Origin of the sequence: Streptomyces sp. NPDC004539, assembly GCF_040610055.1 — a bacterium.
GTDB lineage: Bacteria > Actinomycetota > Actinomycetes > Streptomycetales > Streptomycetaceae > Streptomyces.
In genome coordinates, this window is record NZ_JBEXLS010000025.1 from 87,365 (window position 1) to 145,035 (window position 57,671).

A 57,671-nucleotide genomic window follows, 5' to 3' on the forward strand; every position below is an offset into this window, starting at 1 on the left:
TGAAGCTCTTCGGAAGCGTGGGGAACCGGTCCGCCAGCTTCCTGGCGGTGCCGGCGGCCCAGTCGGTGTGACGGACCTCCTTGCCTCTGACGAACCCCTGCTCGCCGTCGGGCAGGGCGTAGGCGGCGGTGATTCCGGGGCCTTCGTCGCAGTCGTCCTCGGTGGCCGCCGACGCGCCGGGCGCGTAGACCGTTCCGGTGCTCAACGCGATCGTGGCCGCGCCGCCGACCGCGGCGGCCCTGCCGAGCATCTGCCTGCGGCTCAGCGCGAACCGGTCGTCCGACTTCTTCATGTCTGTCTCCTCGTAGGGCGGTTTCTGTTGCCGCGGAATCGCGGACACCGGTGACGGCGGGCTGTCGCCCCGCTCCAGATGCTCACGGCGTCGCGGTGATGAGGACCTCAAGGTTGCCGTCGGGGCTCAGGGCCATGGCGACGGACTCCGCACCGGACGGGGCTCCGTCGTAGCCCGCCTCCCACCCGTGCCAACCGCCGTCCCTGTCCTGCCAGTCGTGGAACAGGGTGCCGCCGCTCCCGACGGCGAAGACCTCAAGATGGCCGCCCGCACCCAGCTGCGCGGTGACGGACTCGACTCCGGGCGGGGCCTGATCGAAGCCGGCCTCCCACCCGTGCCAACCACCGTTCTGGTCCTGCCAGTTGTGGAACAGGGTGCCGCCGTTCCCGACGGCGAAGACCTCCAGGTTGCCGCCGGCGCCCAACTGCGCGGTGACCGACTGCACTATGGGCGGGGCTCCGTCGTAGCCCGCCTCCCACCCGTGCCAACCACCCTTCTGGTCCTGCCAGTTGTGGTACAGGATGCCGCCCTCCCCCACGGCGAAGACCTCCAGGTTGCCGCCGGCGCCCAACTGCGCGGTCACCGACTGCACTCCGGGCGGGGCGTCGAAGACCCCCCACCCGTGCCAGCCGCCGCCCTTGTCCTGCCAGTCGTGGTACAGCTCGCCGTCGTCCCCGACGGCGAAGACCTCCAGGTTGCCGCCGGCGCCCAGCTGCGCGGTGACCGACAGCAGTCCGGACGGGGCTCCGTCGAAGTTCGCCCTCCACAAGTGCCAGGAGCCCCGCCGGTCCTCGTAGGTGTGGTGGAGGATGCCTTTGTCGTCGAGCACGAAGACCTGGAGATTGCCGTCGGCGCCCGTCTGCGCGGTGACCGACTGCACTCGGGGCGGGGCTCCGCCGAGCATCTCCCACCCCTGCCAGCCGACGTGGGGAAACCGATAGTTGCGGTACACGGTGCCACCGTCCGCGATCGCGAAGACCTCCAGGTCCGCGACAGGACCCAGGTGAGCGGTGACCGACCGCACCGCGGACGGGGCTCCGTCGAATTTCGTGTCCCACCCGTGCCAGCCGCCGCCCTTGTCCTGCCAGTTGTGACACAGGGTGCCGTCCAGCTCCGCGTTGTTCACCAGCAGCTTGGAGGCATAGCCGTGGACACCCGCGTACAGGTTCCAGCCGTCGGCGACAACGGCGGTGTCGTAGTCGCCGCCCGTACTGACGGGAAGAGTCAGGAGCAGACTGTTCAGGACCTGCCCCGAGCCCGGATCGAGTTCGTAGGTGTGGCCGTTGGAACCCGCGAACACCCTTCCCGCGCCGACGGTCACGCTCACCGGGTCGAAGGCTCCGATGCCGCCGACTCCCACGTTCCACAGCGGTTGCTTCCAGGCGCCGTCGAGGCCGATCCCGTAGACGTAGCCGTGAACGCCCGCGTAGAGGTTGGTGCCGTCCGTGGCCAGTCTGGTGGTGTAGTCACCCAGGCCGATCTGGTCGGCCACCAGCAAGTCGTGGACGATCTTCCCCGAGGGCGGGTCGATCTGGTACACGTAGCCGTTCGAGCCGGCGAACACCTTGCCGCCGGCGGCGAGGACATCGACCCGGGGCGTGCCCAGTCCACCGACGCCCGCAGCCCACAGCGGCTGCTTCCAGGAGCCGTCGATCCTGACTCCGTAGACATGACCGTGAACGCCGACGTAGAGGTTGGTGCCGTCCGTGGCCAGCCTGGTGGTGTAGTCACCCAGACCGAACTGGTCGGCCACCAGCAGGCTGTGCACGATCTCCCCCGAGAACGGGTCGATCTGGTACACGTAGCCGTTCGACCCGGCGAACACCTTCCCGCCGGCGGCGAGGACATCGACCGGGGGCGTACCCAGTCCACCGACGCCGGCAGCCCACGCCGGTTTCCCCCAGGCGCCGTTGAGGCTAATGCCGTAGACGTGGCCGTGGACGCCCGCGTAGACGTAGTTCGCGTCGGTGGCCAGTCTGGTGGTGTAGTCGCCCACCCCGATCTGGTCGGTCACCAGCAGGCTGTGCACGATCTTCCCCGAGATCCGGTCGACCTGGTGGACGTAGCCGTTCGAGCCGGCGAAGACCTTCCCTCCGGCGACGGTGATCTGGACCGGGGGAAGCGACGTACTGGAGCTGGGGAGGCGCCGGTTCCAGACGCCGGCGAAGTCCTGGTCGCGCGAGACGACCCCGAGCCGCGGGCTGGCGAGTCCTACCAGCAGCTCCTTGAGCCTGGGCACGAACTTGTCGAACAGCCCCATGCAGGACGACTCCTGGCCCGTGTTCCAGGACTTCAGATCGCTCATGTTCTTCGGATCGGCGCCCGCCCGGGTCGGGAACCGGTCACGGATGAGCTTGACCGCGATGCCGGTCTCCCCCTCGGCGAGGATCTCGCGCAGGGCCTGCTGCGAGAGCTGGGTCGCCTTGCTGGTGGCCTCGACGCCGGCCGAGCCGTTCGCGCCGGTCAGGAGGGTGTCGTCGCCCCAGACCGCGTAGGGCTGCGGCTCGATGACCGAACTCACGTAGACGGACGTGGAGTTGTAGTGGTCGTGCAGCATGCCCGAACCGAGCTGGGCAGCCGCCCCGGTGAGGAAGGTCAGATAGTTCTGGTACGTCCGGCCGAGGCCGAGGTCCTTGTCCGCGACGAGGCCGCTGCCCAGGACACGGCGGACGAGGGTGGCCGCCTCCTGGGCCGTCTGCGGGTCGTTCGACGGCCCGTACCCCGAGTCGTAGAGGCTGAGATCCGCCAGACCGGGCTGCCGCTTCGCCGTCATGTTCTTGATCCGGTCCCAGTCCGCGATCGGCAGCAGGTTCTTCGTGGCCGCCCACTCGATGAACCACTGCATGACGAGGGTCTTGTTGATCAGGTGGCCCGCGGCGAACGAGTCCTGGAGGAAGTGGTCGGCGTAGCCGTTGTACATCCGCGCCTGCCGCGCCAGTTCGGGATCTTTCTTGTTCAGGTACGAGCGCTGGGCCAGGTCCCTCGCGACCATGTGGAACGTCTGCCAGCGGAACCAGGAGTAGGGCGCGAAGTGGCAGGCGTTGCGGGCCAGCAGCCCCTGGTAGTGGTCCTCCCCGAGGAAGCCCAGACCGGAGGTCCACGCGTTGAGGGACGCCGTCTCGACGATGTCGTTCACCAGGCCGAGCTTCCACGGCGACGCGGCGGCGTGCGCGAACTCGTCGTTGGGTGTCTTGCCCGTCCGGATGCCGGTGAGGTGGTTGAACCCTTCCTGGCGGATGCACTGGAGGACTCCGAGGAGGGTCTCCTTGGGCACCGTGGCGAACGCGCCGGCGTCGGCGAGGTAGTCGGGCAGCGCGTTGAGCTCGCCGTAGGTGACGAGCAGCCCGTCGCCGGGTCCGATACGGAGGGTCTCGATGCCCAGTTTCAGGTCGTCGATCTCCTTCGCCGTCACCGACTCCGGGTCCTTGCGCCACAGTTCCTGGAGCCTGATCTGGGCGTCGAGGATGCTGTTGCGGTCGGGGGCGTTGGTGGAGATCGCGACGAGGTTCTTGGTCGGGGCGTCGCCGAGGATGCGGTGTTCGAAGGAGACGTGCCGCTGGACCGTCGCGGAGCGGCCGGGCGGCACGACCACCGGGTCTCCCTCGCGGGTCCGCCCCCGGACAACGGCGTCGGCCCAGCGGTCGGCCTCCCGCTCCCAGGGGTCGCCGGGCGCGCTGACGGTCCATCTTCCGTGTCTGGTGCCGCCGACCTCGCCGCGGGCCTGCTGGACGAGGTGAGCGGCTTCGTGGGCCAGCAGCCGGAACCCGGACGGGGAGTGCGGTCGGTAGGCCCCTCGCCGGAAGAACACGTGTGATCCGCTCGCGAACGCCTCGGCACCCAGGCCGCGGGCGAGGCGGTCGGCGGCCGGCCCGGTGTGGATGCGCATGGCGGACAGATCGGCGCGCAGGCCGTGCTCCAGGCGGCGCAGGAGCTCCGGGGGCGGGCTCTGTCCGCCGTCCGTCGTGGCATGAAGCGTGTCCGTGGTCCGTTTGGTCACTGAACCTCCCGTGGATGAACGTTCTCGAACGTGCTGCCGGAGCAGGACGATCGGCTGAGGCCGGACCAGGTGCACGAAGACACTGAAGGAGTGCGTGCGCGGCGCCGGCTGAGGTCCTTCGCGGACGGCGCCTCCTCTGCACTCGGCCGAGGAGGCGTGGCCGCTTGACCGTGTACAGCAGAACATCGGGGCGGACAGGGCCACCAGGAAGAAGTACGGGACGGACTACCGGAAGATCTGCGCGGGCCGGGGCGGCGTCGACACCGAGAGCGGCGGGGCCGGGCCGGTGTCCCTGCGTCACACCCCGGCGGAACGGGCCTCCGCCAAATCGACCCACGCGACGGTCTCGGGCAGTGAGGACAAAGCTGGCCCAGACGGTGGAGAGATGCCCGCGCCGCCGAGCGCGCCGAGGCAGTTGGCGAGGTCGAGGGCGGCCAGGTCGAGGGTGCCCATGAGGGTCGGGGCGTCCGGCGCGAACGCGGTCAGCCGGACCTGGATGGTGGGGACGGCGAACATCATGGTCGCGCCGACACCGAACAGGCAGGGCAGCAGGACCATCAGGTGGTCGCCGAGGTGGTTGCCGGCCGCCATGCCGACACCGAGGAGGGCGAGCGCGACCGGGATGAGCGAGGCGTCCCGCAGGGCACCCCAGTTCGCCCGTGAGGGAGCCGCCGCGCAGGTCGTCGGTGCGCGGCAGCCAGGCGACGAGGGCGGCTCCGGTGAGCAGGCCGACGACGACGCCCGTACAGGGCGCGCCAGTCGGCGTGCTGGCCGACGAAGGTGGAGAAGGGCAGCACTGGTCCGACAAGGAACGGCTCCTCGCCTACGCCCACCAGCGGAACACAGAACACCGCCCCGCCTTCAACCGCTGGGCTCGCGCCGGCAAGGGCCATGTCGGCATCTGGCACGAGACGTTCATCGTCCCGGCCGGCTCCTACGAATCGGTGTACGTCGACATGCCCGCCTACGGCCTCGCCGCCGCGACCGGCGTCATCCCGGTCGGTCGACGGGATGACACGGCGGCCCAGCGTCTGAGCTCCGCGGAGAAGTAGGGGTCTGTTGGACTTCTACGGGGGGCGCTCGCACGGGATCGCCGTGTAGGAGAGGAGTGCTCGACGGCGGGACGCACACCGCTCGCCCCCTGGGTAGATCGGGGCAGTGCAGGCCCGTCGCCCTACCCCCCGAGCCTCACGAACGCACGGTGCGCCCGGTCCCGTCGGTTCGCCCCGACGGGTCGGCCGGGTGGGCTGCGCCGCCGCCAGGCTCCTCGCGATCGGAGCGCGCTCAGCGACCCGCCTGGACTGCCCCGTGACCCGGCTTGCCGAGGTTCAATGACCGTCTGCTCGGATCGGCTTCTCCGTGAAGCGCAGCCACGCGCTGAGCGCCGCCTGTAGTTCGATCACCGCTCGCCGGTCGAGGGTCGCCCCCGTCCTGCCGACATGGAGCCGCACCTCCTCCCCCGTGACGGTCCAGCCGACCGGCAGTCCGTGTGGCGCGCTGATGGAGGAGCCGTGTTCGAGAGCGCGGAGCATGGCTTCGACGCGGGGCGGCAACGGTTGGGGACGGGGAGCCGACGAGACGTTCGCGGGCCGGGTGGGCAGGCCGAGCGCGGTGCGGAACGCGCCGATGGCGGTGTCGAGCGGTTGCGGTGTGTTCGGGGCGGCTCCGGTGAACGCCTCGAACAACTCGTGATGGGGCACCTTCGAAAGGGGCGGCCTCTCCTCCACGTCGAGGCGTACGACGGCCGGCGGGATGAGGGTCCGGGAGTAGCCCTTCTTCAGATAACCGGCGTGATACTTACGGAGATCGACGATGGGGCGGGTCAGCGGGTGCTCCCGTGCTGCAAGGAGGACTCGGCTGTCCAGTGCGCGTGACGGCTGCGGCTTGGACAGCCTCGGCGGCTTCCCGTACATGCCGTAGCCGCGGTGCAGAACCCCGGACTCGGTCACCAAGACCGTGACCTGCCAGCTGGTCGTGTCATTGCCCAGCCGAAATCCCACGACCAGCGTCGTCACCCGCCCGGCCTCCCTCCCCTACGCCGCCACGCTAGCGAGCGCGGCCTCCCCGTGGAGCCGATTACCGCCGATTCCCCCGAAACCGGCGTCCCGACGGCCCACGTGACCGGCCCCGGTCGGGCGGCTCAGCGCTTGCCGGCCTTGACCGAGGTCGTGGCCTGCATCGGTTCGGTGCGTGCGTCGCCGCCGAAGACCGCGGTGAACGTCGTGTTCTTGGTGACCTTGTAGGTGATGACGAGCTTGCCGTCGCGGTTGACCACGGCAGTCCGCACCAGCTTCTTCGCGCCGCCCGCCGGTTGCGCGTACACCGAGACCTTGCGCTCCTTCCAGGTCTTGCCGAGCTTGGCGGTCACGGTGGCGTTCTTCCCCGTTTTGACGGTCTTGGCGTTCCCGGCCAGGGTCAGCGTCGTCCTGTTGCGCGGGACCACGACCGCGGCGGTGGCGGTCACGGGGGCGTGGGTGGCGTCGCCGGGGTAGCGGAGGGTGTAGGTGACCTTGCCGCCCGCTTGCGGGGTGTCCTCGATCGTGAACACGCGGTCGCGCGACAGCCACACCGTACGGGTGCCGAGCGGCTTGCCCTTGGGCGAGGCGAGGTCGGCCCGGGTCACCTCGATCGGCACGGAGCCGGGAAGGTCGGGCCGGACGAAGCCGAACGTGCCGGTCAGGGTCAGTTTCCTGTCCAGCGGGGCCTTCGCGGGGGCGCTGACGCTCAGTTTGGTGACCGCCTTGGCGGCGTCGTCGATCGTCCGCAGAACGAGGTTCTTCCCGCTCGCGCCGTCGCTGGTGAGGATGAACAGCCTGCTGCTGTCGGGCGCCCAGGCGAGGCCGTGCGGCTGTACGGAGTTGTAGAGGCCGGTGCTGACGAACCGGGTCGCCCAGCTGTCTCCCGGCCGGTAGACGTAGGTGTCCACGCCCTTGCCGTACCGGACCCCCACGGCCAGCGCGCCGTTCGCCGCGTACTCGACGGCGTTGGGCTCGCCCTGGATCGGCAGGGTCCTGACGCTCTTGCCACCGGAGAGGTCGGCGGCGAAGTTCATCACGAAGTCCTCGACGCCGTCCGCGGTGACGATCTCCCTCCCGTCCGGGGAGACGGCCAGGTCCTCCTGGCCGGCAAGCGTCTCGGGCATGATCTCCTTGCGGTAGGCGCGCTGCTGCGCCGTGCCGGAGGAGACGTCGTAGACGGCGATCTCCTCCGGGGAACGGTCCTTGTTCCCCGCGACGAGGACTCCCCCGCCGCCGCCCGGGGCGGTGGTCAGCTGGGGCGCCGACTCCCAGGGCACCCCGCCCGACTGGTCCAGCGTGACGGCCGGCCCGGTGCCGGAGAGGTCCAGGGAGCCGATGTTGCCGCCGCCCCGCGCGTACGCGCCGTAGCCGAACCAGAGTTTGCCGCCGGCGAGGGCCAGGTCCAGCGGGGCGGTGTCCGCGCCGGTGGCGTAGCGGGCGGTCTCCTTGAGCGTGACCGTGTCGACGGCGGAGATCGCGTCGGCGTCGGGCAGGGCGACGTACAGCGTGGAGGAGTCCTCGCTCAGCACCATTCCGGCACTGCCCGCCTCGCCGGTGATCCGGCCCGCGGTCTTGCCCGTGTAGTCGGCGACGACCACGGAGTCGGTCTTCGGGTCGCTGATGAAGACGCGGCGATGAACACCGTCCACCACCATCTCGCCCCTCGGCCAGTCCGCCGAGATCGGCAGAGTCGCCTGGCTGTCCGCGGCGGCGGCCTGAGCACCGGCCCCGGTGAGGCAGGCGCACCCCAGCAGGACGGCTACCGTCGATGTCGCCGTGGCGGCGGTCCGAGAAGTGGCATGACGAACACGCAAAGTGTTGCCCCCCGTTCACAAATACGCCCGGCCGGTTCCGCACCGGCCGGGCTCAGTCGATGACAAGGTTATGTCACGCCTTCCGTGTCCACGTCACCTCAGATAACGAGCCCGCCGGCACCGGGCAGGTTCACCTACCGGTGTGGAGCGGCCGACGCCGGTGCCGAGCGGGACGGTGTGGTGCTGGTCGGTGTCTTGCCGCTGGTGCGCGGGCTGACGGACCGGCGGTGACCGCGCACGCGCGTGCCGTCGGAGCGGCAATAGGGGTCGGCGTAGGTCGTCGGGCCCATGGGGGCCGGGCGGGACTGCGGGGTGGGGCGTCGGGACGCCGAAGAGCCTCGCCCCGGAGGAGCTGCCCGCGAACCAGCGAGTGAGACGTCACCTCCATCTGAGATTGAGTCTCACTTCGAGTCTGTGTACGATCGGGGCATGGCCAAGTCATCGGGCACGTCATCCACCGCCACCACGAAGCCCGCCCCTCCCGGGCGTTCCTCGTTGCGGGAGCGGACGCGTGCCGCAATGCGGGCCGAGGTCAGTGAGGTCGCCTTCCGGCTCTTCGCGGAGCAGGGCTTCGAGAACACGACCGTGGAGCAGATCGCCGCGGAGGCGGGCCTGTCGCGGGCCACGTTCTTCCGGTACTTCGGGACGAAGGAAGAGGTCGTCCTCGGACGGATCGTCGAGTTCGGCCGGGAGATCGCCGCCGCCCTCGCCGCCCGCCCGGGGAACGAGGGGCCGTGGGAGGCGCTGCGTCGGGCCTTCGACGTGGTCACCCGTCCGGAGACCGGCGATCCGGGTCCGTCGGTGGAGACGATGCGACTGCTCAGCGACGCGTGCGCGCTGATGACCCGGCAGTGGGAGAAGACGCAGGGCTGGCAGAGCATGCTGGCACCAGAGATCTCCCGTCGGCTCGGCGGCCCGAACCCCACCACGGACCTGCGCGCCCACGCGCTCGTGGCGGCGGCGATCTCCTGTCTGGACGCGGCCACCGACGCCTGGACCGCGAGCGGCGGCACGGCCGACCTGTCCGCGCTCGCGGATCAGGCGATGGGCGTACTGCGCGAGCCGGGCGACATCACCGGATAGCCGAGCGACCGCACCACCACCCCTGCAACCGGTGAGGCCGGGCGCCCCCTGGCCTCACCGTCACATCGTGCTGCCCTCAGGGCCAGCACACCCCCAGAGAGGACAAATCATGAAAATCACCGTTATAGGTGCGGGTGCGATCGGTGGAAACCTCGCTCTCAAGCTCAGCGGCGCCGGCCACGACGTCCAGGTCGCGGACGCCCGGGGCCCCGAGTCCGTCCCGGCCCACGTGCTGGAGTCCGGGGCCCGTGCCGTGGCCCTCGACGCGGCCGTCCAGGACAGGGACGTCATCATCCTGTCCATCCCCTTCGACCGGGTCCCGGAGCTGGCCGGGCTGTTCACGTCCGTCCCCGAGGAGACCGTGGTCATCGATACCTCGAACTACTACCCCCACCTCAACGGGCGGATCGAGGAGGTCGAGAACGGCCAGGTCGAGAGCGTCCGCAACGCCGAACGGCTCGGGCGCCCCGTGGTCAAGGCGTGGAACGCCGCCCTGGCCGAGACACAGCGCTCCAAGGGCCTACCGGCCGGAACTCCGGGCCGTATCGCGATCCCGGTCGCGGCCGACTCCGACGGGGCCCGCCGGGTGGCGATGCGCCTCGTGGACGACACCGGCTTCGACCCGTACGACGCCGGCGTGCTCGCCGACTCCTGGCGTCAGCAGCCCATGGGCCCCGCCTACTGCACCGAACTCACCCTCGACGAACTCGGCCCCGCCCTGGCCGCGGCCGGCCGGCACAAGGACGCCCTCGTCCGCGACAGCATGCCCGAACGCTTCGCCGCCCTCGGTGACACCTTCACCCACGAGGACGTCGTCGAGATGAACCGCGCCGCCCACCGCTGACACGGAAGCCGCCACCACTCCGACGTGAGCGCGCTCGACGATCGCCGCGTACGGGTCATGAACCGGACAGCGCCCCGGTGCGCGTTTCTGCACCGGGGCTCCAGGCACGCTCGCGGGAACGGATCAGAGGTCGAGGACCAGTCGGTCGCCCTTGGCCCGGGAGACGCAGATCATCATCGTGTCGCCCGCGGCGCGTTCCTCGTCGTCGAGGACCGAGTCGCGGTGGTCGATCTCCCCGGACAGCACTCTCGTCTCGCAGGTTCCGCAGATGCCCTCCTCACACGAGGTCATCACCGAGACGCCGGCTTCGGCGACGGCCTCCAGGATGGACATGTCCTCGGTGACTTTCAATGTCCCGCCGCTACGGGCGAGTTCGACCTCGAAGGCGGTGAACGGCCCGGCGGCGGCGTCCGTCTTCGGGGCGAAGCGCTCCAGGTGCAGGGAGCCGGTGGGCCAGTTCGCGCAGCCGGTCTCGACCGCGGCGAGCAGCGGTTCCGGACCGCAGGTGTAGACGGCTGTCTCCCGGTGCGGTGTGCCGAGCAGGGCTGCCAGGTCCAGGAGCCCGTACTCGTCCTGAGGCCGCAGGCTCACCCGGTCTCCGTACGTCCGCCGCAGCGTCTCGGCGAACGCCATCGAGGAGCGGGTACGGCCGCCGTAGACAAGGCGCCAGTCGGCGCGGGCCGCGTCGACGGCCGCGATCATGGGCAGGATCGGGGTGATGCCGATGCCGCCCGCGATGAACAGGTAGCTCTCGGCTCTCACGAGCGGGAAGTGGTTGCGTGGTCCGCGGACGCGCACCCTCTCGCCTTCGCCGAGGACGTCGTGCACGTGACTCGATCCGCCCCGGCTCTCCGGTTCGCGCAGCACGGCGACCTGGAGGCGGGACCGGTCCGCCGGGTCCCCGCACAGCGAGTACTGCCGGACGAGGTCGGCCCGCAGGACGAGGTCGAGGTGCGCGCCGGGCGCCCATTCCGGCAGGGGCCGGCCTTCCGGGTCGCGGAGGGTCAGCAGGACGACGCCGTCGGCGATCGCCTCTTTGCGTTCGAGTACGAGGTCGAGGTCGACCTCGGTGCCGGGAGTGCTCATGACCGAACCTTCTTCATGTGGGGGTGTTCCGCTTCTCTTCGCGGTCGATTTCGTGGTCGATTTCGTGGTCGATCAGGACGGGAAGCAGCGGCCGAAGTCCCGCAACAGCCGGGGAGAGCCATGCAATTTGATCTGGCGCCGCGCCAACGCCCACGCGAGCACGGTCGGTTTGGTGAGGAAGCGGAGCCAAGTGGCCGTGTCGGCGGTGACCTTGAGATCCGGGTCTCCGTGATGGCCGTCGGTGACACCGAGTTCGCGGTCGCGGATGGTCACGGTGATCTGGCGGGACTCGTCGCCGGTGAAGGTGAAGTGGTAGGTGGCGGACATGTCCTTGGCCTGTTCACGCTGGAAGATCAGCGGCATGCCCTCCACGAGGCCGTCGATGCTGTTCGCGCGCAGGCTCATCGCCACGTGCTTCGTCCGCTTGTTCGGGAACTGTTTCGCCACGTGCTGCTCGGCGTCGGAACCCGGAACGACGTAGACGGTCTCTTCCTTGTCCATCAGGGGGCGCACCACCTGGGTCAGGTGTGACCTGCGGTTCTCCAGCCAGGGTCCGATGACGTCCTCGCCGGCCGGGCACACCGACATGCAGTAGGCCGCTTTGTAGTTCGCGCCGAAGGACAGGCTCTGCCACATGGACGCGCTCTCGCTGTCGCTCACGCGCGAGCGGTAGTCCTGGGCGTCGCGGCTCTCGGCGACCTGTTCGGCCCAGTCGCCGAATCCCCCCATGAACTCACGGTAGTTGTGCGTATAGCAGGCGGAGAAGTTGAAGTGGCCGTCGGAGGCGATCGCGCCGGTCGGGCAGGCCGTCACGCACAACTTGCATTCCAGGCAGGGGTTGTAGTCGAGGGGCCGACCGTACTCGCTGGCCTCGGCGTCGACGAGGATGGTGCCCAGCAGGACGAAGTTGCCGAACTTCGGGTGGATGACGTTGCGGTGGATTCCCATCTTGCCGAGCCCGGCCGCCACGGCGACCGGCTTGTGCCCGACGACCCAGGTCTTCCGGGGGAACTTGTCCATCTCCATCGGGAAACCCATCGCGGGGTTGATGGCGCGCACGCCCGCCGCCTCCAACTCCCCCACCACGAGCCGCCCGACCTCGTTCGTGTGGTCGCCGGTGTGGTGGAACTCCAGGTTGGCCACCGAGCGGGCCGGAGTGCGGACGTTCTCCCGGTTCATCCGGGTCACGAAGCTGATCAGCGTACGGACACCCGGCAACGCGGCTTCCAGGTCGGCCCGTTGGTCGGCGATGTCCGGCCTGCCGATCTCGACGAGACCGACGTCGTCCGCACCCGCGTCGAGCACCAACTGCCGCAGCCAGGCAGCGTCCAGCGGCTCGGCGGGCCGGGTGACACCGCGATCGTGCCGCTGGCGGACCTTCACGACGGTGGGATGGTCACCGAGCCTGTTCTTTCCGGCCATCAGACATCGTCTCCTGTTCTCTGACGTGGTGTGAGATAGGTGGTGAGCACTTGTGTGACCGCGTCCCGCACCCCGGATCGGGGTCGATGCCGTGGCTGGTTCGCGGTGGTCGGGGGCCGCGGCCCGGCGGACCGTGTCGGACCGCGCCGCCTCGTAAGGGGCTTCTCCGTGTACCGGTGGTGGCGCCGGACGGCTCAGCGGCTCAGTGGGGTCGCCAGGTCCTGGATGCGCGGGTGGTTCTCCAGTTGATCGGTGGTGCCGCGGTGTCCGCCGCCGATCAGCCGGGTCAGCAGGGGGTTCTCGACGGACATGGCTCCGGCATCCGTCCGGTGATCCCGTGGGCCCGCCGCTGCGGCGACCACTCCATGACGAGCCCGCCGAGCCACGCACGCCGTGCCTCCGGCAGCGCGGTCATCCTCTCCAGCGTCATGAACGACTGTTCGCACTCGGAGATCCCGACGAACGCCTCGATGTCACCCTGCGCGCACCGCCGCGAAGGGGTCAGGCGTCGGCGTTGATATCAACCGGCGTTCTTGGAAGGGGTCGAGGCGTACGGCGGATGTACACCGACCGCCGACGGTGCTCCTGCCGTACGCGGGCGCCCGAAGCCGACGCCCGTCCCGCGTTCCGGCGGCCGAACGGTCACGCCTCCCTGTTCAGCAGGTCGGCCACCACATCGGGCCTCTCCAGGGCGATGAAGTGGCCCGCGTCCGGCACCTGTACGAAGTCGGCGGCGGGCAGCAGCCTCTTGTTGGCTTCCCGGTCCGAGGGCCGGGACCAGTCCTTCTCCCCGTAGACGAGGTGGACGGGGGCCTTGACCTCGGGGTAGCGGGAGCGGGCCGCGATGAGGCTGGGGAGGCTCTGGTACACCGCTCGGGCAACGGTTGGGTAGCCGGGACGTCCGCCCACTCGCAGAAGTTCGTCCACGTAGTCCTCCCGCAGGGCACTCTTGTCGCTCAGCCCGCCCCGCAGAATCCTGCGCAGGGCCGGCTTGGGCTCCACGGTGGCGACCGTCGGACCCACGCCCGGAGCGAGAACGGCGCCGACCACCACCCGGGCGAGAAGGCTGGACCGGGCGATTCCGCCGGGGAAGTCGTACGCGTTCACCGCGACGACGCGCCGCACCCGCTCCGGCATGTCGGCCGCGGCGGTCAGAGCGAGCACCGCGCCCATGGACTCCCCGACCAACGTCACGTCGTGCAGGTCCAGTTCGGTCAGGAGCCGTTCGACGCCCGCGCGCATGGAGGGCTCGTCGTACGACGCGCCGGGCACGATCTCGGAGTAGCCCATCCCGGGCAGGTCGAGGGCGTACACGGTGTACCGGTCGGAGATCAGCGGGATGAGCGAACGGAAGTGCTCGGCCTGTGTGCGCACGGTGTGCAGCAGGACCACGGGAGCGCCGGTGCCGGCTCTGAGGTAGCGCAGCGTCCCTTCGCGGTGATGGCGTCCCGCGCGCGGGGCGATCGTGTGGCTGGTGGTCCCGGGAATGCGGATCGTGGGACGGGTCTCGTGCTGGGGCATCTCGCTGACTCCTTGTGTGCGCCGGTGACCTTCAGCCACCGTAAACCGATCGGTTTCCTCGCGCAAGGCCGAGGGTGGGGTCGCCATCCGTTCACTTGCGCTAAGGAAACCGATCTGTTTCTCTATGTGGAAACAGATCGGTTTCCGACCGGCGGTCGGCCCGTGTCCAGCACAGTTACTAAGGGGAAAAGTGAGTACCACCTTCGACCGCGGGGCGCCCGCCTCCGGGAAGACAGACTCGGGCCGCCGCGGCTCTCATGCCATGCGCTGGTGGGTGCTCGTCGTGCTGGGCACGGCGCAGCTGATGGTGACGCTCGACGCGACCGTCGTGAACATCGCACTGCCCGAGGCGCAGCACGCCCTCGGCTTCAGCGACGGCAGCCGGCAGTGGGTCATCACGGGCTACGCCCTGGCGTTCGGCAGCCTGCTGCTGCTCGGGGGCCGCCTCGGTGACCTGTTCGGCCGGCGTACGACCTTCGTGACCGGCCTGGTCGGTTTCGCGGCGGCGTCCGTCGTCGGCGGCGCGGCCACCAGCTTCGAGATACTCGTCGCGGCCCGCGTGGCCCAGGGCCTGTTCGCCGCACTCCTCGCGCCCGCGGCGCTCTCGCTGCTCAGCGTGACGTTCACCGACCCGGCCGAGCGGCCGAAGGCGTTCGGCATCTTCAGCGCGCTGTCCGGTGCGGGCGCCGCGGTCGGACTGCTGCTCGGCGGCATGCTGACCGAGTGGGCGTCGTGGCGCTGGGTGATGTACGTGAACGTCGTCTTCGCGGGCGTCGCGCTGGTCGGCGCCCTGCTGTTGCTGGCCAAGCCCGTGGTCACCGAACGGCCCAGGATCGACGTTCCCGGCACGGTCGTGGTGAGCGCCGCACTGTTCGGCATCGTCTACGGGTTCGCGCACGTCGAGTCCACCAGCTGGACCGACCCGGTCGCCCTCGGCTCCATGATCGTCGGCGTGGTGCTGCTCGCGGTGTTCGTCCGGCTGGAGCTCAGGGTCGCGCATCCGCTGCTGCCGCTGCGCGTCGTGCTGGACCGGACCCGGGGCGGTTCGTTCCTGGCCGTGTTCGTCCTGGGGATGGGGATGTTCTCGATCTTCCTGTTCCTGACCTACTACCTGGAGGCCAGCATCGGCTACTCGCCGATCGAGGCCGGGCTGTCCTTCCTGCCGATGGTCGCGGGCATCGTCGCCTCGTCGACCACGGTGCCTTCGCTGCTGCTGCCCAGGGTCGGCCCGAAGGTCGTGGTCAGCGCCGGTTTCCTGGTCTCCGCGTCCGGCATGGCCCTGCTGACCCGGCTCACGCTGGACAGCACCTACGCCGCCCACATCATGCCGGGCATGATCCTGCTGGGCCTCGGTATCGGCGCGGTGATGACCACCTCGTTCCAGGGTGCGACCGCGGGCGTGCACCACGAGGACGCGGGCGTCGCCTCGGCGCTGATCAACACCAGCCAGCAGGTGGGTGGTTCGATCAGTACGGCGCTGCTGACGACCGTCGCCTCGTCGGCCGCGACCGACTACCTGTCCTCGCACAAGCCCGGCGCGCTGACCATGGCCCAGGCCGGGGTCGAGAGCTACACGGCCACTCTGGCGTGGGGGGCCGGGATCTTCGTGGTCGGTGCGGTGCTCGCGGCGTTCCTGATGCCGAATACGGCTCTGGCGCCGTCGGAGGGCGAGCCGGTCATCGCTCACTGAGCGCGAGTCGGCCGGACGCGCGGTTGATCGCACCGCAGCGGACCGCGAGAGACGCCCTGCCGCCCGCGACGGCCGATGCCCTCAAGGCACGGGCCGACGGGGAGGCGGGGCGTTTCTGTGACAATGGCCGCGTCCGGCACACGGGGACACCGTAAACCGATCGGTTTTCAATTGGCAGGAATCGAGTTAACCTCGCGATATGACCATCGAGACGAAGCCGAGCTCCAGGGAGCGACTGCTGGAGGCGGCAGCCACACTCACCTACCAGAACGGTGTCGGTATCGGCGTCGACGCGCTGTGCAAGGCGGCGGGGGTGTCGAAACGCTCCATGTACCAGTTGTTCGAGAGCAAGGACGAACTCCTGGCGGCGAGCCTGGAGGAGCGCGCCTCCGCCTACGTGACGACGCTCCTGCCCGAGGCGGACGACGGCCGTTCACCCCGTGAGCGAATCCTGCACGTCTTCGACCGGCTGGCGTCGGAGGCGGACGCGCCCGATTTCCAGGGCTGCCGGTTCCTGGTCGTGCAGATCGAACTCAAGAACCCGGGCCACCCGGCGAGCCAGGTGGCCTACCGGGTCAAGGCGAACCTGGCGTCCTTCTTCCGCGCCGAGGCCGAACAGGGCGGGGCGGGCGATCCGGATCTGCTCTCCCGGCAGCTGATCCTGGTCTTCGACGGCGCCAGCGCCCGTGCGGGAATCGGAGCCGACACGCTGACCGGGCTCATCACCCCCACGGTGACCACCCTGCTCGACGTGGCGGGCGTCCGCTGACGCGTCGCACCGACAAGCGGCCGAAGCGACGGCCGACCCTTGCGCAAGAAAACCGATCGGTTTACATTTATGGGAACTGATCGGTTTCTCGCCGTGAGGGCGAGCCTCGTACCTGCTGGGGGTACCGGATGACTGCCGTGCGCGGTTCCGAGGCGGAATCGGTGGAACCCAGGCTGCCGGCGAAGCTGGCCGCCCATCCGTCGGTACGGGCGCTGCTGGCCCGGCGCACGGCGGGTGACGACACCGGCCCGCCCGCGGTGATCGACGCGGCCTGGCTGCGGGAGCTGTGCCTCACGGCCGGCGCGGACGACGCGGCGGCCGTCAGCCTGGACCACCCCGACCTGGCCGGCGAGCGGGAACACGCGCTCGCCGCGCTGCCCGGTACGCGCACCCTGATCGCGATGGCGTTCCGGATGAACCGCGACAACTGCCGCTCCCCCGCCCGGAGCGTGGCCAACCAGGAGTTCCACCAGACCGACGAGCAGGCCAACCACACCGCGCGCGCCGTCACCCGGGCGCTCCAGGACGCGGGACACCGCGCGCTGAATCCGTCGGCCGCCTTCCCCCAGGAGATGGACCGCTTCCCCGGCCGGATCTGGGTCGTGGCGCACAAGACGGTCGCGGTGGCGGCCGGTCTCGGGGTGATGGGGCTGCACCGCAATGTCATCCACCCGAAGTTCGGCAGCTTCGTGCTCCTGGCGACCGTCCTGGTGGACGCGGAGGTCAGCGCGTACGGGCAGGCGCTGGACTACAACCCCTGCATCGACTGCAAGCTGTGCGTCGCCGCCTGCCCGGTCGGCGCGATCGACAAGGACGGCGCGTTCGACGGACTGGCCTGCGCCACCCACAACTACCGTGAGTTCATGAGCGGGTTCACCGACTGGGTCCAGACCGTGGCCGACAGCGAGGACGCCGCCGACTACCGCTCCCGGGTCACCGACTCCGAGAGCGCCTCCATGTGGCAGAGCCTCTCCTCACCGCCCGGCTACAAATCCGGCTACTGCCTCGCCGTCTGCCCCGCCGGCGAGGACGTCCTCGGCCCCTACCTGGACGACCGCAAGAACTTCATGGACACCGTCCTGCGCCCCCTCCAGAACAAGACCGAGACCCTGTACGTCCTGCCCGGCTCCCACGCCCAGGAATACGCCCGCCGCCGCTTCCCACACAAGCCGGTGAAGGAGGTCACCGGCGGCTGGCAGCCTCCGGCACGACGCCCCTCGCCCTGACACCGGGCGCCGTCACCCGACGCCGTCAAGGGGTGTAGGTGACAGGGGTGCTCAGCGGGCCGGTTCCGTGTGGCAGCCGTCGATCGCGAGCGAGAAGCCGTCGCAGGCGCCCGCTTCGAACCATTCCTGCATGTGGCCGGCCACATCGACGGCCGTGCCGGCCACGACCGGGTGGTAGTCGATGACCCCGTGCGCGATGACGTCCCGCAGGGTCTAGCCTCCGCGGGCCACCGCGAGCGCACGCGCGGAGCGCCGGTCGTGCGGGCTGGGTACGGCGTCGGCGAGTTCCCGCGCGGTGAGCGGCTCGTCGAGCCGCGCGGGATCGAGCGGCAGGCCGATCATGTCGCCGAGGTACCGCACGCGCTGCCTCAGGTCGACGGACTCGTCCAGCAGGCGCCGCCGGTCCAGGGCGGCCCGGCGGGAGGAGGCGACGGTGGGCATGAAACCGGCGAACATCTTCACCTCGTCCGGGTCACGCCCGGCACGCCCGGCGGCCTCACGCAGCGCGTTGCGCCGGCTCTGGCCGTCTTCGAGGGTGTGGGGGTTCGCGTACACGCCGTCGGCGTAGCGGGCCGCGAGTTCGAGCCCGTACGCGCCGCCACCCGCCTGGAAGACGACCGGCTGTCCCTGCTCGGACGGCGGGATCGGCAACGGTCCCCGGGAGGCGACGTGACGGGCCCTGGAGGTTGACGGGCTGGATCTTGCCCATGTCGGCGAACCGCCCGCCGGGGACGTCCAGGAGCCGAGCCGTACGCCGGCGTGCGACTGGATCGTCCGCAGCGCCTCCCCCTCAAGGTGCGACGCGTACCACGGCGGTGGTGAACGCCGGCGGTTCGGCGGCGCCCTGCTTCAGGGACATCTCGGTGGCTTGCCGACCGTCCGGGACGACCTGTTCCGACAGGCGGGGCCGCCATTTCGCCGTGTGCACCGGCAGCGGGACGCCGTACCGCATGTCCGCCGCCATCAGACGGACCGGGTTCGATCCCGTGTCCACCACACTCGCTTTCATGGCCCGTCGGGTACCCGATGTGACGCCGATGACACGAAGCGGATCTGCGCTGTGGTATCCGGCGCTCAGGGACGGGTACCCGGCGCGGATGGACAAGACATTTGGACCGTCGGTAGCCGCTCAGATGACGGGCGGGCCCGCCATCGTCGTCGTCTGCGGTCTGCTGGTCACGGCCGTTCTTGTGTGGTCGGTGTGGTTCGGGATCAGGGTGCGGCGGGCGGAGTCCGCGCCGCCCCGGCCCGAGGAGCAGCCCTCGCTGCCCGCGTCGGGGCCGGTCCGGGAGGAGCGGCAGCAGCGCGAGCCGAACGAGGTGCCGCGCGCCGTTCACCCGCGTGACCGGCTCACCCCCTACCAGATCGGCAACTCCCCGGACCGTCCGCGCCGCGACGACACGGATGACGGGCCGGACTCCCCGCCGCATGCATGACATCCACCCTTCAGGACACCCGTAGTCACAGGAGGTTCACATCATGGTTCCCATTCTTCTGGCCCTGCTCCTGGCGCTCGTCCTGTTCGGCGCCGGATTCGCCGTCAAGGTCCTCTGGTGGATCGCTCTCGTGGTCCTCGCGGTCTGGCTGCTGGGCTTCCTCTTCCGCGGCACCTCGGCGGCCGGAGGACGAAGCCGCTGGTATCGCTGGTGACAGGACACGAACCCCCGGGAGGTTCCCGCCTGCCCAGGGAAGAGCGGCCCGGAGACCTGATCCAGGTCTCCGGGCCGCAGTCCGTTCCGCGCCGTTTGTCTCCCTGCGAAGGGGTACCCGGCCAGGACACCATCCGACTGCTCGAGGAGGAACCCGGTCATGGGCCACGGCGGAGACGTCATCGCGGAACTGACCACCGACCACCGCGAGGTGGAGGAACTGTTCGGCAGGATCGAGGGCCTGCCGCCGGGAGAGGAGATGCGCCGGAAGTACGCCGACCAGGCCGTCATCGAGCTGATACGGCACTCGGTCGCCGAGGAGATGTACCTCTACCCGGCCGTCCGCCACCTCCTGCCCGACGGCGACGGCATCGCGGACCAGGAGATCGCGGACCACGCGCGAGCCGAGCGCACGATGAAGCAACTGGAAGGAGTCGCAGCCGGCGAACCGGACTTCGATCGCCTGATCGCCGAGCTGATGGCCGAGATCCGCGCCCACATCCAGGACGAGGAGAACCGGCTCTTCCCCAGCCTGCGAACCTCCGCGTCGGAGGACGAGCTGAGGAAGCTCGGCGACCAGGTGCGGCATGCCAAGTCGACGGCTCCGACCCGACCCCACCCGGCAGCCCCCGACTCTCCGCCCTCGAACAAGCTGCTGGCTCCCGGCATCGGTCTGGTGGACCGTGTCAGGGACGCGCTGACCGGTCGCGGGCGCGACGGCTCGGCGGGATGAGAGCGTGACGCGGGACCGGCGGTGACCCCGTCCTGTCCGTCCTGCGGCGAAGACACGCCCCTGTGCCGACGGCTTCGCGCCGTCGGCACAGGGGCGTTCCGTCCGGTCCCGACGCAGGCGCCGAGCTCAGCGGCCCAACGCGCGCGCCAACTGGGCCTTGTTCATCCTGGATCGGCCCTTGACGCCGCGTTTCCTGGCCTCCTCGTAGAGCTGGTCACGGGTCGGTCCCCGAGCTCCGCTGTGGGAGCGCCGTCCACCGCGCTCGGACGACGACAGCGGGTCCCGCAGGGACTGCCGGGACGGGTTCTCGGCCTCTCCGGACCTCGCCCGCTCCTTGTTCACCGTCCGCGCGGCGATCTCCTTGGCGCGCTTCGGTGACTCCCCGCGCTTCTCGGCGGACTCCCGGATGTGCTCGTACTGGCGTTCCCTCTTCGGACTCGATCCTCTGGGCACCGCCGTCCTCCTCTCGACAGACACGGACACGCCGTCCGTGCCGGGAATGCTCACGGGTATCCACAGCGCGGTCCGCCACACCCGCACGTGTACCGGCCTCGCGAACGGGTACCCGCCGCACCTCTTTCCCATCCCCCGAGACAGGCCGATCACCATGGACCACTCGCAGGCCCCCGTCCTCGACGCCCTGGCGGCGCGTCACTCTCAGGGCGTGCTGTCGTTCACTCCTCCCGGACACCGGCAGGGCCGGGGAGCCGACCCTCGGGTGCGTGCCGTGCTGGGCGATGACGTCTTCCGCTCCGACGTCCTCGCGACCGGCGGGCTGGACGACCGTGCCGGCTCAGGGCGGGTCTTGGAGCGTGCGCAGGAGCTGATGGCGGACGCGGTCGGCGCGCAGCACACCTTCTTCTCCACCTGCGGCAGCTCCTTGTCGGTGAAGGCCGCGATGCTCGCTGTGGCGGGGCCGCACGAGGAACTGCTGATCGGCCGGGACGCGCACAAGTCGGTGGTGTCGGGTCTGGTCCTCGCGGGAATCCGGCCGGTCTGGGTGGACCCGCGCTGGGACGGAACCCGGCATCTCGCCCACCCGCCGGACACCGCCGCCTTCGAGGCCGCGTTCGCCGCACATCCCGACGCACGCGGCGCGCTGGTGACCTCGCCGACCCCGTACGGCGCCTGCGCCGATCTCGCCAAGATCGCCGAGATCTGCCACCGGCGCGGTGTGCCGCTGATCGTCGACGAGGCATGGGGCGCGCACCTCCCCTTCCACCCCAGCCTGCCCACCTGGGCGATGGACGCCGGAGCGGACGTCTGCGTCACCTCCGTCCACAAGGCGGGGTCCGGTCTCGAACAGGGTTCCGTCTTCCACCTGCAAGGCACCCTCCTCGACCCGCGCACCCTCGCCAACCGCGCCGACCTGCTCGGCACGACCAGCCCCTCGGTCCTCGTACACGCCGCGCTCGACGGCTGGCGCCGCCAGATGGTCCAGCACGGCAAGGAGCTGTACGACGGCGCGCTGGCCGTGGCCGGGCGTCTGCGCGAGCGGATCGGCCGGACGCCGGGCCTGCGGGTGGAGGGACGGGACGACTTCTGCGGTCGTGGAGGCGCGGCAGACCTCGATCCGCTCCAGGTCGTCACCGACCTCACCGGACTCGGGGTCAGCGGCTACCGGACGGCCGACTGGCTGCGCGCCCGCCACCACATCGACGTCCACCTCGCCGACCACCGCCGGATCAGCGCCCAGCTCACACATGCCGACACCGCCGCCACCACGGACGCTCTCGCCTCGGCGCTCGCCGAGCTGGCGCACGACGTGCATCGCCGCCTCGACCCGACACCTCCGATCAGGCTCCCCACCCCGGCCGGACTGCGGCTGGAGCAGGCGCTCCTGCCGCGCGACGCGTTCTTCGGGCCGACCGAGGACGTCCCCGTCGCCGAAGCCAAGGGACGGATCGCGGCCGAGATGCTCACCCCCTACCCTCCCGGCATTCCGGCGGCGCTTCCCGGTGAACGTCTCGGTACCGCCGTCCTGGACTACCTCCGCACCGGCGTCGCGGCCGGCATGGTCGTCCCCGACGCCGCCGATCCGCACCTGCGGACCGTGCGGGTGGCCGCTCTCCCATGAGGACCGAGCCCGGAGCGGGCGACCACGGTCCCCGCCAGGGCCGGCGCGAATCGCAGGAGGAACGCGCCGACCGGCGCTGGAGCGACCTCCTCCAGGAAGTACGGGTGGCGCTGACCGGCGTCCAAGTGCTTTTCGGGTTCCTGCTGACCGTGGCGTTCCAGCAGCGGTTCCCGCAGTTGCCGGTCATGGACAGGAACCTCTACCTGGTGACGATCGGGCTCGCGGGTGCCTGTATCGCCTGTCTGATCGGCCCCGTCGCCCTCCATCGGATGCTGACGGGACGCAAGGTCAAACCGCAGACCGTGGACTGGGCCGCGCGACTCACCGTGGCCGGGCTGGCCCTCCTGCTGTGCACGATGGGGTCGACGTTCCTGCTCGTCATGCATGTCGTCCTCGGCGACACCATCGCCGTCTGGCTGACCGTCCCCGTGGTCGTCTGGTTCCTGTTGTGCTGGCTGCTGCTGCCGCTGTGGGTGCGCAGAGACGGCGACGATCGCGACGCATGATCCGCAACGGCCGTGGAACCGGGTCCGCCATGAGGACGACCGAGCGACACCGGCACCGCCGCCGCCACGGCGACCCGGACGCGGTCCCCGTACGCCTGCTGGGACGCGCCGGCCTCGCCCTGCACAGCCCGGAAGCGGTCCGCTTCTTCTACGACGAACACCACGTCCGGCGCGACGGCGCGCTGCCCGGCCCCGTGCTGGGGACCCTGTCTGGACCGGATCGCCGTCCTGACCCGGCACGCGGCGAACGCCTGGGACTCGACTGTCCAGGAGTGGTCACGGTCCGGACAGGTGGTGCTGTTCGACGAGACGGCGCTGCTGCTGACCCGCGCGGTACACGAGTGGGCGGGTTTCCCGCTCCACGCCGACTTGGAACGGGAGACGGCCGGGGACTTTATCGCGATGGTGGACGGCTTCGCCACAGTGGGTTCGCGCCATCTTCGCGCACGGCGGGCACGCCGGCGGCAGGAGGAGCGGTTGGCCGCGTGGATCGAGGAGATCCGCCGCAGCACACCCCGCGGACGTGCCACCGTCGTCGACGGCGTCGCCGCGTGCCTCGGTGCCGGCGGCGAACCGCTCCCCTCACACACGGCGGCAGTGGAGCTTCTGAACTTCCTGCGGCCGACCGTCGCCGTCACCTGGTGCCTCGTCTTCGCCGCGCACGCGCTGCACCGCTGGCCGCTCCACCGCGAGCAGGTCGCCGCCGCCGACGCGTACACGATGGCGTTCGTGCAGGAGGTACGCCGCTTCTACCCGTTCACGCCGTTCGTCGGCGGACTCTCCGCGCACGACATCTCCTGGCGGGAACACCGGGTCTCCGAAGGCGGCCTGGTCCTACTCGACGTGTACGGGCAGCTCCACGACCCCGCCCTGTGGCCACGGCCCTACGATTTCGCCCCCACCCGGTTCACTGGCTCCGAGGCCGGAACCCGGCTGGAGCAACTGATCCCGCAGGGCGGCGGAGACCCCGCGTACGGTCACCGCTGTCCCGGCGAGGACGTCACCCTCGCCCTCGGTTACGTCATGGAGAACGTGACGGCTCCTCCGGTCCACATCCCGAGCGAGGAGGAACCACCGCATGAGGGCCGAACCCGGCAACCACTACGTCGAGCGCGGAGGCCGCCACCAGATGGACTGGCAGCGCGACGCCGCCTGCGCGGACGCCGCCGATCCCGGCCTGTCCTTCCCTGCCACCCTCACCGGGCCAGGCGCACACGGCCTGCCACCGGGGTATGGGGTGGACTGGCCGGACGCCTGACCGGCGAGAACGACGGAGGTGGCGAGGTGGGTACCCGGGTTTACCCAGGAGCACCACGGGCATCAGAACTACAGCTTCGGATGAGAGGCTTCGCACGGCGCCACCGCCGCCCGGCAGGGCGAGGCGACCCGGCTCGACGCCGGGGAACGGCGCGCCCACACCCCATCCGGATGTCCGGAGTGATCAGTCATGTTCACTGACGAGATCCCGCGTGCCCACCTCACCACCAGGCACCCTCACGACGACAGTCCCCCGACCCAGGACGACTTCCAGCGACTCTCGACCCTCCCGGAAGGACCCGAGCACGACGAACTCTCCGACCGGCTCGTGACCGACTGGCTCTCCATGGCGCACCGGCTCGCGGACAGGTACCGCGACCGCGGTGAGGAACGCGAGGACCTCCGCCAGGTGGCGGCCCTCGGACTGTGCAAAGCGGTCCACCGCTACGACCCCGCGCGCGGCGCCTTCGCGAGCTACGCGGTCCCCACCATCAACGGCGAACTGCGCCGCCACTTCCGCGACCACACGTGGGGCGTCCACGTCCCGCGCCGCGTGCAGGAACTCCGCAACAGGGTCCGCCGCGTACGCCACGACCTCGCCGACGTCCCCGGTCACCACGAACCCTCCGTCGAGGAGGTGGCACGCGCCGCGGGCCTGTCCTGCGAGGAGACCAGGGAAGGGCTCGAAGCCCTCGACAGCTACCAGCCGCTCTCCCTCTCCACGTCGTCGCACACCGACGCGCCTCCTCTGGAGGACCGGATCGGTGTCGAGGAGAACGGATTCGACCTCGCCGTCGACCGCGAGGCCGCCAGACCCGGCTTGCGCGCCCTCCCCGAACGCCAACGGGCCGTCCTCTACCTGCGGTACTTCCGTGGCATGACGCAGAGCCAGATCGGCAGGCGCATGGGAATCTCCCAGGCGCACGTCTCCCGGCTCATCGACCGCGCCTGCACCACGGTGCGTGCGCAGGCGTCGGGCCGGTAGACGGGCCCGTCCCTGCGGCAGTGGTCCGGCCGGCTGTGAAGGCCGGCCGGACCTGCGTCAGAACCGTCCCGGTGGCCGGTACGGACACCGGTGTGCCGCGAGTGCCCGCGTGAACGCCTCGATGAACTCCGGCCGGGGCGGTCCGGCCGCCGTGTCGCTCACCACACCCTGGTCGCTGACCGGTCCGTCCGCCGGGGTCGCGATGCGGACCGTGTCCGGGACGACGGCCGCCAGGACGCCGACCCCCGACCCGAGCGCGGCGAGCGGTTTGCCGTGCCGGTAGGCGTCCCGGGCGAACCGGACGACGTCCGGGTCGGTGACGAGGTCGGGGACGGCGACGGGTCCGCCGGGGAGGAGGACGGCGTCGTACAGGACCGAGGCGACGGTCGGCAGCGCGCGGTCCACCGGTCGGGGAGCGTGGTCCGTGGTGTCCACGCTTCCGGCCTCCGGAGCGACCACCTCGACGAGCGCTCCGCGTGCGGTCAATTCCTCACGCAGGACATCGAGTTGGCGTCCGTCGACGCCGTCGCGGGCGAGGATCGCGACCTTCCGGGTGCGGACGGAGCCGTCGCCGGGGAGTGCCTCGATGCTGAGGGCGGGCGAGACGGCGGTGAACTCCGTTTCCTTGTCGGCGGGTTCGGGGACGCCGACGCCGCGGGCCACGCGCCGGGCGAGGTCCAGGTCGACGTGGGCGAGCTCGGAGACGGTTCGGGTGCGGATCTGGACCGCGTTCACCTTGCCGAGTTCGAAGCGGAACGCCTCGACGATGTGGTCGCGTTCCCAGTCGGCCATGCTGTTCCAGAACAGCGCGGCCTGGCTGTGGTGGTCGGCGAAACTGGCGGCACGTGTACGGGACTTGGGACCGTGGACGAGCTCCGGGTAGTGCATGCGCGGCCCGGCCGTGGCAGGGCAGCCGCCGCCCAGGGAGTTCGGGGTGTAGTTGCTGCCGTGGTGGACCTGGCTCTGGTGGTGTCCGTCGCGCTGGTTGGTACGGACGGGCGTGAGGGGCCGGTTCACGGGGAGCTGGGCGAAGTTGGGGCCACCCAGACGGCTCAACTGGGTGTCCAGATAGGAGAAGTTGCGGGCTTGGAGGAGGGGGTCGTCGGTGAAGTCGACACCGGGAACGAGGTTCGCGGTGTGGAAGGCGACCTGCTCAGTCTCGGCGAAGAAATTCTCGGGGTTGCGGTCTAGGACCATCCGTCCGATCGGACGGACCGGGATCTGTTCCTCGGGGATCAGTTTCGTCGCGTCCAGCAGATCGAAGTCGAACGCGAACTCGTCCTCCTCCGGCACGAGTTGCACGCCCAGCTCCCACTCGGGGAACTCCCCTCCGGCGATCGCCTCCCACAGGTCGCGGCGGTGGAAGTCGGGGTCGCGGCCCTGGCACTCCTGGGCCTCGTCCCACACCAGTGAGTGCACGCCGAGCCTAGGCCGCCAGTGGAACTTCACGAACATGGCGCGCCCTTCGGCGTCCACGAAGCGGAAGGTGTGCACGCCGAAGCCCTGCATCATGCGATAACTGCGCGGGATCGCCCGGTCCGACATCAGCCACATGACCGCGTGCAGCGTCTCCGGCTGGAGCGAGACGAAGTCCCACAGCGTGTCGTGCGCCGAGGCACCCGTCGGGATGTCGGTGCCGGGCTCCGGCTTCAACGCGTGCACGAAATCGGGGAACTTGATGCCGTCCTGGACGAAGAAGACGGGGACGTTGTTCCCCACCAGATCGTAATTCCCCTCCGCCGTATAGAACTTGACCGCGAACCCGCGTACGTCCCGGACGGTGTCGGCGGACCCCTTGGGGCCCTGCACGGTCGAGAACCGCACGAACACCGGGGTCCGCTCGGCCGGGTCCGCGAGGAACGCCGCCTGGGTGAACTCCGCGCAGGACGCGTACGGTTCGAACCAGCCGTACGCTCCCGCGCCTCGGGCGTGCACGACCCTCTCGGGGATGCGCTCGTGGTCGAAGTGGGTGAGCTTCTCGCGGAAGTGAAAGTCCTCCAGCAGCGTCGGCCCGCGCTCGCCGGCCCGCAACGAGTCGTCCGTGTGATCGACTTCGACGCCCTGATCGGTGGTGAGGGGGCCGCCGGCGGGGTCGTCCGCGGTGCACCCGTCGAGTTGCTCCTGCTTGCGGTCGGTCATCGGCGTCCTTCCTGCGGCCAGCTCGTCGGTGTTCCCGGCGCGGGTTCAGGACCTGATCCACCGTGCCCGGCGACGAGCGGGGAACGGTCGACCACCCGGCCGTCCGGACCGATGAGGTCGTCAAGGGTGACGGCACCCACCAGAACCCCGTCGTCCACCACCGGCAGCAGCCGCGACGACAGTTCCCTCAGCACCTTCTCGGCCCGGCCGACGCTCTCCTCCGGCCGCACCGTCACAGGGTCGGACGTGCATACCGACCCCACCTCCACGACCTGCGGGTCGGCTCCCGCGGCCACCAGCCGCTGCACGATGTCCCGCTCGGTCAGTATCCCGGCGAGCCGTCCGTCCACCACGACGAACACTCCTGCGGCGCCGTCCCCCATGCGCTGTGCGGCCTGCGCCACCGGCATGTCCGGCGGCACCACGGCCATGTTCCGTTTCATCACGTCCTGGACCAGGGATGACATCTGCTGTCCCTCCGTCGTCTCGGTCGGGTACCGGGACGGAGTACCCCTGCCGGGGGCCTCGATACATCCGGGTATACCGAGCCCGATGGCGGGCACCCGTCCCCTTCGCCGGGGTACCGGCGTGAGGGAACAGGAGAACGCCGGGGTGGCGGCCTCCACACGGCCGCCGTCCCGGCCCACCCACCGTCGAGGAGCGAGGAGCACGCATGACGACCGCACGCGAGATCATGACACCCGGCGCCGAGTGCGCGCACGAGCAGGAGACTGTCGCCGACGCGGCCGTGAAGATGACCGCGCTGGGCTACGGCGCCCTCCCGATCTGTGGTACCGACAACCGCCTGAAGGGGATGCTCACCGACCGGGACATCGTCACCAAGGTCCTCGGCACCGGCCGCAGGCCCGAGGAGTGTGCCGTCGGCGAACTGGCACAGGGTGAGGCGGTCACCATCGGTGCGGACGACGACGCCGAGGACATCCTGCGCACCATGACCACCCACAAGGTCCGCCGGCTGCCGGTCATCGACGGCCACCAGCTCGTCGGCATCGTCTCCCAGGCCGACGTAGCCCGAGCGCTGCCGAACCCGCGAGTCGGTGAGCTGCTCGAAGCACTCTCCGCGGACTGAGACGGACGGAGTGCACACAGCCAGAAGGCGGTTGTCCCCGAACCGGCGTTTCGCTTCGGGGACAACCGCCTTCGTCGTCACACTCCACGGAAACTTATGGCTTGTCCCGGAAAGGTGCCGCTCTCCTCTCGGCAAGAGCGAGCCCCAGGCCCGGCCCGTGCGCCGCAGGTCACGTTGTTCCCCGACCCAGCGGCGCAACTGCCGTACACAAGACCTCGTCGCGAGCGGTGCCCAGCAGGGCGGTGAGGGTGCCGTCGGCCTCCGGGGTGCCGGTGAGGACAGTGCAGACGGCGCGCTCGGCACGGTCGACGACGGGTTCACCGGTCGCCGTCGCGCTTCCCCGGCAGGAACTCCTGCACCTTCGCCTTGAACCCCTGCCGCACCATCGCCACCCGGTCGCTGTCCCCCTTCAGCACGGCCGCCGCCGCTGCCTCGATCTGATCGAGGGTGGCGTGCGGCGGGATCGGCGGTACGGCCGGATCGGTGACGAAGTCGAGGACGTACGGCTTGTTCGCGGCGAGCGCGGCCTCCCACGCCCCGGTCACCTGGGACGACTTCTCGACGCGCCGGCCGGCGAGCCCCAGCGAGCAGGCGAAGTCGGCGTAGGCGACGTCGGGGATCGACTGCGAGGGGAGGAACTGCGGCGCCCCCTGCATGCCGCGCATCTCCCATGTCACCTGGTTCAGGTCCCGGTTGTTGAAGACGGCGACGACGAGCCGCGGATCGGCCCACTCCCGCCAGTACTTGGCGGCCGTGATCAGCTCCGCCATCCCGTTCATCTGCATGGCCCCGTCCCCCACCAACGCCACCACCGGCCGGTCCCCGTGCGCGAACTTCGCCCCGATCGCGTACGGCACACCGGGACCCATCGTCGCGAGCGTCCCCGACAGGGAGCCGCGCATCGCGCCCCTCAACTCCACGTGCCGCGCGTACCAGTTGGCGGCCGACCCGGAGTCGGCGGTGAGGATCGCATCCTCGGGCAGCAGGCCGCTCAGCGTGTGCGCGACGTACTCGGGGTTGACCGGGTCCGCGCTCACGTCGGCGCGCCGCGCCATCACCCGCCGCCAACGCCGTACGTTCGCCTCGATCTGCTCCCGCCACGAGGGGTCCGTCATCTGTTCCAGCAGGGGCAGCAGCCGCTGGAGCGTGAGCGCCGCGTCCCCGACGAGGTTCACCTCGAACGGGTACCGCAGCCCCACCATGTGCGGGTCGATGTCGATCTGCACGGCCCGGGCCTTGCCGAACTCCGGCAGGAACTGGGTGTAGGGGAACGACGATCCGACGACGAGGAGCGTGTCGCAGTCCCGCATCATCTCGTACGACGGCCTGGTCCCCAGCAGTCCGATCGACCCCGTCGAGTACGGCAGGCCGTCGTCCAGGGCGTCCTTGCCGAGCAGCGCCTTGGCGACGCCGGCGCCTAGCCGTTCGGCTACCGCGGTCACCTCCGTCCGCGCGCCGCGCGCCCCTTGGCCGATCAACATGGCTGTCTTCCCGCCGGAGTTGAGGACGTCGGCGGCGCGTTGCAGGTCGATGTCGTCGGGGACCGGCGCGTAGTGGGAAAGGCCCAGGCTGGAGGGGACCATCTTGAACGCGTGCCCGGGTGGCGTGTGTTCCAGCTCCTGGACGTCGGCGGGGACGATGACGGCGGTCACCGAGCGGCGCGCGTACGCGGTGCGCACGGCCCGGTCCAGGACGTTGGGCAACTGCTCGGGGACGGTGACCATTTCGCAGTAGTCGGAGGCGACGTCCTTGTAGAGGCTGAGCAGATCGACCTCCTGCTGGTAGGAGCCGCCCATCGCGCTGCGGTTCGTCTGCCCGACGATCGCGACGACCGGGACGTGGTCGAGTTTCGCGTCGTACAGGCCGTTGAGGAGATGGATCGCGCCCGGCCCCGAGGTGGCCGCGCACACGCCGATCCGGCCCGAGAACTTGGCGTAGCCGACAGCCTCGAACGCGGACATCTCCTCGTGCCGGGACTGCACGAAACGGGGCCGGTTCTCGGCCCGTCCCCAGGCGGCCAGCAGCCCGTTGATGCCGTCGCCGGGGTAGGCGAAGACGTACTCGACGTCCCATTCACGCAGCCGGTGAAGGAGGTGGTCGGAGACTTTCATGCCAGTGTCCTTTCAGAGCGGGTGAACGTGTCGCCTCGTGTCAGCCGACCGCGCGTTCGGGGTGCTCGGCGGGGAGCGGGCCGTCGAGTGCCAGGGCGAGTGCCTGCGCCAGGTGCAGGGCCTGCCGACCGGTGCCGGCCTGTTCGATCTGGGTGCGGCAGCTGAATCCGTCGGCGAGGATCAGCTCGTCCGGTGAGGCGTCCCGTACGGCGGGCAGCACTCCCAACTCGCCTACTGCCAGTGACACTTCATGGTGTCCGCGCTCGAACCCGAAGTTCCCGGCGAGTCCACAGCAGCCGGCGTCCAGCACCTCCGCGTCCAGCCCGGCCCGCCGCATCAGTGAGCGGTCGGCGTCGAACCCGGTGACCGCGTGCTGGTGGCAGTGCGTCTGCACGATCGCGCGGCGCGGCACAGACGGCGGTTCCCAGTCCCCGAGCTGCTCGGCGAGCGTCCGTGTCCGCGCCGCCAGGAGGCGTACCCCCTCGTCGTCCGGCAGGAGTTCGGCCGCGTCGGACCGGAACACGGCTGTGCAGGACGGTTCCAGGCCGACGACCGGGGTCCCCGCGTCGAGATACGGCCGCAGGATGCGCACGGTGCGCCGTAACACTCGTTCGGCGATGTCGAGTTGGCCGGTGGAGATCCAGGTCAGTCCGCAGCACACGGGGGTTGCCGGGACCGCCACCCGGTATCCGGCGGCCTGGAGGACCCGGACGGCCGACCTGGCGACCGACGGGTGGAAGAAGTTGGAGAAGGTGTCCGGCCACAGCACGACCGTCGCCGGGTCACCCGGAGCCGGCCGCAGCGCGCCGCGCGCCCGTCGGCGTCCGACGAACGGCCGATCGGCGAGCGTCGGTGCCTGGCGTGCCGGGTCCACACCGGCCAGCCACTTCAACGGCCGTGCTTTCAGCGCGAGGTTCGCCAATGACGGTACGTGCCGGGCGAGTTGCGTCCATGCCGGGAGCCAGCCGAGCGAGTAGTGGGACATCGGACGTATGCGGTGGGCGTAGTGGTGGGAGAGGAACTCGGCCTTGTGGGTGGCCATGTCGACGCCGGTCGGGCAGTCGGACTTGCATCCCTTGCAGGCCAGGCACAGGTCGAGTGCGTCACGTACCTCGGTGGAGCGCCAGCCGTCGGTGATCGCCGAGTCGGGGTGGCCGTCGAGCATCTCGAAGAGGAGGCGGGCGCGTCCGCGCGTGGAGTGCTCCTCCTCGCGGGTGACCCGGTACGAGGGGCACATCACGCCGCCCTCGTGGCTTCGGCACTCACCGATGCCGACGCAGCGCAGGACGGCTCGGTTGAAGGAGTGGCTGTCGTCGGGGTATCCGAAGTGCGTCTCGGACATGGTCGGCTGCCACAGAGGTCCAATCCGCAGCCGCTCATCCAGCGGCTCGGGGTGGACGACCTTGCCGGGGTTCATCCGGTTGCGGGGATCGAACAGTCCCTTGAACTCCTCGAAGGCGTGCACGAGTTGCTCCCCGAACATCCGCGTGAGCAGCTCACCGCGAGACTGTCCGTCGCCGTGCTCCCCCGACAGTGAGCCGCCGTATCCCACGACGAGATCCGCCGCGCGCTCCACGAACTCCCGGAAACGCGCGACGCCTTCGGGGGTGCGCAGGCCGAAGGGAACCCGCGTGTGCACGCACCCTTGGCCGAAGTGTCCGTACAGCGTGGGGTGGTCGTAGTCGAACTCGGCGAACAGCCTTCTCAGGTCCCGGAGATACTCGCCCAGCCGCGCGGGCGGTACCGCGGAGTCCTCCCAGCCCTCCCAGGTGTCCCGGCCATCGGGTGGCCGTGCCGTCACGCCGAGTCCGGCCTCACGGGCGCGCAGCATCCGCTGCTCTCGGGCCGGGTCGTCGGAGAAGGTGACCGAGGCGTCCCTCTCGGTACGGCCGACGGCTTTCAGCAGGGCGTGCGCCTGCTCGTCGACGTCCTCCCGGCTCTCGCCGCCGAACTGCACCAGCAGCCACGCGTCCCCTCCGGGAAGCGCGCCGAGCGAGTCGGTGTGGACTCCCTCCTCGCGCATCAGCTGCGCCATCCGCCCGTCCAGCGCCTCCAGTTGAGCCGGGGAGGAGTGCTTCAGGAGACGCGGGACGTCGTCGGCGGCCCGGAAGATGTCGTCGTAGCCGAGGATCAGCAGCGACTCGTGCGGCTGCACCTGGACCAGGTCGAGTTCGGCGCGCAGGACGGTGACGAGGGTGCCCTCGCCGCCGACCAGGGCCTTGGCGACGTCGAAGCCGTTCTCGGGGAGGAGGGAGTCGAGGTTGTAGCCGGAGACGCGGCGCGGGATCTTGGGGTAACCCCGCCTGATCTGCGCGAGGTTGGCCGCGACGAGGCGGTCCAGCCCGTCGTACAGCTCCGCCGTCCGGCCGCCCTCCGCGCGGATGCGGGCGCGTTCGGCGGGGGCGGTCGGGCCCACCCAGGCGCGCAGCCCGCCGTAGGTGAGGACCTCCAGGCGGCGGACGTGGTCGACCGTCTTGCCGTACGCCTGGGCGGACGCGCCGCAGGAGTTGTTGCCGATCATGCCGCCGAGCGTGCAGTGGGTGTGCGTCGAGGGCCTCGGCCCGAACCTCAGCCGGTGCGCGGCGAGTCGGGCGTCGAGGGCGTCCAGGACGATGCCCGGTTCCACGACGCAGGTCCGGGCGTCCGGGTCGACGGCGAGCAGGGCGTCGCAGTGCTTGCTCCAGTCGATCACCACGGCCGCGTTCGCCGTCTGCCCGGCGAGACTCGTGCCGCCCCCGCGCGACAGGACCGGAACATCGAACGCGGCACACACCTCGACCGCGCGCGCCCCCGCCTCCACGCTCCGCGGCACCACCAGTCCCATCGGCACCCGGCGGTAGTTGGAGCCGTCCGTGGCGTACGCGGCCCTGCTGCCCGTGTCGAAGCGGACCTCGGCGTCGGTCTGTGCGCGCAAGGTCGCGGCGAGGTCGCCGTTCGGTTCGTCGCGGCCGTGTCCGCTCATGTCCGGCCTCCTGATCGCTGCGGGGTGACGGGCGGCCGGGTACCCCGTGCCGCTGCTTCATTCCGTCCAGCCGCTGTTCAGCTCCGCACCCGAGGCAGCACCTTCGTGCGGTAGAAGTCGAAGAACCCTTGCTGATCGGGTCCGATCTGGCTGACGTACACGGCGTCGAAACCCGCGTCCACGAACGCCTGGAGCGCCTCGGTGTGGACGTCGGGATCGTCACCGCACGGAATGGAAGCCGCCGTCCGCTCCTCGGTGACCAGCGCCGACGCCTGCTCGAAATGGCGCGGTGTGGGAAGGACCTGGGCGAGTTCACCGGGGAGCTGCTGGTTCGCCCACAAGCGGTGCGCCGTACGGACGGCCTCCTCACGGTCCGTACCCCAGCACACCTTCAGCCCTCCGTACACCGGCTTCGCACCGCCCCCGCCACGACGGAAGCGGTCGACCAAGCCGGAGTCGGGCGCCATCGTGATGAGTCCTTCGCCGATCCGCGCGGCGGTCTCCGCGGCGTGTGGGCCGAACGCCGAGACGTCGACGGGGATCGGCTCGTCGGGAACCGTGTAGAGGCGGGCGTTCTCCACCGTGTAGTACCTGCCGCGGTGACTGGTCTGCTCACCGGTGAACAGCCTCCGGATGATCTGGAGCGCCTCCTCCAGCATGCTCAGACGCACCGGCGCCTCCGGCCAGACCGTACCCAGAACATGCTCGTTGAGGGCCTCCCCGGTGCCGACACCGAACCGGAACCGGCCGTCGAGCTGGACGGCCGCCGTGGCGGCGGCCTGCGCGATCACCGCCGGGTGCGTGCGCACCAGCGGGCAGGTCACCGCCGTCTCCACCGGCAGCGACACCGCCTGTGACAATGCCCCGATCACCGACCACACGAACGGGCTCTGGCCCTGCGCGTCGTTCCACGGGTGGTAGTGATCGGAGATCCACAGCCCTTGGAACCCGGCCTGCTCGGCCATGCGGGCCTGTTCGACGAGCCTGTGGGGGGCGTGCTCCTCGCTGGCGAGGAAATATCCGAACTCCGTCATGACGCCTCCTGCGGGTACTCGGAGCGCTCCGAGTACCCGTGGAAGGTCGCGGTATCCGACCAGCTCGTCGACTGCCGGACAGCCTCCCGCGTCTACGAATCGGCAGGCGCGGTGCCGTGGCTCAGGTGCGGGCCACGTTGCCGACGGAGGCGCGCAGGTCGTTCTCCTCGGTGACCAGCGGCGGCAAGGGGGTCGCGCTGGCCGGGTCGAGGGAGTCGAAGAGGAGGGCGATGAAGCGGGCGCGCAGGGAGGGGGTCGCGCCGGGGAGGGCGAGGCCGGCGACGGCCATGACGAGGAAGTGGGGGATGTCCTCGGCGGTGAGGTCGGGGCGGATCTCGCCGGTTTGCTGGGCGCGCTCCAGGAGGGGGTGGAGCGAGGCGCTGAAGCGCTGGAGGACGTCCACCGCGACGTCGGCGAAGTTTCCGGCGAAGGTGACCAGTCCCCGTTCCTCGGTGATGAGGTCGAGCAGGCGCGTGGCGATGTCCTGGAGGGCCTGGCGGGTGTGCGGGGAGTCGGCGGCTCGCTCGACCAGGGGGAGGAGGTCGGTTTCGAGGATGTCCTCCAGTACGGCCCGGACGATGGCCTCGCGGTTGGGGAAGTGGCGGTAGAGCGTGGCGATGCCCACGCCGGCCTCTGTCGCGATCTGGTCGAGGGAGGCTTCGCCTCTGCCCAGCACCGTCCGCCCGGCGGCGGTGATCCGCTCCACGTTGGTGCGGGCGTCGACCCGGCGCCGGGTCGCGCGGCCGTCCGTCGTTGCCATCTGTGGCTCTCCCCTGCTCTCCGATGAGGCCGCTGTATTCGATAGCACCCTACCGCATTGATAGTGCACTATCAGTTTGATAGTACTCTCTCACTTCGCGTGCCGTCCGGACCTCCGGACCGCCCGAGACAGAGGGAGAAGTCTGTGTCCGTTCTGCTGTACCGGCTGGGCAGGTTCGCCTACGGCAAGCCCTGGTACGTCATCGGAGGATGGCTGGCCGTGCTCGCGGCGGTCGTGCTGCTGCTCGTGGCCAATCCGGTCAAGCTCAGCAACGAGGTCCGCATCGACGGCACCCCGTCCCAGAAGGTCATCGACGACCTGGCCACCTCCCTGCCGGAGGCGTCGGGCGGACAGGGCATGCTGCTCTTCACCGCTCCGGAAGGCACCCGGATCGACGACGAGAAGGCCCGGTCCGCCCTGTTGGCGGCCGTGGACGCCGTATACCGCCACGACCACGTCATCGACGTCAGGAAAGCCCTCGCCCAGGAGGCCGCCAAGGGCGAGAACAGTCCGCTGCTACGGGCTCAGGCGGCGGTCGCCCGGGCCGCCGGGGCGCCGTCCTCCGACAAGGTTCCCGTCCCCTTGCAGCAGGACGGCCGGCCGGTGCCGGGGGTCGTCGTCTCCGCCGACGGCGCGACGGCGCTGATGCAGTTCCAGTTCGACGCGCAGACCTTCGAGCTTCCCGCCGGGACGATCGACAGCGTCATAGACGCCGCCACCCGGCAGGCCGCGGCCGGCGGCCTCGACGTGCTGCCGTCGGCAGCGATGATGGAGATCCCCGACATCGTGGGCGTCGGGGAGGTCGTCGGCGTCGCCGTGGCGGCTCTTGTCCTGCTGATCACTCTGGGGTCGGTCGTCGCCGCGGGTCTGCCGCTCGTGATCGCCCTGACCGGCGTGACCGTGGGCGTCGGCGGCGCCTTCACCCTCTCCACCGTGTTCGAGATCCACTCGCTCGCCGCCGTGCTGGCCCTGATGCTGGGGCTGGCCGTGGGGATCGACTACGCGTTGTTCATCGTCAACCGGGAACGCCGGCTGATCCTCGACCAGGGCATGGGCCCCCACGAAGCGACCGCCCGGGCGCTCGGCACCGCCGGGAGCGCGGTCTTCTTCGCCGGCAGCACGGTCATCATCGCGCTGGCCGGGCTCCTGGTCATCGGCATCACGCTGCTCAGCACCATGGCCCTCGTCGCGGCCGGCACGATCGCGATCGCCGTCCTGCTCGCGCTGACGCTGCTGCCCGCCCTGCTGGGCCTGGTCAAAGACCGCGTCTGCCCCGCCCACACCCGGCGAAGGGAACAGGAGCGCACGCGAGGAGCCGAGCGCACCCGGGCGGTCCGCTGGGGGACGTTCCTGGTCCGCCACAGGTACGCCGCCCTCGCGGCCTCGATCCTGATCCCCGCGATCCTGGCGGTGCCCGCCGCCGGCATGAAACTGGGCCTGCCCTCCGGCGCCAGCTACAACACCGACACCGGTCAGCGCCGTAGCTACGACCTGGTCAGCGACGCGTACGGCCCCGGCTACAACGGCCCTCTCCTGATCGCCGTCGGCTCCACCACGGACGGCCGGGCCCTGTCCCCCGAGACCCTCGCCGCCGTCACCTCGGACCTGCGCGGCGTCGAGGGCGCCACCTCGGTCTCCCTCGCCGGGATGAGCCGGACCGGCACGACCGCCGTCCTCAGCCTGATTCCCGGCAGCGGCCCCAACGACGACGCCACCAAGGATCTCGCCACCGCCCTCCGGGACAAGAGCGCACAGATCCGCACGGCCCACGGCGCCACCATCGGCATCGCCGGCTTCACCACCCTCGCGATCGACGTGTCCGACCGGCTCGCGGACGTCCTGCCCCTCTACGTGGCCACCGTCCTCGGCCTGTCCCTCGTCCTCCTGCTCCTGGTCTTCCGCTCGCTCATGGTCCCGGTGACGGCCACCCTCGGGTTCCTGCTGAGCATCGCCGCCACCTTCGGCATCACCACGGCCGTCTTCCAGTGGGGCTGGTTGCAGGGCCTGATCGGACTCGACGCCACCGCGCCGGTCGTGAGCCTGCTGCCCATCATCATCACCGGCGTCCTCTACGGACTCGCCATGGACTACCAGATGTTCCTGGTGACCTCCATCCGTGAAGCGCACGTCCACGGCGCGACCGCCGTCGACGCCACCGTCACCGGCTTCGCCCGCGCCGCCTCCGTCGTCCTGGCGGCGGCCACCATCATGGTCTCCGTCTTCGCCGGCTTCGTCTTCAACGCCCAGCCCATGATCAAACAGGCCGGTTTCGCGCTGGCCGCGGGCATCCTCATCGACGCCTTCCTCATCCGTATGACGTTTATCCCGGCCACCATGGCGCTCGCCGGGGAGAGAGCCTGGTGGATTCCCGCCCGGCTGAACCGCCTGCTGCCCGACCTCGACGTCGAGGGCGACAAGCTCGCGCAGAAGGTCCCGCCGCCCCGCCCGACCCCGGCCCGGCAGGCCCAGACCACCGGCTGACCGATGGCACCGCCTCTTCCCGCGCCGCCGTCAGGTCATCGGCGAGGAAGAGGCGGTGCCGGGGGCGCTTCGGTCACTGGTCCGTGACGTGGGTGGAGCCGGTGCGGGGAAGGTCCTGTTCCACCCAGGCCGTCATGGCGTCGAAGACGGTCTGGAGCCGCATGCCTTCCGGGGTGAGTTCGTACTCCACCCGGGGCGGGATCTCCGGGTAGGCGGTGCGGGTGACCAGCCCGGCGAGGACGAATCGCCGCAGCCGTGAGGACAAGGTCTTGGGGCTGATCCCCGGCAGCCCGGCGCGCAACTCGGTGAAGCGTTTCGGGCCGGTCAGCAGCTCCCGCACGATCAGCGTCGCCCAGGTCCCGTCCAGCACGGTCAGGAACCGGGCGATCGGGCACTCCGGCAGAAGGTGTTCCGGCAGAGGGTGTTCCAGATCACTCACGCTCTCTCCAATAGTTCATTTGAGGGAACTGGTTCCCTCAGGGAACTGTAGTCGAGGCAGTCAGCCCCGGAAACCTTGGAGGACCTCATGACCACGAACAACACCGCGAGCGAGATCGTCCGCTCGACGACGAGCACCGCCCTGCGGGTCGCCGCGCGCGAGCTGGAGCTCTACGACACCGGCGACGTCGCCGGCGCGGACGAGGTGTTCGCCCCGGATGTCATCGACCACAACCCCGCTTCCGACGCCGCCTCGGGCATCGACGGCATGCGGGCGTCCATCGCCGCGGTACGCGACGGATTCACCGGCACCCAGCACCGAATCCTCTTCCACCACGAGCTTCCCGGCGGCTGGGTGGTCCTCCACTGGCGCATGACCGCGACTCACACCGGAGACGCCTTCGGCTTCCCCGCCAGCGGCAACCCGGTCGACATCAACGGCCAGGACATCATGCGCATCGCCGACGGCAAGATCGCCGAGATCTACCACGTCGAGGAGCTGCTGAAGCTCACCCAGCAGATCAGCGGCGGCGCACAGCCGGCCTGAGGACCGAGAGCCTCTCGAAGAGCGCCTGCCCCCCGGCACAGCCTCGGCCCGCCGGCCGCCGGTTCAACGACCGTCAGCCACAGCCGAGGCACCCGTCCCCGCCCATGACAGCACCGTACGACCGCCAACCCCGCACGCCCAGACCATGTTTCGGGCCGACCAGCCCGAAACACCAAACCGCTGACCTGTGGAAAACGGCTTCGGATCAGGTCCGCTTACGGCTCGCGATCTCGTCAGAGAGCTGCCGCACGTGGGCAGGGTCCGTGTCCCGGGCAAGAGCGACGTAGTGGTCCATGACGGCAGATCGTCGCGCTTCTTCTTCGAACCGAACATCCTGCCCCTCCCCCACACCGGTGTCGGAATCTCGGCCTGACGCTTCTCCTGCACCGCCATTGGATGTCGCGGCCATTTCCGACCCCCGTCCCGATGGGGTCGCCGTCCGCGACATCCCCCACGGCAATCCCCATCACGCTCCACCCCCACATATCTCATGGCCTGCGGAAGGAGGACGGTGACACAGGCACTGAGCCCCTGGCCCACAAGCGCCCGCTCGACATGACGATCACCGACTTCGAGTGCCCCGACCGGACGACCGGGCAGGGCTTCGTCATACGTGGCGGGCAGCGGAGACGTTGTCGATGTCCGCGATGCGCAAGGCGCCGAGAGCGAGGTTGCGTCAGACGGCCATGGCACGGGGCGCGCCACCGGTACGAGGCTGTGAGGCGCCCTCGGCGAAGGCGTCTGTCCCTCTCACGGGTGCGGCACCAGCGGGATCTGCTGCCGGCGAAGGGCCTACACCGCACGGCTTGCGGGAGCCGGAAAACCCGAACTGCCGGTCTCCAGCCGGCCGCCAGGCGGTTCCCACTCCTCGCGCTCGTTCTTCAGCAATACCCGGGCGGGGCCGTCGACGACGCCATTCGCCGAGACGAGGCGGGGTGCACGTCATCGCGATCCTCGTCCCGCGGTGAGTGACTCCGTTCTCCGGAACGTAGCACGACGCGTCCAACTCGCCTTGGTGTCACACGAATTGCCGGATTCGACGGTCTGTCCCTGTACCCCGCCACCGGATCTTTCCCGAGTCGACCGCACCGACCGCGTCCACCGGTCGCGGTGGCTTCGGCGGCGGTGAGCGGGAGGCGCACTCCGGCCGGTCGAGCGTTTCGCAGCCACCCAGACTGAGGCTCCGGGCCCGCCGCCGAATCCGCGCACGGTTCGTCGATGTCCCCGAAACCGCCCACCGGCCGCCGCCCGACGGGTCTCGGAGACGATCCGGGTTCCCCGGTTGTCCGGAGTCCGCACGCAGGCGGCGGCTGCGCGGTCCGCGGAAACTCGACCCGACCGAGAGCCCGCCGTCCCACCGGTGCAAGCCGGCAAGGCTGCTTCTCCTCAGGCGAGGTTCTTGGTGAAGAACTCGTCGAGCCTGTCGAACGGGATGAGGTCCTTGCGGTCGTACAGGTCGACATGGTCCGCGTCGGGCACGATCAGGAGTTCGGTCGTGTCCGGCGCCGTGGCGTGGACGTCCTCGGAGTAGTAGCGGGAGTGCGCGTCGGCGCCGGCCACCAGGAGCGCGGGGCGGGTGAGCAGGTCGATGTTCGCCATCAGCGGGAAGGCGAAGAACGCCTGGGGTGTGGTCGCGGTCCACGCGGTGGTGGAGTTGATCGAGCGGGGGTGGGAGCCGCGCTCGGTCCGGTAGTACTCGAAGAAACGCGCCAGGACCGGGTTCGGGTCCTCGGGGAGCGTCTCGGGGAACAGCGTGCCGGCCGTGATCAGGTGGCCGTCCTCGTCGAAGGGCACCTCGTGGAGCCCACGCGCGAAGGTGCCGCTGTCCACGTCGGCCCAGCGCTGCCGACTAAGGTGGTCGACGACCTCGTGACGTTGCTCGGGCGTGTAGCTGTCCTGGTAGCTGCGGGACATGCTGCGCGACATGTCGTACATCGAGGAGGTGGCGACCGCCTTGATCCGGGTGTCGGCGGCGGCGGCAGTGAGCGCCATGCCGCTGAGTCCGCAGATGGCGTGCAGGCCGATTCGTTCGCGGTCGACGAGGTCCAGTCGGCCGAGGAAGTCGACGGCGGCGCTGAAGTCCTCGGTGTAGATGTCGGGCGAGGCGACGTCGCGGACCTCGCCGCCGCTCTCTCCGGTGAAGGAGGGGTCGAACGCGAGCGCGGCGTACCCTCGGCGGGCGTACTCGTTGGCGTACAGGCCCGAGGACTGTTCCTTGACAGCGCCGAAGGGTCCGCTGAGGGCCAGGGCGGGGAGCTTGCCCGGCACGTTCTTCGGCAGGTAGAGATCCCCGGCGATCTCGATGCCGTAGCGGTTCTTGAAACGTACAGGGGTGCGCTCGACATTCTCGTCCAGCTCGAAGGTGTACCCGTTCGAGGTGGTCATGGTGCTCTCCTTGTTTCCTACGACTGTGAGGTCCCGGCCCAGGGCCGGTCCGTCGGTGACTTCATGTTCCCGGGCGCCGGTGACGCCCGCATCTCAAGGAAACCGCCGGGGCCACGGACGAAAAAGGTCGAGGTTATTAGGGGTACAAGCTCAACCCCCCTCCGCCCGGAGTGCGTGACTACCGTGGACGCATGGACCCTAGCCCGGACAATCGCTCCGACATCCGTGATTTCCTCGCCCGCCGGCGTGCCCAGCTCACCCCGGAACAGGTCGGGCTGCCGACCAGCGGCCGGCGTCGGGTGCCCGGGCTGCGCCGCGAGGAGGTCGCGATTCTCGCCGGCGTGAGCACCGAGTGGTACACGCGGCTGGAGAAGGGCCACATCGGCGGCGTCTCGGAGGACGTCCTCGACGCGGTGGCCCGCACTCTTCAGCTGGACGACGACGAACGCACCTACCTGTTCGACCTCGCCAAGGCCGCACAGCCTCGCCCCGCGACCAGGCGTCGCCGCAAGGCCGCCGACGTCCCGCCCCACGTTCAGTGGCTGCTCGACTCCATGACCCTGTCCGCGGCCTACGTCACCAACGGCCGCCTGGACATCGTGGCCGCCAACGCACTCGCCCGCGCCCTGTTCTCTCCCCTGTTCGGCAGTCACACCACGAGCCGGAACGGACGGCCCAACTTCGCCCGGTTCTGGTTCCTCGATGAGGCTTCCCGCGACTTCGCCGACGACTGGGACTCGGCGGCCGAGACCACCACCGCGCTTCTGCGCGCCGAAGCGGGGCGATACCCGGACGACAAGGCACTGCGCGAGCTCGTGGGAGAGCTGTCCACGGTCAGCGCCGGATTCCGCACCCGGTGGGCCGCACACCGTGTGCGCATCCACCACGACGGCGTCAAACGCCTGCACCACCCCGACGTCGGTCTGCTCGACCTGACCTACCAGCCGCTGGACCTGCCCATCTCGGCCCGCGAGGCACACGCCCTGACCATCTACACCGCCGAGCCGGGAACCTCCGTCGAGGACCGGCTCAAGCTCCTCGCGAGTTGGACGGCCACTCCTGCCCACCGAGGCGACGGGAGCCCGGACTCCGGACGCCCGTCCCGTTGACGCCGGGCGCACCGGGCGCGCGCTCCGCGCCCCGTGAGGTCGGTCGACAGCTTCGGCCGAAACGCCCGTGGCCGGTGCCGCGTTCGACCCGGCGTGCGGAATGCCGACACCAAAATCGCACCCCCTCACGCCGTCCGGAGTTGAGCTCACGCCGCTGCCGGACCCACCGGAACGTCCCCGCGCAGCGTGATGCGGTGCATGACGCGATGCTGGTCGCCGTAGTCGCGGTTGGCGTAGTGGGCCGTGCTGCGGTTGTCCCACAGCGCGACGTCGCCCGGCTGCCAGCGATTGCGTACGACGTGCTCGGGCTTGGTGAGGTGGGCGTACAGGATGTCGAGGATGCCCCGGCTCTCGTACTCGGAGACGCCGACGATGTGCGAGGTGAAGCCGGGGTTCACGAACAGGCCCTTGCGTCCGCTCTCGGGGTGCACCCGCACCACCGGGTGCTGCGTCGGCGTCAGTTCGGTGAACACCTCGCCCTCCCACAGGTTGCCGCGGCCCTGCCTCCGCTGGGCGAGGTAGTAGCCGAACTCGCGGCTGCCGTCGTGGACGGCCGTGAGAGTGTCGACGTACGCCCGCAGTCCCGGCGAGAGCGATTCGTAGGCGAGCTGGCTGTCGGCCCAGTTGGTGTCGCCGCCGTTGGGCGGCAGCACCACGGCCCGCAGTACGGAGATCGCCGGCGGACGCTGTACGAACGTCACGTCCGTGTGCCATACATCGGCGAAGCCGTTGTCCTGGCTGTCGAGGGAGTACACCTCGGGGGCGACGTCACCGGAGTCGTGGACCGGATGCCCGACGGTGACCTCGCCCAGGCGCCGGCCGAACTCGATCTGCGCGGTGTCGTCGAGGGTGTGCTGGCCGCGTACGAACAGCACCTTGTACGCCACGAGTGCTTCGCGCAGGGCGAGGACCTGGTCGTCGTCGAGCCGGCCGAGGTCGATGCCGTGGATCTCGGCGCCGAAGGCGGGGCCGAGCGCGGTGACCGGCAGCTTCGCCACGGGGGGCCGCTCGCTGAGGATGCTCATGTGGGGGTCCTTTCGGGAGTGTCGGGAACGACGGGAGGTGCTGGGTACGGGGTTCAGGCCGCCGCCGCGGCCTTGACGGCGTGGGCGACCTGGGTCCGCAGCTCGGCGAACTCGCGGGAGCCGCGCAGTTCTTCGGCGTCGACGTCACCACGCGGCAGGGGGATCGGCAGATCCAGGGCCACGGTCCCAGGGCTCTTCGTCAGCACCACGATGCGCGAGCCGAGGAACACCGCCTCGTCCGCCGAGTGCGTCACGAACACCGTGGTCCGCCCGGTGCGTCCGGCGACCTGACGGACGTCTTCCTGGAGCCGCTCCCGGGTCAGCGCGTCGAGCGCCGCGAACGGCTCGTCGAGCAGGAGGAGCGGGTTCTCGGCGGCCAGCGCCCGGGCGATGGCGACGCGTTGCTGCTGGCCGCCGGAGATCTCCCAGACTCGCCGCTTCTCGGTGCCCTCCAGGCCGACCCGGGCCAGCAGTTCCGCACGCCGCTCAGGCCATTGGGCGCGCGGCACACCCGCGTACCGCAGCGCCAGGTCGACATTGCCCCGCACGGTCCGCCACGGGAACAGCCGAGGCGTCTGGAACACCACGCCGGCCGTGTCGCCGGGCCTCGGCTCGCTGCCGGAAACCCGTACCGAGCCGTGCGTGGGCCGTTCGAAGCCCGCGATCAGCCGCAGCAGCGTGCTCTTGCCGCAGCCCGAGGCGCCCACCAGGACCAGGAACTGCCCGGCCGGTACGGTCAGGTCGACCGGTCCGACGGCCGTGAAGACCTCGTCGCCCCGGCCGTACCGGTGGGTGACCTGGTCGAGGCGGACGTCTCCGGCGCGCGCGGTGTCCCCCGTCCGCTCGGTCTCGGTGAGCTCACTTGAGGACATCGGGCAGCCCCTTGAGGTAGAAGGCGTTACGGACCGCGTCCTCGGACGGTGCGCCGTCGACCTGCTTCTGGGCGGCCAGGAACCGGCCCGTGTCGGTGACGTAGGTGAGCAGCTTGCCCGGGCCGCCGTCGGTGCCCAGCCAGTCAGCCGAGACCACCTGCTCCGGGGTGAGGAACACACCTTGCGAGAGCTGCGCCTTCGCGTCCGCCGCACTGATGCCGAGCTCCGCCGACACCGCCTTGACCGAGCCGTCCGGGTCGGACTTGAGCAGGCGCAGCGCCTGAGCCTGCGCCTTGCGCCAGGCGTCGATCGCCCCGGGGTCGCGGGCGATCAGGTCGTCCGAGACGACGGCCAGGTCGAGGGTCGGCTTGCCCGCCGCGCCGATCTCCTTGCTGCTCGTGAGCTGGGTGCCGGTCTCGCGCAGTTCGTCCAGGGTCGGCAGCCAGACATAGGCGGCGTCGATGTCACCCCGCTGCCAGGCGGCGAGGATCGGCTGCGGCTGGAGGTCGATCAGCTGGACGTCGGACGGCTTGAGGCCGGCCGCCTCCAGCGCCGCGAGCAGACTGTAGTGCGAGGTCGAGGCGAAGGGGGTGGCGATCTTCTTGCCTCTGAGTCCGGCGACATCGGTGATCCCGGTGGCCTTGCGCGCCACGAGTGCCTCGTTCTCGCCCGCGACGTCGAGAATCCAGGCGACCTTGTACGGGATGGGTGAACTGCCCGACACGCCGCGGGCGAACGGGCTGGAGCCCAGCGCCGCGATGTCGAGGGACTTGCCGAGGAATGCCTGGTTGACGCTGGCGCCCGAGTCGAACTTGATCCAGCTGATCTCGTGGTCCGGCAGCGCCTTCTCCAGCAGTTTTCCGTGCTTCACGAGCAGGTCGCCGCTGGGGAAGGCGAAGTAGCCGATGCGCAGCCGCTTGGCGCCGGACGCCGACGACGCGCTGTCCGAGGAGCAGCCGGTGACGGCCGCGGAGACGGCGGCCAAGGCACCGGCGAGGAGGAGACGGCGGGAGGGGCCGTGGGGGGAAGAGGGCATGGCGGGCCGTTTCTGTGCGAAGTCTCTGTGGGAAGTCGCTGTGCGAGGGAGGGGATCGACGGGTTCCGCGTATGGCGGGAGCGACGGCTCTACGCGCGACCGCGCCAGGGAACGACCGCGCGTTCCAGCCACAGCAGCAGTCCGTCGATGATCAGGCCGGAGACGCCGATGGCGATGATGCCGACGACCACGACCGGGGTGTTGTTGTAGTTGGCGGCGTCCTTCACCATCCCGCCGATGCCCGGCAGGCCGTTCACCAGCTCGGCGGCGACCAGGGAGGAGTAGGCGACCCCGACGGCGAGCCGCACTCCGGTGAGCGTCTCCGGCAGGGCCGAGGGGACGACCACGTCCCGGACGACGTCCCACCGCGACGCGCCGAGCGCGCGTGCCGCCTCGATCAGGCTCTTCGGCACAGCCGCGACGGCCGCGGTGGTGGACACCGCCACGGGCGGGAAGGCGGCCACGGCCAGCAGTGTGATCTTCGGTTCCTCGTCGATGCCCAGCCAGATGATGAGCAGCGAGAAGTACGCGAGTGGCGGCAGCGTCCGCAGGAAGGTGATCCAGGGCTCGAACAGGGAGCGCAGCCAGCCGACGGTGCCCATGAGCAGTCCGAGGACGACGCCGGCGGCGATGCCGATGCCGGCGCCGATCGCGATGCGCCGCAGGCTGACGCCGAGGTGCTCGACGAGCGTGGTGCCGTTGTACCCGCGTACCCCGTCGTGGGTGGTGGAGACGTCGACGAACGCGTCCCACACCTTGGCCGGTGGGGGGACCAGTGTTTCGCTCCACGTCCCGCCGGCCGCCAGTAGTTGCCAGAGGACGAGGAAGAGCAGGAGCGAGCCGAACGGCAGCGCGACATGGCGCACGCGGGCCCGGACCGCCGGTGACGGTCTGCGGGACGCGGGCGGTGCCTCGACAGCCGACGTGGTGTCATCGGGCGTGGGCACAGGGGGAATCGTGGACATGGCTGATCCCGGGCGAGAGTGATGCCGGACGGAGAGGGAGCGCTCCCTGGGAGAGGGCGCGTCAGCGAAGACCGGGTCAGCGACAACACGAACCCGGGCGTCGGCACAGGTCGATGACCAGGCGTCGCACCAGGGGTTCGGGAGTCATGACGCACATTTGTACAGCAGCCGCAGAGCGCCGCCAAGAGGGGTCCATTCTGCGGAACGCGGGGGCACAGGGCCGGAAAGCGGATTCAGGGCGGTGCGTTCGACGCCGCTGTGACACATTCGTCCGCGGCCTCACCGTCGGGCGGGGACAGGGGGGTTGAGCTTGTACCCCCCATAAACCCGACCTGCCACCTCCGACGCGGAAACGGTTTCCTGGGATGCGTGCCTCGGTCCCGGCACACCACCGGCCGTCGCATCTTTCCTGTACCGATCGGATATGAGGTCCCCTCCATGGAACGTCGCAAAGCGCTCGGGCTGATCGCCGCCACCGGCGCCGCCGCCGCCACTTTCACGGGCACACCCGCCTTCGGCGCGGAGAGCGCCCGTACGGGCGCCGCGGGAGGAGGCCGGGGCAAGGGCGGCTACACCTTCGCGCTGGACAGGAACGTCAGGCGGACCTCGGTACGGTTCACGAACCGCTACGGCATCGAGGTCGCCGGTGACCTGTACGTCCCCAAGGGCGCCCGGGGCAAGCTGCCCGCCCTCGCGGTCAGCGGCCCGTTCGGCGCGGTCAAGGAGCAGTCCTCGGGTCTGTACGCCAACGAACTCGCCCGCCGCGGCTACGTCACCCTCGCCTTCGACCCCTCCTTCACCGGTCAGAGCGGTGGCCGGGTCCGCGACGTGGGCACGCCCGACGTCTACACCGAGGACTTCAGCGCCGCCGTCGACTTCCTCGGCCTCCACAAGGCCGTCGACCGCGAGCGCATCGGCGCGCAGGGCATCTGCGGACTGAGCGGCATGGCGCTCACCGCGGCGGCGGCCGACAGCCGGATCAAGGCGGTCGCCACATCCGTGATGTACGACATGTCACGCAGCATGTCCCGGGGCCACCAGGACTACTACACGCGTGAGCAGCGCCAGAAGATCGTGGACTACGTCAGCCGGCAGCGCTGGGCCGACGCCGAGAGGGGCACCTACGCGCGAGGCTCCCACGAGATCCCCTTCGACAAGAACGGCGACGTCGCGCCCTCGAACCGTGTCCTGCCCAAGACTCTCCCGGCGGACGCCGACCCGATCACGACGATCTTCTTCGACTACTACCGCACCGAGCGCGGCTACCACCCCCGCTCGATCAACTCCACCACCGCGTGGACCGCGACCACGCCGATGTCGTTCTTCGGCTACCGGCAGATGACGGACCTCGACCTCCTGGCACCCCGCAAGGCCCTCCTGGTGGCCGGCGGCGCGGCGCACTCCCTCTACTACTCGGAGGACGTGCAGGCGATGGCCCCCGAAGCCATCGACCTCCTGGTGGTCCCGGGCGCGAACCACGTCGACCTGTACGACCGCGAGGACCTCATCCCGTTCGACAAGATCGACGAGTTCTTCACCAAGAACCTCGCCTGACCGAAAGCGCCCCGACAGACCGATACCCCCACCGGCCTGTCGGGGCGTTCCCATGCCGGAATCGGCGGGCCGAGTGGAAGTTTTCTGCGGATTCCGTCGTCAACTCGGGCTGGCGGTTAACAAGTTAACCAACGATGGTGCACGTGGGGCGCATGAGGCCCCTCATACCCTTTCGGGAGATCCAGTGCCTGCTGGCAGTACCCCTTGGATGCGAGCCCCACGTGCTGCGCTCGGCACGGCGCGTGTGGTCGCGGACGGCGTTCAACCGCTTCCGGCGGCCGGCTCACCGCGCACGGGGGCCGCGCGTGTCGACACCCGGCGCGGAGAGTGGTCGACGATCTCCCTCCAGGGTGCCGCGCGAAACGAGACCGCAGTCCTCAGGCTGCGGGCCGCTGACCGGCGCACCGCGCCGCCCACGCCTTCGACAGGCTCTCCGTACGCGGCCGGCCTGGGCGCGATCAGCCTCATCGAGCAGTTCTTCGGTCCCGAAGGCACGGACGAGAAGGACCACGGCAAGCGGTGAACGGGCCGTCCGTGAAGTGCTCACCATGCTCGGACGAGCCTGAACACACCCCGTCAGGGACTGACGGCTTCCACGAACCGCGCCACCCGGCTCCCTCCTCACGCCGATCGTGCCGACTTCGTCGAAACAGAACGCACCACGAGAACGCACCGATCGCGGAAGGTGACCGGACATGCCACCGAGCCCCGGCGATGCGGAATCCATCGAGTCCACACGGTCCATCGGCGACTACACGCTGGTCCGCCATCTGGGCAGCGGCGGCATGGGCGTCGTCCATCTGGCGCGCTCGTCCTCCGGACGGCAGGTCGCGCTCAAGGTCGTGCACGCCCACTACGCCCAGGACGAGGAGTTCCGGGCCCGCTTCCGGCTGGAGATCGCCGCGGCCCGCCGGGTGAGCGGGGCGTTCACTCCCCCGGTGGTGGACGCCGACCCCGACGCCGGACAGCCGTGGATGGCGACGCTGTACGTGCCCGGCCCGACGCTGGCCGAAGCCGTCGCCGAGGACGGGCCCTTGGGCGGCAAGGCCCTGCGCACGCTGGGTCTGGGGCTCGCCGAGGCGTTGCGCGACATCCACCAGGTGGGCCTTGTCCACCGGGACTTGAAGCCCAGCAACATCCTGATGGCCGAGGACGGGCCGCGGGTCATCGACTTCGGCATCTCGCGGGCCCCCGAGAACCACAACCTCACCCTGACAGGCCGGCTGATCGGTACCCCGCCCTTCATGTCACCGGAGCAGTTCAGCGCACCACGCGACGTCACGGGAGCGTCGGACGTGTTCTCCCTGGGGTCCGTCCTGGTGTTCGCGGCCACCGGCACGGGCCCGTTCGACGCGGGAAGCCCCTACATGACGGGTTTCCAGATCATGTACGAGCCGCCGCGCCTGGACGGAGTCCCCGAACCGTTTCACAGCATCGTCGCCGCTTGTCTGGACAAGAACCCGGCCGCCCGGCCCGGGCTGTCCGAGGTGCATCACATGCTCCGTACGCTGCCCGACGCCACCCTCCGGGTCTCGTCCGGGGCGGGATCGGCGACGGATGCCCGCCGCCGTTCCCGGCACCGTCGGCTGTCACGGGGTGCGGCTCTCGCCGAGGCGCTGGGCAGAAGAGCCGCCGCGCTGCCGGCCGGCGCCTCGTCCTGGTTGCGGCGCGGGGGTGGGTGGCGGCGGACCCTGATCGGCGTCGTGGCGGCACTGACGGTCACGGGGCTGGCGGTGGCAGTGGTGAACCTGCCACCGGACGCGGCGGCGGACGTGCAGGTGCCCGAGGGGTGGAGGCCGTGGCTGACGAACCTGTCCGAGTCCTCCGGCGACTCCTCCCCGCTCGCCCACGGTGAGTCGGGATGTCTGCCCGGCGGCGACGCCATGTACTGCGCGGGAACGGGGTTCACCGCCGCCAAGGTCGATCCTTCCTCCGGAAGCGTGCTGTGGCGGACAGGTACCAACCCTGTGCAGACGCTGCCGATCGGTGTCCGCGACGGGCTCGTCTACGTCTACGCGGAGCCCGACGACCCCGACGGCGACAGCGTCACCGGAAGCGACCTGATCGATGTGACGGCTCTGGACACCGGCACCGGGGAGCCTCGCTGGACCCGCCGTGTCAAGGACTACGACGCGGAGTTCGGCGAGATCGCGCCCGCGTACCTGTTCAGCGGTGGGCTGCTGACGATGTCGGTCACCGCGACGGAGTTCGTGGCGTACGGGGCGACAGGGGAGGAACTGTGGCGGTCGTCGGCTTCGGCGCCCACCGGCAGTTCGTGCCTGCCGCTGGTCCTCGGCGGGAACCCGTACGGGCTGTGCGCGCCCGACGACGAGAACTCCGGCCGCCCGGTCGTTCTGCTGCGGCTCGACACGGCCGACGGCACCCGGCGCGACCTCGCGACGCTGCCTCCGCTGGCGGAACCCCTCGGCGTCGTCGACGGACAGCTGTTGTTCGCTCTCTCGCAGACCCCCGACAAGCAGGCCCGGACGTCGGGCACCTTGCCGTACACGGGACTGGTCCGGGTGGAACCGGGCGGTGGCGAGGTCGAGCGGATCGACCTCGCCGGGGCTCAGCGCGGCCGGGTCACCACGGTCGGCGACGCCGTGTACTTCGTACGAGCGGACGGTACGGTCACCGCGGTGTCGCCCGCCGACGGCCGGCAGTTGTGGCAGCGTGCGACCGGGCTGGAGAGCCTGTCGGAGCCTGCGGTGTCGACCACGTACGACGCCGTGTACTTCGCCAACCGGTTCGGCCGGCTGATCGCGCTGGACCAGGGCAGTGGGGCGGTCCGGTGGCGCTCGGCAGGGCTGGACGATCTGACGGACGACGCGGAGTACACCGCGCCGAGCCTGCTTCTCGTCGAGGACGCGATCGTGGCGGCGGCCGGCGACATGGCCTTCTCCGTGCGCCCGGACCGCCCCGACGACCGTCCGTCGACGGTCGCACCGAACTGAATCCGCGACCCCGTGCGGTGTGCTGGGCATCCGGCCGTGGGCACACCGTGTCCACGCGGTCCGTCCCTGTTCCACGAGGAAGATCTCATCCGAGCCGAAAGCAGGATGAGCGTTCGATGTACGCGGATCTCGAAAGGCACACCGGGATGGGACGACGCGAGAAGCCGCTGGACCCCGAGGCGGGACCGGTCCAGCGGCTGGCGCACGAGTTGCGGGGTTTGCGCGAGGCGGCGGGGAAGCCGACGTACCAGGACATGGCCCGGCGGGCGAAGTACTCCACGAGTGCGCTCTCCGCCGCCGCCGGCGGTGAACAACTGCCGTCTCTGCCCGTGGTCCTGGCCTATGTGCAGGCGCTGGGCGCGCAATCCGAGGCGTGGGAGGAGCGCTGGCGGGAGGCGAAGGGCGCGGTCGAGGAACGGGCGAGGGAAGAGGCTGCGGGCATTGCCGAGCCCTACCGAGGGCTCGCGCGTTTCGAGTCGTGCGACCGGGACCTGTACTTCGGCCGGGACGCGCTCGTCGGAGAGCTGCTCGGCCTGGTGCGCGCGCATCGCTTCGTGGCGGTGTCCGGCCCGTCGGGGAGCGGTAAGTCCTCACTGCTGCGGGCCGGCCTGATACCGGCGCTGCGGGATGCGACCGGCGCCGACCGTCCGGAGGTGATCCGGGTGCTGACGCCCGGGGAGCGTCCTGCCGCCACTCACGAGAAGGCGCTGATGCCCCAGGAGGGCGAACTGGACACGTGGGTGGTCGTCGACCAGTTCGAGGAGGTGTTCACCCTGTGCCGGGACGCCGAGGAACGGGACCGTTTCCTGCGTCTGCTGCTCACGTCCCGTGACCTTGGGAGCCGGCTGCGGGTGGTCGTGGCGGTGCGCGGTGACTTCCACGGCCGCTGTGCCCGGGACCGCGAGCTGGCCGAGGCGATCGGCCGGGCCTGCCTGCTGGTCGGGCCGATGGACCGGGACGAGCTGCGCGAGGTGGTCACCAAGCCGGCCGCCGCCGTCGGCCTGCTCGTCGAACGGGCGCTGACCGCCCGGATCGTCGACGAGTTCACCGGTCGGCCCGGCGCGCTGCCGTTGCTGTCGCACACCCTGCTGGAGACGTGGCGGCGACGCAGGGGACGAACGCTGACCACAGCGGCGTACGAGGCGGCGGGCGGCGTGGGCGGGGCGATCGCCGCCACCGCCGAGGAGATGTACGGCGCGCTCCCCACGGACCGTACCCGCACCGCCCGGCGCGTCCTGCTGCGGCTGATCGCCCCTGGCCAGGGCACCGCCGATGCCCGTGGCCCGGTCGAGCACACCGAGTTCCCAGCCGATGCGCGGGATGTCCTCGAACGGCTCGCCGTCGCCCGTCTGGTCACCCTCGACGACGGTGTTGTCGAACTCGCCCACTCGGCGGTGATCACCGGCTGGCCGAGGCTCGCCGCCTGGATCGAGGAGGACCGGGAGCGCCTGCACGAGCAGCGCCGGCTCACCGAGGCGGCCCGTGCCTGGGAGGAGTTGGGACGTGAGGACGGGGCCCTGTACCGGGGTTCTCGGCTGTCGCGTGCCGAGGAGTTGTTCACCGGAGAACCCGAGGGGCCGGGTGTTCGGGAACGGCCCGGGGACGAGGACGACCTGACCCACCGTGAGCGGGCCTTCCTGACCGCCTCGCTCACCGCCCGCGACACGGCCGAACTCAGACGGCGCACCCTTTCGGCCGTCCTCTGCGTTCTCCTCGTCCTCGCTCTGACCGTCGGCCTGGTCGCCTGGCAGCAGAACCGGGCCGGCCAGGCGGAGGCCGCCGAGGCCACCGCCCGCAGGATCGCCGCGTCGGCCGCCGGCCTGCGCTCCTCCGACCCCCGTACGGCCATGCTGCTGGGAGCCGCCGCCTGGCGGACCGCGCCGCTCGTGGAATCCCGTTCCGCGCTGCTCGGCGCCCTGTACCAGGCGCAGCGGGACACTTTCACCGATCCGCAGACCGGCAGCGACACGCGACGGTTCCTCATCGACCAGGCCCGCCGGCTGGTCAGTGTGGCGGGCGGCACGGTCAGTGTCTGGGACGTGGCCCGAAGGCACCGGAGCGCCTTCTACCGGCTGCCGGCGGACACGGAGGTGGGTGCCGTCAGCCCCGACGGCCGGTTTCTCGACCTCACCGGCCCGGACGGCACGGGGCAGCTGTGGGACCTGACGGCCGGAAAGCCGGTCGCCGGCATGGGGGACGGCAGCGTGCTGGCCTTCACCTCCGACGGCTCCGGCCGCCTCACCACCCCGCTGGACCGCACGGGCCCCGTCGAACTGCGTCGCACCACCGACGGCGAGGTCCTCCTCGCCACGACCGCCGATCCCACCGCCGCCGGCCTGGACCACGACGGCCGGCTCCTCGCGCTCTGCCCCGCCGGCGGATCGCCCGAAGTGTGGGACACGGTACGGGACGAGCGTCTGCCCGGCGGCTGGGCCAGGGACAAGGATTTCTGCGGTACCGGCACCGGCGCGGACGGCGGCGGCCATGTGCTCCGCTTCAGCCCGGACGGCACCCGCCTGGCCGCCGTCTCCGGCACCACGGCCCGGGTCTGGGACGTCTCCAGGGGTGCTCTCGTCGCCGAACTCGGCAGCCTCGGAACCACCGGGTTCACCGACCTCGACTTCACACCTGACAACCGGTTCCTCGCCACGGCGGACGACGGCGAGCTCACGGTGTGGCGTCTGCTCGGCTCCGGACTCCCGGTGGTCCGTGTGCCGCTGGCACAGGGCCAGGAGGTGCGGGACCTGACCTGGGCCTTGGGCCGGGACCGGGTGCTGAGCTTCCGCGACGCCGCGACCGTCCGCTCGTACGACCTCACACCGAACCTCGCGGCCCCCTGGCAGGAGACACCGGCCGACGCGAGCGTCCTCAGCCCGGACGGCACCGCCCTCGTCACGGCCACCCGCTCCGGGGGGACCTATCGCCTCGAACTCCGCTCCGCTCACACCGGTGCCCTCCTCGCCCACGACACCGTCGGCGCCCTCCCCACCTCCGTCGACGAGACTCCGCTGCTGGCCTTCAGCCCGGACGGCAGGGCCCTCGTGGTCAGCGGAATCTCCCCGCTCTCCGGGCGGCAGCGGGTCATGGTGTGGGACGTGGCCTCGCACACGGCACGGACGTCGTTCGAACTCCCCGGTACGCGGGAGAACCCCGCGTACCCTCTCGCCCTCGGGCCCGACGGCCGGACACTGCTGATCGGCGGGACCACCGGCACGGACATCCGCGACACGGGCACGGGCCGCCGTACCGGAGCGCTGCCGGGCCTCTTCGGTGAGACCTTCGCGGTCCGCCCCGACGGACGTCTGCTCGTAGGCTCGCTCGACCGGTACGCGCGACTGCCCAACGGCACTGCTGTGGGCCGGGCTCTCGCCGACGGCAAGAAGGTCACGGCGCTGGCGTTCAGCTCCGACGGGGAACGGCTCGCCGTCGGCGACGCCTCGGGGCGGGTGACCCTGTGGGACGGGAACGCCGAACGCCGGACGGATGTCCTGGCCGGACTGTCGGGCGCGGCAGGCGAGGGCGCGCCGGAGGAGGTCGCGGCGCTGGCGTTCTCGGCCGACGGCCGCACGTTGGCCGTCGGCGGCACGCACGGCACCCTCCGATTGTGGGACACCGCCTCCCAGCAGCTCCTCGGTACGGACCTGCCCACGTCCGGCGACGAGATCCGCTCGGCCGCCTTCGGCCGGGATGACGGCACTCTGTACACCACCGGCCCGCACACCACGCTCCAGCGCTACACGGTCGACGCCGAACGGGCCGCCGCCGCGGTCTGTGAGCGTGCGGGAGGGAGTCTGAGCGAGGCGCGTTGGCGGACGTACGTGCCGGACACGCCGTACCGGGAGGTCTGCTGAGGTCAGCGTGGTCGTCCAGGGATTTTCCAGAGGTGATGGCGAGGGTGGCTGGAAAATGTCGGGCCCGGTCAGGATCGGGCGGTGGCCGTCCGGCCCACCCGAAATCCCCCTCCCTTTAGGGCTCTCTCATCTCATGCGCAAAAGCTCTCTGTTCCCCTCTCTCGTCCTGCTCGGCTCGCTCTCCCTGACGGCGGCCTGCTCGTCCGGGGTGCCCGCGTCCCCCGGCTCGGAGCCCGGGGACGGACCCGCCGGCTCTTCGCCGGCCAACGGTGGTCACACCGTCGATCCAGCGCGGATCAGGGGCTTGGAGATCGTCACCGACAGCAGCGAGCACGGCGCCTGCCGGTATGCCGCGAGCTATCCGGCGGTTCCGGGCGCGGAGCGGATGACCTCCGCGATGCAGAAGGACGTCGAGCAGCGTGTGGACACCTTCCGGACGGGATCGTGCGAGGGCGATGCCGCGGCCGAGGGGAGCGCGGAGCTGAACATCAGCTACGAGTTCCTGGCCGCCTCGGGCGATGTCCTGGGGGTCCGCCTGACCACACGCGACGGCTCGGCCGCCGGGAGCGGGCTGTCCAACAGCACCTACTGGTACGACGGCGAGGACCAGGCGGCACGCACCGCCCTCGACCTCGTCGACGAGGCGTCCCAGGACGACTTCGTCTCCGCCCTCAAGGAGAAACTCAAGAGCCGGGAGGGCGTGGACGCCGCCTCCCTCGACGGAATCCTCGACGATCCCGCGAACCGCACCGCCGTCGTGGACGACATGGTCTTCACCGCCGACGGCGGCCTCACGGCGACCTTCGACCGGGGCGAGGTAGGCGTCCCCGCGGCGGACCAGTACGTCGTCACCTTCCCGAAGACGGCCGTCGCCCCGTGGCTGTCCGACTTCGGCAAGCGCGTCCAGCGGCAGACCGGACGTCCGAGCGGTGGACTCGATCTCGGCGCGACCCACGAACCCGAGCCGTCCGTCCCCGTGGAGACGGCGTCCGAGGACGACACCACGGACTGCGCTCAGGTGACGTGCATCGCGCTGACCTTCGACGACGGGCCCGCGGCCCCGGAGACGGCGACTCTGCTGACGTACCTCGCCCGGTACAAGGCGCGCGCGACCTTCTTCACCGTCGGCCAGAACGTCGCCGCCCACCCCGAGCTGGTGCGCGCGGAGTCGGACGCCGGACACGAGATCGGCAACCACTCCTGGAACCACCCTGACCTCACCGGCCTCACCCCGGACGAGGTCCGCTCCCAGCTGGAGCGCACCAGCACGGCCATCGAGGCGGCCACCGGCAAGGCGCCGACCCTCTTCCGGCCCCCGTACGGCGCGGTGAACGACACCGTGAAGGCGGCCACCACGCTCTCCCCCGTCCTGTGGGACGTCGACACCGAGGACTGGAAGCACCGCGACGCGGCCAAGGTCGCCCGGACCGTCATCGACAAGGCCAAGCCCAACGACGTCGTCCTGATGCACGACATCCACCCGACCTCGGTCGCCGCCGTCCCCGAGATCCTGCGGACCCTGACCGAGCGCGGCTTCCACTTCGTGACGGTCAGCCGTCTGCGCGCGGCGCTGTGACACCGCCTCCCGCTTCCCGGCCGAACCATCGGTCGCCCACACGAGCACTTCCAGGAGAGAACCATGCGTAAGCCCAGGCTTTCCGGTCCGGCGATGGCCTCGGCCGCCTTGCTGTGCACGACAGCGGTGCCGACCCTGGCGGCGGAACCCGTCGCCACGGCGTCCTGCCCGGCGCAGGGCCACATCACCTACACGTTGGTGAAGGCCGCGAGCCCCACCGCCGACCAGGCCGATTCGTACGCCCGCATCACCACGGCGATGAACCAGGCCCTGTCCTTGTACAACTGCCACACGAACATCACCAAGTCGCTGCGGGTGAGTTACGTGCCCAGCGTGCCCACCGCTGAGGGCGGCTACGACGGCGAGATCAACTTCGGCGCGAAGTCCTCCATGCAGAAGGTGACCGCGATGCACGAGACGGCTCACACCCTCGGCGTCGGCACCTACCGGACGTGGCCCAACCGCATGGTGAACGGGGTGTGGAACGGTCCCGCGGCCACGGCCGTGGTCCGGCAGGTGACCGGCGATCCGGCCGCCACCGTCCACGGCGACGCGTGGCACTTCTGGCCGGGAGGACTCAACTACGAGTCCGAGGGCCGGACGGAGACCGACCTGATCAACCACATCACACTGGTCGTCGCACTCCGCAAGGACATGGGAATCACCTCGTGACCCCACCCCGTGGAAGGGGCTCGCGGTCGACCTCGTGACCCGCTCACCGACCGTGTCCCCGCCGAGAGCCGCCATCGGTACGGGATCGAGGCCGACACGGCGACGGGGCTGCCTCTGATCCGCCACGACGTCGGCCCGCCCTGCGCAGATCATGGCTGAACACACCGCATCACGTACGTCGGCGCCGTCAGCCGGCCTCGGCGGTGCAGGGCGTATACGCCGGTCGGGGGAGGGCCGAGGTCCACCGAAAGGCCGGTGGTGTCACAGACCGTCACGGACGGGCAGGTGAAGTGTCCGGGCCAGGGCCTGGACGTTCTCGTCCACCCGGTGCAGGTGCCGCCGGACGCGTCGCATCGGGTCGATGTCTTCGGGACGCGCCCCGCTCCCGGCCTGTTCGGGCCGGGTGGGATCGCCGGGACCGCGCACGAATGGGGTGCCGTCCTCGTCGCCTCGGGCCACATGGCTGATCAGGGTCGCGAGGTTGCGGTCGATGCGCCGGGTCTCCCTCACGAGGTGCGGATCGGCACCACCGTCGAGTCCTGCGGGCATCGGTCCGACGGTGGCAGCCAGGCTGCGGGCGTGGAAGGCCGCTGTCTCCACAAGTCCCAGCACGGCGAGCGCCCTGCGCCGCCGGGACCTCAGCAGGCTGACCTGCGTGGTCTGTGGCTGCGCCGACACACGCAGGCTGTCCAGAGCCTCGTCCAGCGCACGAGCGGAACCCAGCGGGTCTCCGCCGGATTCACCGCGCAACTGGGCCAGCGACTGGGAGAGCACCGCGCGCAGCCGCTCCAGCGCGTCGCACAGCAACTGGTCCGTACGGTCCTGGGTACGCACCGGCATGACCAGCAGGGCGGCGACCAGTCCGCACGCGATGCCGAGCGCGGTCTCCTCGATCCGCACCACCAGCACGCCCGGGGTGAGGGCGTGGAGCAGCGTGTACAGCATGCCGATCATGGTGGTGACGAAGAACGACATCAGCGCGTAGGACGCCGTGATCGCGTAGAACATCCCGAACACGCTCAGGCACGCGAGGCTGAAGGCGAGCCAGGGCGTGCCACTCGTCAGGGCGGCGAGACCGAGCCCGACGACGACACCTGCCACCGTGCCGATCAGGCGCCGGTATCCCCTGACCAGGATCTCG

Annotated in this window: 48 protein-coding genes and 1 pseudogene (1 of these 49 cut by a window edge); 24 read left to right on the top strand and 25 right to left on the bottom strand. The window is 70.5% G+C overall.

Going from position 1 to position 57,671, the window contains the following annotated elements:
* From ABZX85_RS38165 to ABZX85_RS38175, 3 genes are all read right to left on the bottom strand, one after another.
* A partial coding sequence (locus ABZX85_RS38165; RefSeq protein ID WP_355879601.1) for a hypothetical protein occupies positions 1-292 on the bottom strand: 292 nt, incomplete at its 3' end.
* Positions 293-374: 82 nt separating this feature from the next.
* Entirely contained in the window at positions 375-4,289 is a 3,915-nt protein-coding gene (locus ABZX85_RS38170) for a DUF4157 domain-containing protein (RefSeq protein ID WP_355879604.1), read from the bottom strand.
* A 297-nt stretch (positions 4,290-4,586) separates the two neighbouring features.
* A complete protein-coding gene (locus tag ABZX85_RS38175) occupies positions 4,587-4,880 on the bottom strand; it encodes a hypothetical protein (protein ID WP_355879607.1) in 294 nt (97 codons plus the stop codon).
* A gap of 68 nt (positions 4,881-4,948) precedes the next feature.
* On the opposite strand from ABZX85_RS38175, the gene ABZX85_RS38180 reads away from it, so the two are divergent.
* Positions 4,949-5,341, top strand: a complete 393-nt coding sequence (locus ABZX85_RS38180; RefSeq protein WP_355879610.1) for a DUF4188 domain-containing protein — start codon at positions 4,949-4,951, stop codon at positions 5,339-5,341.
* Positions 5,342-5,617: 276 nt separating this feature from the next.
* On the opposite strand, the gene ABZX85_RS38185 is transcribed toward ABZX85_RS38180, so the two are convergent.
* Positions 5,618-6,304, bottom strand: a complete 687-nt coding sequence (locus ABZX85_RS38185) for a hypothetical protein (protein ID WP_355879613.1) — start codon at positions 6,302-6,304, stop codon at positions 5,618-5,620.
* A 125-nt stretch (positions 6,305-6,429) separates the two neighbouring features.
* The gene (locus ABZX85_RS38190) at positions 6,430-8,121 is read right to left on the bottom strand and encodes an Ig-like domain repeat protein (RefSeq protein WP_355879616.1); all 1,692 of its coding nucleotides are present in this window, start codon (positions 8,119-8,121) and stop codon (positions 6,430-6,432) included.
* A gap of 429 nt (positions 8,122-8,550) precedes the next feature.
* Between ABZX85_RS38190 and ABZX85_RS38195 the strand changes: the two genes are divergently transcribed.
* On the top strand, positions 8,551-9,204 hold the full coding sequence (locus ABZX85_RS38195) for a TetR family transcriptional regulator (RefSeq protein WP_355879619.1): 654 nt from the start codon (positions 8,551-8,553) through the stop codon (positions 9,202-9,204).
* Between the two features lie 109 nt (positions 9,205-9,313).
* A complete protein-coding gene (locus tag ABZX85_RS38200) occupies positions 9,314-10,048 on the top strand; it encodes an NAD(P)-binding domain-containing protein (protein WP_355879621.1) in 735 nt (244 codons plus the stop codon).
* A gap of 123 nt (positions 10,049-10,171) precedes the next feature.
* Here the strand turns inward: ABZX85_RS38200 and ABZX85_RS38205 are convergent, their stop codons facing one another.
* From ABZX85_RS38205 to ABZX85_RS38215, 3 genes are all read right to left on the bottom strand, one after another.
* Complete coding sequence (locus tag ABZX85_RS38205) at positions 10,172-11,134, bottom strand: PDR/VanB family oxidoreductase (protein ID WP_355879624.1); 963 nt, start codon at positions 11,132-11,134, stop codon at positions 10,172-10,174.
* A 72-nt stretch (positions 11,135-11,206) separates the two neighbouring features.
* Positions 11,207-12,556, bottom strand: coding sequence for an SCP2 sterol-binding domain-containing protein (locus tag ABZX85_RS38210; RefSeq protein WP_355879627.1), 1,350 nt, complete (start codon positions 12,554-12,556; stop codon positions 11,207-11,209).
* A gap of 642 nt (positions 12,557-13,198) precedes the next feature.
* Complete coding sequence (locus ABZX85_RS38215; RefSeq protein WP_355879629.1) at positions 13,199-14,077, bottom strand: alpha/beta hydrolase; 879 nt, start codon at positions 14,075-14,077, stop codon at positions 13,199-13,201.
* Between the two features lie 190 nt (positions 14,078-14,267).
* Here ABZX85_RS38215 and ABZX85_RS38220 point away from each other — a divergent pair, with 190 nt between their 5' ends.
* The 3 genes from ABZX85_RS38220 (at position 14,268) to ABZX85_RS38230 (ending at position 17,762) form a co-directional block, all read left to right on the top strand.
* Entirely contained in the window at positions 14,268-15,767 is a 1,500-nt protein-coding gene (locus tag ABZX85_RS38220) for an MFS transporter (protein WP_355879632.1), read from the top strand.
* A gap of 199 nt (positions 15,768-15,966) precedes the next feature.
* Positions 15,967-16,536 (top strand): TetR/AcrR family transcriptional regulator, encoded by a 570-nt coding sequence (locus tag ABZX85_RS38225; protein ID WP_355879635.1) that lies wholly within the window; start codon positions 15,967-15,969, stop codon positions 16,534-16,536.
* 161 nt (positions 16,537-16,697) lie between these two features.
* Positions 16,698-17,762: a 4Fe-4S binding protein gene (locus tag ABZX85_RS38230; RefSeq protein ID WP_355879638.1), complete on the top strand. Its 1,065-nt coding sequence runs from the start codon at positions 16,698-16,700 to the stop codon at positions 17,760-17,762.
* A gap of 213 nt (positions 17,763-17,975) precedes the next feature.
* Here ABZX85_RS38230 and ABZX85_RS38235 read toward each other — a convergent pair whose 3' ends face one another.
* Together ABZX85_RS38235 and ABZX85_RS38240 are read right to left on the bottom strand one after the other, a co-directional pair.
* The gene (locus ABZX85_RS38235; protein WP_355879641.1) at positions 17,976-18,413 is read right to left on the bottom strand and encodes an LLM class flavin-dependent oxidoreductase; all 438 of its coding nucleotides are present in this window, start codon (positions 18,411-18,413) and stop codon (positions 17,976-17,978) included.
* Positions 18,414-18,552: 139 nt separating this feature from the next.
* On the bottom strand, positions 18,553-18,771 hold the full coding sequence (locus ABZX85_RS38240; protein ID WP_355879644.1) for a hypothetical protein: 219 nt from the start codon (positions 18,769-18,771) through the stop codon (positions 18,553-18,555).
* Positions 18,772-18,859: 88 nt separating this feature from the next.
* On the opposite strand from ABZX85_RS38240, the gene ABZX85_RS38245 reads away from it, so the two are divergent.
* The 3 genes from ABZX85_RS38245 (at position 18,860) to ABZX85_RS38255 (ending at position 20,144) form a co-directional block, all read left to right on the top strand.
* A complete protein-coding gene (locus ABZX85_RS38245; protein WP_355879647.1) occupies positions 18,860-19,198 on the top strand; it encodes a DUF6479 family protein in 339 nt (112 codons plus the stop codon).
* Positions 19,199-19,241: 43 nt separating this feature from the next.
* Positions 19,242-19,412, top strand: coding sequence for a hydrophobic protein (locus tag ABZX85_RS38250; protein ID WP_355879650.1), 171 nt, complete (start codon positions 19,242-19,244; stop codon positions 19,410-19,412).
* Between the two features lie 159 nt (positions 19,413-19,571).
* A complete protein-coding gene (locus ABZX85_RS38255) occupies positions 19,572-20,144 on the top strand; it encodes a hemerythrin domain-containing protein (RefSeq protein ID WP_355879653.1) in 573 nt (190 codons plus the stop codon).
* A gap of 126 nt (positions 20,145-20,270) precedes the next feature.
* On the opposite strand, the gene ABZX85_RS38260 is transcribed toward ABZX85_RS38255, so the two are convergent.
* Complete coding sequence (locus ABZX85_RS38260) at positions 20,271-20,597, bottom strand: plasmid stabilization protein (RefSeq protein ID WP_355879656.1); 327 nt, start codon at positions 20,595-20,597, stop codon at positions 20,271-20,273.
* Between the two features lie 154 nt (positions 20,598-20,751).
* On the opposite strand from ABZX85_RS38260, the gene ABZX85_RS38265 reads away from it, so the two are divergent.
* Together ABZX85_RS38265 and ABZX85_RS38270 are read left to right on the top strand one after the other, a co-directional pair.
* A complete protein-coding gene (locus ABZX85_RS38265) occupies positions 20,752-22,221 on the top strand; it encodes an aminotransferase class I/II-fold pyridoxal phosphate-dependent enzyme (protein ID WP_355879659.1) in 1,470 nt (489 codons plus the stop codon).
* Complete coding sequence (locus ABZX85_RS38270; RefSeq protein ID WP_355879662.1) at positions 22,218-22,727, top strand: DUF6328 family protein; 510 nt, start codon at positions 22,218-22,220, stop codon at positions 22,725-22,727. The genes ABZX85_RS38265 and ABZX85_RS38270 overlap by 4 nt, the downstream gene beginning before the upstream one ends.
* 582 nt (positions 22,728-23,309) lie before the next feature.
* Here ABZX85_RS38270 and ABZX85_RS38275 read toward each other — a convergent pair.
* Positions 23,310-23,516, bottom strand: coding sequence for a hypothetical protein (locus ABZX85_RS38275; protein ID WP_355879783.1), 207 nt, complete (start codon positions 23,514-23,516; stop codon positions 23,310-23,312).
* On the opposite strand from ABZX85_RS38275, the pseudogene ABZX85_RS38280 reads away from it, so the two are divergent.
* The 3 genes and pseudogenes from ABZX85_RS38280 to ABZX85_RS38290 form a co-directional block, all read left to right on the top strand.
* Positions 23,448-23,630, top strand: a pseudogene (locus ABZX85_RS38280) (cytochrome P450); the annotation flags it as partial. The gene ABZX85_RS38275 and the pseudogene ABZX85_RS38280 sit on opposite strands and share 69 nt — an antisense overlap.
* A 175-nt stretch (positions 23,631-23,805) precedes the next feature.
* Positions 23,806-23,985: a hypothetical protein gene (locus tag ABZX85_RS38285; protein ID WP_355879786.1), complete on the top strand. Its 180-nt coding sequence runs from the start codon at positions 23,806-23,808 to the stop codon at positions 23,983-23,985.
* A 189-nt stretch (positions 23,986-24,174) separates the two neighbouring features.
* Positions 24,175-24,969 carry a SigB/SigF/SigG family RNA polymerase sigma factor gene (locus ABZX85_RS38290; protein WP_355879665.1) on the top strand — a complete coding sequence of 265 codons (795 nt, stop codon included), beginning with the start codon at positions 24,175-24,177 and terminating at the stop codon, positions 24,967-24,969.
* Positions 24,970-25,026: 57 nt separating this feature from the next.
* Here the strand turns inward: ABZX85_RS38290 and ABZX85_RS38295 are convergent, their stop codons facing one another.
* A complete protein-coding gene (locus ABZX85_RS38295) occupies positions 25,027-27,108 on the bottom strand; it encodes a catalase (protein WP_355879668.1) in 2,082 nt (693 codons plus the stop codon).
* A complete protein-coding gene (locus ABZX85_RS38300; RefSeq protein WP_355879671.1) occupies positions 27,105-27,575 on the bottom strand; it encodes a CBS domain-containing protein in 471 nt (156 codons plus the stop codon). The genes ABZX85_RS38295 and ABZX85_RS38300 overlap by 4 nt, the downstream gene beginning before the upstream one ends.
* A gap of 206 nt (positions 27,576-27,781) precedes the next feature.
* Between ABZX85_RS38300 and ABZX85_RS38305 the strand changes: the two genes are divergently transcribed.
* The gene (locus ABZX85_RS38305; RefSeq protein WP_355879674.1) at positions 27,782-28,198 is read left to right on the top strand and encodes a CBS domain-containing protein; all 417 of its coding nucleotides are present in this window, start codon (positions 27,782-27,784) and stop codon (positions 28,196-28,198) included.
* 317 nt (positions 28,199-28,515) lie between these two features.
* Here the strand turns inward: ABZX85_RS38305 and ABZX85_RS38310 are convergent, their stop codons facing one another.
* The 4 genes from ABZX85_RS38310 to ABZX85_RS38325 all read right to left on the bottom strand — a co-directional run bounded on the left by ABZX85_RS38310 (position 28,516) and on the right by ABZX85_RS38325 (position 35,065).
* Positions 28,516-30,309, bottom strand: a complete 1,794-nt coding sequence (locus tag ABZX85_RS38310; RefSeq protein ID WP_355879677.1) for a thiamine pyrophosphate-requiring protein — start codon at positions 30,307-30,309, stop codon at positions 28,516-28,518.
* Positions 30,310-30,349: 40 nt separating this feature from the next.
* Positions 30,350-33,271, bottom strand: coding sequence for an FAD-binding and (Fe-S)-binding domain-containing protein (locus ABZX85_RS38315; protein WP_355879680.1), 2,922 nt, complete (start codon positions 33,269-33,271; stop codon positions 30,350-30,352).
* A 77-nt stretch (positions 33,272-33,348) separates the two neighbouring features.
* Positions 33,349-34,305, bottom strand: coding sequence for a TIGR03557 family F420-dependent LLM class oxidoreductase (locus ABZX85_RS38320; RefSeq protein ID WP_355879683.1), 957 nt, complete (start codon positions 34,303-34,305; stop codon positions 33,349-33,351).
* Between the two features lie 121 nt (positions 34,306-34,426).
* A complete protein-coding gene (locus ABZX85_RS38325) occupies positions 34,427-35,065 on the bottom strand; it encodes a TetR/AcrR family transcriptional regulator (protein WP_355879686.1) in 639 nt (212 codons plus the stop codon).
* A gap of 144 nt (positions 35,066-35,209) precedes the next feature.
* Here ABZX85_RS38325 and ABZX85_RS38330 point away from each other — a divergent pair, with 144 nt between their 5' ends.
* Positions 35,210-37,546: an MMPL family transporter gene (locus ABZX85_RS38330; RefSeq protein ID WP_355879689.1), complete on the top strand. Its 2,337-nt coding sequence runs from the start codon at positions 35,210-35,212 to the stop codon at positions 37,544-37,546.
* A 73-nt stretch (positions 37,547-37,619) separates the two neighbouring features.
* Here ABZX85_RS38330 and ABZX85_RS38335 read toward each other — a convergent pair whose 3' ends face one another.
* Complete coding sequence (locus ABZX85_RS38335) at positions 37,620-37,985, bottom strand: helix-turn-helix domain-containing protein (protein WP_355879692.1); 366 nt, start codon at positions 37,983-37,985, stop codon at positions 37,620-37,622.
* Between the two features lie 87 nt (positions 37,986-38,072).
* Here ABZX85_RS38335 and ABZX85_RS38340 point away from each other — a divergent pair, with 87 nt between their 5' ends.
* Positions 38,073-38,531 carry an ester cyclase gene (locus ABZX85_RS38340; protein WP_355879694.1) on the top strand — a complete coding sequence of 153 codons (459 nt, stop codon included), beginning with the start codon at positions 38,073-38,075 and terminating at the stop codon, positions 38,529-38,531.
* Between the two features lie 1,386 nt (positions 38,532-39,917).
* Here the strand turns inward: ABZX85_RS38340 and ABZX85_RS38345 are convergent.
* The gene (locus tag ABZX85_RS38345) at positions 39,918-40,916 is read right to left on the bottom strand and encodes an alpha/beta hydrolase (RefSeq protein ID WP_355879697.1); all 999 of its coding nucleotides are present in this window, start codon (positions 40,914-40,916) and stop codon (positions 39,918-39,920) included.
* Between the two features lie 191 nt (positions 40,917-41,107).
* Here ABZX85_RS38345 and ABZX85_RS38350 point away from each other — a divergent pair, with 191 nt between their 5' ends.
* Positions 41,108-42,025, top strand: a complete 918-nt coding sequence (locus ABZX85_RS38350; protein ID WP_355879700.1) for a helix-turn-helix transcriptional regulator — start codon at positions 41,108-41,110, stop codon at positions 42,023-42,025.
* 146 nt (positions 42,026-42,171) lie between these two features.
* On the opposite strand, the gene ABZX85_RS38355 is transcribed toward ABZX85_RS38350, so the two are convergent.
* The 4 genes from ABZX85_RS38355 to ABZX85_RS38370 form a co-directional block, all read right to left on the bottom strand.
* A complete protein-coding gene (locus tag ABZX85_RS38355; RefSeq protein WP_355879703.1) occupies positions 42,172-43,050 on the bottom strand; it encodes a TauD/TfdA family dioxygenase in 879 nt (292 codons plus the stop codon).
* 53 nt (positions 43,051-43,103) lie between these two features.
* Positions 43,104-43,922 (bottom strand): ABC transporter ATP-binding protein, encoded by an 819-nt coding sequence (locus ABZX85_RS38360; protein ID WP_355879705.1) that lies wholly within the window; start codon positions 43,920-43,922, stop codon positions 43,104-43,106.
* Positions 43,909-44,958: an ABC transporter substrate-binding protein gene (locus tag ABZX85_RS38365; protein ID WP_355879708.1), complete on the bottom strand. Its 1,050-nt coding sequence runs from the start codon at positions 44,956-44,958 to the stop codon at positions 43,909-43,911. The genes ABZX85_RS38360 and ABZX85_RS38365 overlap by 14 nt, the downstream gene beginning before the upstream one ends.
* Before the next feature lie 89 nt (positions 44,959-45,047).
* Positions 45,048-45,923 (bottom strand): ABC transporter permease, encoded by an 876-nt coding sequence (locus ABZX85_RS38370; RefSeq protein WP_355879711.1) that lies wholly within the window; start codon positions 45,921-45,923, stop codon positions 45,048-45,050.
* Positions 45,924-46,361: 438 nt separating this feature from the next.
* Here ABZX85_RS38370 and ABZX85_RS38375 point away from each other — a divergent pair, with 438 nt between their 5' ends.
* From ABZX85_RS38375 to ABZX85_RS38400, 6 genes are all read left to right on the top strand, one after another.
* Positions 46,362-47,477: an alpha/beta hydrolase gene (locus ABZX85_RS38375; protein WP_355879714.1), complete on the top strand. Its 1,116-nt coding sequence runs from the start codon at positions 46,362-46,364 to the stop codon at positions 47,475-47,477.
* 208 nt (positions 47,478-47,685) lie between these two features.
* Positions 47,686-48,000 carry a hypothetical protein gene (locus tag ABZX85_RS38380; protein WP_355879717.1) on the top strand — a complete coding sequence of 105 codons (315 nt, stop codon included), beginning with the start codon at positions 47,686-47,688 and terminating at the stop codon, positions 47,998-48,000.
* 172 nt (positions 48,001-48,172) lie between these two features.
* On the top strand, positions 48,173-50,431 hold the full coding sequence (locus ABZX85_RS38385) for a PQQ-binding-like beta-propeller repeat protein (RefSeq protein WP_355879720.1): 2,259 nt from the start codon (positions 48,173-48,175) through the stop codon (positions 50,429-50,431).
* 146 nt (positions 50,432-50,577) lie between these two features.
* Positions 50,578-54,282: a hypothetical protein gene (locus tag ABZX85_RS38390; protein ID WP_355879723.1), complete on the top strand. Its 3,705-nt coding sequence runs from the start codon at positions 50,578-50,580 to the stop codon at positions 54,280-54,282.
* Positions 54,283-54,415: 133 nt separating this feature from the next.
* Positions 54,416-55,858 carry a polysaccharide deacetylase family protein gene (locus tag ABZX85_RS38395; RefSeq protein ID WP_355879726.1) on the top strand — a complete coding sequence of 481 codons (1,443 nt, stop codon included), beginning with the start codon at positions 54,416-54,418 and terminating at the stop codon, positions 55,856-55,858.
* A 63-nt stretch (positions 55,859-55,921) separates the two neighbouring features.
* Positions 55,922-56,530 (top strand): hypothetical protein, encoded by a 609-nt coding sequence (locus ABZX85_RS38400; protein ID WP_355879729.1) that lies wholly within the window; start codon positions 55,922-55,924, stop codon positions 56,528-56,530.
* Between the two features lie 261 nt (positions 56,531-56,791).
* On the opposite strand, the gene ABZX85_RS38405 is transcribed toward ABZX85_RS38400, so the two are convergent.
* A protein-coding gene (locus tag ABZX85_RS38405; protein WP_355879732.1) for an FUSC family protein crosses the window boundary here: on the bottom strand, positions 56,792-57,671 show its end. The gene runs 1,334 nt beyond the window's last position; only the last 880 of its 2,214 coding nucleotides appear in the window; its start codon lies beyond the right edge, outside the window; its stop codon occupies positions 56,792-56,794.

Coding starts and splice junctions, on each gene's coding strand:
- ABZX85_RS38175 (WP_355879607.1), bottom strand. CDS start 4,880: ATGGCGGCCGGCAACCACCTCGGCGACCACCTGATGGTCCTGCTGCCC.
- ABZX85_RS38195 (WP_355879619.1), top strand. CDS start 8,551: ATGGCCAAGTCATCGGGCACGTCATCCACCGCCACCACGAAGCCCGCC.
- ABZX85_RS38200 (WP_355879621.1), top strand. CDS start 9,314: ATGAAAATCACCGTTATAGGTGCGGGTGCGATCGGTGGAAACCTCGCT.
- ABZX85_RS38205 (WP_355879624.1), bottom strand. CDS start 11,134: ATGAGCACTCCCGGCACCGAGGTCGACCTCGACCTCGTACTCGAACGC.
- ABZX85_RS38210 (WP_355879627.1), bottom strand. CDS start 12,556: ATGGCCGGAAAGAACAGGCTCGGTGACCATCCCACCGTCGTGAAGGTC.
- ABZX85_RS38215 (WP_355879629.1), bottom strand. CDS start 14,077: ATGCCCCAGCACGAGACCCGTCCCACGATCCGCATTCCCGGGACCACC.
- ABZX85_RS38225 (WP_355879635.1), top strand. CDS start 15,967: ATGACCATCGAGACGAAGCCGAGCTCCAGGGAGCGACTGCTGGAGGCG.
- ABZX85_RS38240 (WP_355879644.1), bottom strand. CDS start 18,771: ATGAAAGCGAGTGTGGTGGACACGGGATCGAACCCGGTCCGTCTGATG.
- ABZX85_RS38245 (WP_355879647.1), top strand. CDS start 18,860: ATGGACAAGACATTTGGACCGTCGGTAGCCGCTCAGATGACGGGCGGG.
- ABZX85_RS38250 (WP_355879650.1), top strand. CDS start 19,242: ATGGTTCCCATTCTTCTGGCCCTGCTCCTGGCGCTCGTCCTGTTCGGC.
- ABZX85_RS38255 (WP_355879653.1), top strand. CDS start 19,572: ATGGGCCACGGCGGAGACGTCATCGCGGAACTGACCACCGACCACCGC.
- ABZX85_RS38265 (WP_355879659.1), top strand. CDS start 20,752: ATGGACCACTCGCAGGCCCCCGTCCTCGACGCCCTGGCGGCGCGTCAC.
- ABZX85_RS38270 (WP_355879662.1), top strand. CDS start 22,218: ATGAGGACCGAGCCCGGAGCGGGCGACCACGGTCCCCGCCAGGGCCGG.
- ABZX85_RS38285 (WP_355879786.1), top strand. CDS start 23,806: ATGAGGGCCGAACCCGGCAACCACTACGTCGAGCGCGGAGGCCGCCAC.
- ABZX85_RS38290 (WP_355879665.1), top strand. CDS start 24,175: ATGTTCACTGACGAGATCCCGCGTGCCCACCTCACCACCAGGCACCCT.
- ABZX85_RS38295 (WP_355879668.1), bottom strand. CDS start 27,108: ATGACCGACCGCAAGCAGGAGCAACTCGACGGGTGCACCGCGGACGAC.
- ABZX85_RS38300 (WP_355879671.1), bottom strand. CDS start 27,575: ATGTCATCCCTGGTCCAGGACGTGATGAAACGGAACATGGCCGTGGTG.
- ABZX85_RS38305 (WP_355879674.1), top strand. CDS start 27,782: ATGACGACCGCACGCGAGATCATGACACCCGGCGCCGAGTGCGCGCAC.
- ABZX85_RS38310 (WP_355879677.1), bottom strand. CDS start 30,309: ATGAAAGTCTCCGACCACCTCCTTCACCGGCTGCGTGAATGGGACGTC.
- ABZX85_RS38315 (WP_355879680.1), bottom strand. CDS start 33,271: ATGAGCGGACACGGCCGCGACGAACCGAACGGCGACCTCGCCGCGACC.
- ABZX85_RS38320 (WP_355879683.1), bottom strand. CDS start 34,305: ATGACGGAGTTCGGATATTTCCTCGCCAGCGAGGAGCACGCCCCCCAC.
- ABZX85_RS38325 (WP_355879686.1), bottom strand. CDS start 35,065: ATGGCAACGACGGACGGCCGCGCGACCCGGCGCCGGGTCGACGCCCGC.
- ABZX85_RS38340 (WP_355879694.1), top strand. CDS start 38,073: ATGACCACGAACAACACCGCGAGCGAGATCGTCCGCTCGACGACGAGC.
- ABZX85_RS38345 (WP_355879697.1), bottom strand. CDS start 40,916: ATGACCACCTCGAACGGGTACACCTTCGAGCTGGACGAGAATGTCGAG.
- ABZX85_RS38350 (WP_355879700.1), top strand. CDS start 41,108: ATGGACCCTAGCCCGGACAATCGCTCCGACATCCGTGATTTCCTCGCC.
- ABZX85_RS38355 (WP_355879703.1), bottom strand. CDS start 43,050: ATGAGCATCCTCAGCGAGCGGCCCCCCGTGGCGAAGCTGCCGGTCACC.
- ABZX85_RS38360 (WP_355879705.1), bottom strand. CDS start 43,922: ATGTCCTCAAGTGAGCTCACCGAGACCGAGCGGACGGGGGACACCGCG.
- ABZX85_RS38365 (WP_355879708.1), bottom strand. CDS start 44,958: ATGCCCTCTTCCCCCCACGGCCCCTCCCGCCGTCTCCTCCTCGCCGGT.
- ABZX85_RS38370 (WP_355879711.1), bottom strand. CDS start 45,923: ATGTCCACGATTCCCCCTGTGCCCACGCCCGATGACACCACGTCGGCT.
- ABZX85_RS38375 (WP_355879714.1), top strand. CDS start 46,362: ATGGAACGTCGCAAAGCGCTCGGGCTGATCGCCGCCACCGGCGCCGCC.
- ABZX85_RS38380 (WP_355879717.1), top strand. CDS start 47,686: ATGCGAGCCCCACGTGCTGCGCTCGGCACGGCGCGTGTGGTCGCGGAC.
- ABZX85_RS38385 (WP_355879720.1), top strand. CDS start 48,173: ATGCCACCGAGCCCCGGCGATGCGGAATCCATCGAGTCCACACGGTCC.
- ABZX85_RS38390 (WP_355879723.1), top strand. CDS start 50,578: ATGGGACGACGCGAGAAGCCGCTGGACCCCGAGGCGGGACCGGTCCAG.
- ABZX85_RS38395 (WP_355879726.1), top strand. CDS start 54,416: ATGCGCAAAAGCTCTCTGTTCCCCTCTCTCGTCCTGCTCGGCTCGCTC.
- ABZX85_RS38400 (WP_355879729.1), top strand. CDS start 55,922: ATGCGTAAGCCCAGGCTTTCCGGTCCGGCGATGGCCTCGGCCGCCTTG.